The 53989-nt window shown below is 73.7% G+C and carries 56 protein-coding genes (2 of these 56 cut by a window edge); 24 read left to right on the top strand and 32 right to left on the bottom strand.

Going from position 1 to position 53989, the window contains the following annotated elements; translation table 11 throughout:
• The 3 genes from ACZ67M_RS23795 to ACZ67M_RS23805 form a co-directional block, all read right to left on the bottom strand.
• Positions 1-243: the start of a ribonuclease H family protein gene (locus tag ACZ67M_RS23795; protein WP_361356308.1), read on the bottom strand. It extends 459 nt beyond the left edge of the window; only the first 243 of its 702 coding nucleotides appear in the window; its start codon is at positions 241-243; its stop codon lies off the left edge, out of view.
• 31 nt (positions 244-274) lie between these two features.
• Entirely contained in the window at positions 275-1072 is a 798-nt protein-coding gene (locus tag ACZ67M_RS23800) for a VOC family protein (RefSeq protein WP_392014870.1), read from the bottom strand.
• 102 nt (positions 1073-1174) lie between these two features.
• The gene (locus ACZ67M_RS23805) at positions 1175-1657 is read right to left on the bottom strand and encodes a VOC family protein (RefSeq protein ID WP_469852624.1); all 483 of its coding nucleotides are present in this window, start codon (positions 1655-1657) and stop codon (positions 1175-1177) included.
• A gap of 210 nt (positions 1658-1867) precedes the next feature.
• Here ACZ67M_RS23805 and ACZ67M_RS23810 point away from each other — a divergent pair, with 210 nt between their 5' ends.
• Together ACZ67M_RS23810 and ACZ67M_RS23815 are read left to right on the top strand one after the other, a co-directional pair.
• Positions 1868-2521 (top strand): ATP-dependent Clp protease proteolytic subunit, encoded by a 654-nt coding sequence (locus ACZ67M_RS23810; RefSeq protein ID WP_392014876.1) that lies wholly within the window; start codon positions 1868-1870, stop codon positions 2519-2521.
• A 1-nt stretch (position 2522) separates the two neighbouring features.
• Positions 2523-3125: a ClpP family protease gene (locus tag ACZ67M_RS23815; RefSeq protein WP_125490397.1), complete on the top strand. Its 603-nt coding sequence runs from the start codon at positions 2523-2525 to the stop codon at positions 3123-3125.
• Between the two features lie 44 nt (positions 3126-3169).
• Here the strand turns inward: ACZ67M_RS23815 and ACZ67M_RS23820 are convergent, their stop codons facing one another.
• Positions 3170-3598, bottom strand: a complete 429-nt coding sequence (locus tag ACZ67M_RS23820; RefSeq protein ID WP_307009553.1) for a helix-turn-helix domain-containing protein — start codon at positions 3596-3598, stop codon at positions 3170-3172.
• A 247-nt stretch (positions 3599-3845) separates the two neighbouring features.
• Between ACZ67M_RS23820 and ACZ67M_RS23825 the strand changes: the two genes are divergently transcribed.
• Positions 3846-4733: an RNA polymerase sigma factor SigF gene (locus tag ACZ67M_RS23825; RefSeq protein WP_392105081.1), complete on the top strand. Its 888-nt coding sequence runs from the start codon at positions 3846-3848 to the stop codon at positions 4731-4733.
• A gap of 63 nt (positions 4734-4796) precedes the next feature.
• On the opposite strand, the gene ACZ67M_RS23830 is transcribed toward ACZ67M_RS23825, so the two are convergent.
• Entirely contained in the window at positions 4797-5252 is a 456-nt protein-coding gene (locus ACZ67M_RS23830; RefSeq protein WP_361356299.1) for an ATP-binding protein, read from the bottom strand.
• 144 nt (positions 5253-5396) lie between these two features.
• Between ACZ67M_RS23830 and ACZ67M_RS23835 the strand changes: the two genes are divergently transcribed.
• The 3 genes from ACZ67M_RS23835 to ACZ67M_RS23845 all read left to right on the top strand — a co-directional run bounded on the left by ACZ67M_RS23835 (position 5397) and on the right by ACZ67M_RS23845 (position 7773).
• Complete coding sequence (locus ACZ67M_RS23835; RefSeq protein WP_469852627.1) at positions 5397-5981, top strand: PRC-barrel domain-containing protein; 585 nt, start codon at positions 5397-5399, stop codon at positions 5979-5981.
• A complete protein-coding gene (locus ACZ67M_RS23840) occupies positions 5978-6397 on the top strand; it encodes a PRC-barrel domain-containing protein (RefSeq protein ID WP_392015031.1) in 420 nt (139 codons plus the stop codon). The genes ACZ67M_RS23835 and ACZ67M_RS23840 overlap by 4 nt, the downstream gene beginning before the upstream one ends.
• Positions 6398-6471: 74 nt before the next feature.
• Complete coding sequence (locus ACZ67M_RS23845) at positions 6472-7773, top strand: streptophobe family protein (protein ID WP_469852628.1); 1302 nt, start codon at positions 6472-6474, stop codon at positions 7771-7773.
• A 25-nt stretch (positions 7774-7798) separates the two neighbouring features.
• Here the strand turns inward: ACZ67M_RS23845 and ACZ67M_RS23850 are convergent, their stop codons facing one another.
• Entirely contained in the window at positions 7799-8209 is a 411-nt protein-coding gene (locus ACZ67M_RS23850; protein WP_392105027.1) for a hypothetical protein, read from the bottom strand.
• 376 nt (positions 8210-8585) lie between these two features.
• Between ACZ67M_RS23850 and ACZ67M_RS23855 the strand changes: the two genes are divergently transcribed.
• Positions 8586-8972, top strand: a complete 387-nt coding sequence (locus ACZ67M_RS23855; protein ID WP_361356293.1) for a nuclear transport factor 2 family protein — start codon at positions 8586-8588, stop codon at positions 8970-8972.
• A gap of 75 nt (positions 8973-9047) precedes the next feature.
• Here ACZ67M_RS23855 and mgrA read toward each other — a convergent pair whose 3' ends face one another.
• A complete protein-coding gene (gene mgrA, locus ACZ67M_RS23860) occupies positions 9048-10040 on the bottom strand; it encodes an L-glyceraldehyde 3-phosphate reductase (protein WP_361356291.1) in 993 nt (330 codons plus the stop codon).
• Between the two features lie 138 nt (positions 10041-10178).
• Between mgrA and ACZ67M_RS23865 the strand changes: the two genes are divergently transcribed.
• Both ACZ67M_RS23865 and ACZ67M_RS23870 read left to right on the top strand, forming a co-directional pair.
• Positions 10179-11063 carry a LysR family transcriptional regulator gene (locus ACZ67M_RS23865; RefSeq protein WP_361356289.1) on the top strand — a complete coding sequence of 295 codons (885 nt, stop codon included), beginning with the start codon at positions 10179-10181 and terminating at the stop codon, positions 11061-11063.
• A 25-nt stretch (positions 11064-11088) separates the two neighbouring features.
• The gene (locus tag ACZ67M_RS23870) at positions 11089-11601 is read left to right on the top strand and encodes a mycothiol transferase (RefSeq protein ID WP_469852631.1); all 513 of its coding nucleotides are present in this window, start codon (positions 11089-11091) and stop codon (positions 11599-11601) included.
• Here the strand turns inward: ACZ67M_RS23870 and ACZ67M_RS23875 are convergent.
• The 3 genes from ACZ67M_RS23875 to ACZ67M_RS23885 all read right to left on the bottom strand — a co-directional run bounded on the left by ACZ67M_RS23875 (position 11586) and on the right by ACZ67M_RS23885 (position 14105).
• Positions 11586-12662 (bottom strand): adenosine deaminase, encoded by a 1077-nt coding sequence (locus ACZ67M_RS23875; RefSeq protein ID WP_385801110.1) that lies wholly within the window; start codon positions 12660-12662, stop codon positions 11586-11588. The two genes, ACZ67M_RS23870 and ACZ67M_RS23875, sit on opposite strands and share 16 nt — an antisense overlap.
• A 45-nt stretch (positions 12663-12707) precedes the next feature.
• Positions 12708-13100, bottom strand: coding sequence for a VOC family protein (locus ACZ67M_RS23880; protein ID WP_392014891.1), 393 nt, complete (start codon positions 13098-13100; stop codon positions 12708-12710).
• A 114-nt stretch (positions 13101-13214) separates the two neighbouring features.
• Positions 13215-14105 carry a glycoside hydrolase family 19 protein gene (locus tag ACZ67M_RS23885; RefSeq protein ID WP_385801115.1) on the bottom strand — a complete coding sequence of 297 codons (891 nt, stop codon included), beginning with the start codon at positions 14103-14105 and terminating at the stop codon, positions 13215-13217.
• Between the two features lie 257 nt (positions 14106-14362).
• Between ACZ67M_RS23885 and ACZ67M_RS23890 the strand changes: the two genes are divergently transcribed.
• The gene (locus ACZ67M_RS23890; RefSeq protein ID WP_469852633.1) at positions 14363-15418 is read left to right on the top strand and encodes an acyl-CoA dehydrogenase family protein; all 1056 of its coding nucleotides are present in this window, start codon (positions 14363-14365) and stop codon (positions 15416-15418) included.
• A 39-nt stretch (positions 15419-15457) separates the two neighbouring features.
• Here the strand turns inward: ACZ67M_RS23890 and ACZ67M_RS23895 are convergent, their stop codons facing one another.
• Positions 15458-16612, bottom strand: coding sequence for an LLM class flavin-dependent oxidoreductase (locus tag ACZ67M_RS23895; RefSeq protein ID WP_392105035.1), 1155 nt, complete (start codon positions 16610-16612; stop codon positions 15458-15460).
• 91 nt (positions 16613-16703) lie between these two features.
• Positions 16704-17282: an NADPH-dependent FMN reductase gene (ssuE, locus tag ACZ67M_RS23900; RefSeq protein ID WP_469852635.1), complete on the bottom strand. Its 579-nt coding sequence runs from the start codon at positions 17280-17282 to the stop codon at positions 16704-16706.
• Positions 17283-17794: 512 nt separating this feature from the next.
• Between ssuE and ACZ67M_RS23905 the strand changes: the two genes are divergently transcribed.
• Both ACZ67M_RS23905 and ACZ67M_RS23910 read left to right on the top strand, forming a co-directional pair.
• A complete protein-coding gene (locus ACZ67M_RS23905) occupies positions 17795-18235 on the top strand; it encodes an SPW repeat protein (RefSeq protein WP_392014901.1) in 441 nt (146 codons plus the stop codon).
• Positions 18236-18406: 171 nt separating this feature from the next.
• Entirely contained in the window at positions 18407-18676 is a 270-nt protein-coding gene (locus ACZ67M_RS23910; RefSeq protein WP_125490380.1) for a GlsB/YeaQ/YmgE family stress response membrane protein, read from the top strand.
• An 11-nt stretch (positions 18677-18687) separates the two neighbouring features.
• On the opposite strand, the gene ACZ67M_RS23915 is transcribed toward ACZ67M_RS23910, so the two are convergent.
• Positions 18688-19638 carry an NAD-dependent epimerase/dehydratase family protein gene (locus tag ACZ67M_RS23915; RefSeq protein ID WP_469852637.1) on the bottom strand — a complete coding sequence of 317 codons (951 nt, stop codon included), beginning with the start codon at positions 19636-19638 and terminating at the stop codon, positions 18688-18690.
• A gap of 155 nt (positions 19639-19793) precedes the next feature.
• On the opposite strand from ACZ67M_RS23915, the gene ACZ67M_RS23920 reads away from it, so the two are divergent.
• Positions 19794-20279 (top strand): nucleoside deaminase, encoded by a 486-nt coding sequence (locus ACZ67M_RS23920; RefSeq protein WP_361356274.1) that lies wholly within the window; start codon positions 19794-19796, stop codon positions 20277-20279.
• Positions 20280-20356: 77 nt separating this feature from the next.
• On the opposite strand, the gene ACZ67M_RS23925 is transcribed toward ACZ67M_RS23920, so the two are convergent.
• Complete coding sequence (locus tag ACZ67M_RS23925; RefSeq protein ID WP_469852638.1) at positions 20357-21064, bottom strand: chaplin; 708 nt, start codon at positions 21062-21064, stop codon at positions 20357-20359.
• Positions 21065-21320: 256 nt separating this feature from the next.
• Between ACZ67M_RS23925 and ACZ67M_RS23930 the strand changes: the two genes are divergently transcribed.
• From ACZ67M_RS23930 to ACZ67M_RS23945, 4 genes are all read left to right on the top strand, one after another.
• Positions 21321-22931, top strand: a complete 1611-nt coding sequence (locus ACZ67M_RS23930) for an alpha/beta hydrolase (protein WP_453439027.1) — start codon at positions 21321-21323, stop codon at positions 22929-22931.
• Positions 22932-23010: 79 nt separating this feature from the next.
• Complete coding sequence (locus ACZ67M_RS23935; RefSeq protein WP_361356270.1) at positions 23011-24105, top strand: baeRF3 domain-containing protein; 1095 nt, start codon at positions 23011-23013, stop codon at positions 24103-24105.
• Positions 24106-24229: 124 nt separating this feature from the next.
• Positions 24230-25249 (top strand): Gfo/Idh/MocA family protein, encoded by a 1020-nt coding sequence (locus ACZ67M_RS23940; protein ID WP_392014911.1) that lies wholly within the window; start codon positions 24230-24232, stop codon positions 25247-25249.
• 271 nt (positions 25250-25520) lie between these two features.
• Positions 25521-26849, top strand: a complete 1329-nt coding sequence (locus ACZ67M_RS23945) for a PP2C family protein-serine/threonine phosphatase (RefSeq protein ID WP_392105041.1) — start codon at positions 25521-25523, stop codon at positions 26847-26849.
• A 15-nt stretch (positions 26850-26864) separates the two neighbouring features.
• Here the strand turns inward: ACZ67M_RS23945 and ACZ67M_RS23950 are convergent, their stop codons facing one another.
• Complete coding sequence (locus ACZ67M_RS23950) at positions 26865-28373, bottom strand: DNA-binding protein NsdB (RefSeq protein WP_361356264.1); 1509 nt, start codon at positions 28371-28373, stop codon at positions 26865-26867.
• 290 nt (positions 28374-28663) lie between these two features.
• On the opposite strand from ACZ67M_RS23950, the gene ACZ67M_RS23955 reads away from it, so the two are divergent.
• Both ACZ67M_RS23955 and ACZ67M_RS23960 read left to right on the top strand, forming a co-directional pair.
• Positions 28664-29809, top strand: a complete 1146-nt coding sequence (locus tag ACZ67M_RS23955; RefSeq protein WP_361356262.1) for an aminoglycoside phosphotransferase family protein — start codon at positions 28664-28666, stop codon at positions 29807-29809.
• A gap of 263 nt (positions 29810-30072) precedes the next feature.
• Complete coding sequence (locus ACZ67M_RS23960) at positions 30073-32007, top strand: N-acetylmuramoyl-L-alanine amidase (protein WP_469852641.1); 1935 nt, start codon at positions 30073-30075, stop codon at positions 32005-32007.
• Positions 32008-32015: 8 nt separating this feature from the next.
• Here the strand turns inward: ACZ67M_RS23960 and ACZ67M_RS23965 are convergent, their stop codons facing one another.
• The 6 genes from ACZ67M_RS23965 to ACZ67M_RS23990 all read right to left on the bottom strand — a co-directional run bounded on the left by ACZ67M_RS23965 (position 32016) and on the right by ACZ67M_RS23990 (position 37217).
• Complete coding sequence (locus ACZ67M_RS23965) at positions 32016-32513, bottom strand: hypothetical protein (protein WP_122618655.1); 498 nt, start codon at positions 32511-32513, stop codon at positions 32016-32018.
• A gap of 336 nt (positions 32514-32849) precedes the next feature.
• Positions 32850-33449 (bottom strand): CGNR zinc finger domain-containing protein, encoded by a 600-nt coding sequence (locus tag ACZ67M_RS23970; RefSeq protein ID WP_469852643.1) that lies wholly within the window; start codon positions 33447-33449, stop codon positions 32850-32852.
• A 74-nt stretch (positions 33450-33523) separates the two neighbouring features.
• The gene (locus ACZ67M_RS23975; RefSeq protein WP_469852645.1) at positions 33524-34426 is read right to left on the bottom strand and encodes a universal stress protein; all 903 of its coding nucleotides are present in this window, start codon (positions 34424-34426) and stop codon (positions 33524-33526) included.
• A gap of 86 nt (positions 34427-34512) precedes the next feature.
• Positions 34513-34755, bottom strand: a complete 243-nt coding sequence (locus ACZ67M_RS23980) for a DUF397 domain-containing protein (RefSeq protein ID WP_361356254.1) — start codon at positions 34753-34755, stop codon at positions 34513-34515.
• A 37-nt stretch (positions 34756-34792) separates the two neighbouring features.
• Positions 34793-35668 (bottom strand): alpha/beta fold hydrolase, encoded by an 876-nt coding sequence (locus tag ACZ67M_RS23985; RefSeq protein WP_385801141.1) that lies wholly within the window; start codon positions 35666-35668, stop codon positions 34793-34795.
• A 49-nt stretch (positions 35669-35717) separates the two neighbouring features.
• Positions 35718-37217: an acyl-CoA synthetase gene (locus ACZ67M_RS23990; RefSeq protein WP_385801144.1), complete on the bottom strand. Its 1500-nt coding sequence runs from the start codon at positions 37215-37217 to the stop codon at positions 35718-35720.
• A 161-nt stretch (positions 37218-37378) separates the two neighbouring features.
• Between ACZ67M_RS23990 and ACZ67M_RS23995 the strand changes: the two genes are divergently transcribed.
• Positions 37379-39154, top strand: coding sequence for a serine hydrolase domain-containing protein (locus ACZ67M_RS23995; protein WP_469852647.1), 1776 nt, complete (start codon positions 37379-37381; stop codon positions 39152-39154).
• A gap of 83 nt (positions 39155-39237) precedes the next feature.
• On the opposite strand, the gene ACZ67M_RS24000 is transcribed toward ACZ67M_RS23995, so the two are convergent.
• Entirely contained in the window at positions 39238-40812 is a 1575-nt protein-coding gene (locus tag ACZ67M_RS24000; RefSeq protein ID WP_361356247.1) for a phytoene desaturase family protein, read from the bottom strand.
• A gap of 43 nt (positions 40813-40855) precedes the next feature.
• Positions 40856-41881 (bottom strand): Lrp/AsnC family transcriptional regulator, encoded by a 1026-nt coding sequence (locus tag ACZ67M_RS24005; protein WP_469852649.1) that lies wholly within the window; start codon positions 41879-41881, stop codon positions 40856-40858.
• Positions 41882-42040: 159 nt separating this feature from the next.
• On the opposite strand from ACZ67M_RS24005, the gene ACZ67M_RS24010 reads away from it, so the two are divergent.
• A complete protein-coding gene (locus ACZ67M_RS24010) occupies positions 42041-43477 on the top strand; it encodes an MFS transporter (protein WP_392237658.1) in 1437 nt (478 codons plus the stop codon).
• A 38-nt stretch (positions 43478-43515) separates the two neighbouring features.
• Entirely contained in the window at positions 43516-44694 is a 1179-nt protein-coding gene (locus ACZ67M_RS24015) for a M20 family metallopeptidase (RefSeq protein ID WP_361356241.1), read from the top strand.
• 9 nt (positions 44695-44703) lie between these two features.
• Here ACZ67M_RS24015 and ACZ67M_RS24020 read toward each other — a convergent pair whose 3' ends face one another.
• From ACZ67M_RS24020 to ACZ67M_RS24030, 3 genes are read right to left on the bottom strand one after another with little or no spacing between them, the layout of a single operon-like run.
• Positions 44704-46839 carry a serine/threonine-protein kinase gene (locus tag ACZ67M_RS24020; protein ID WP_469852651.1) on the bottom strand — a complete coding sequence of 712 codons (2136 nt, stop codon included), beginning with the start codon at positions 46837-46839 and terminating at the stop codon, positions 44704-44706.
• Between the two features lie 58 nt (positions 46840-46897).
• Positions 46898-47758, bottom strand: coding sequence for an oxygenase MpaB family protein (locus ACZ67M_RS24025; protein ID WP_361356237.1), 861 nt, complete (start codon positions 47756-47758; stop codon positions 46898-46900).
• Between the two features lie 54 nt (positions 47759-47812).
• Entirely contained in the window at positions 47813-48190 is a 378-nt protein-coding gene (locus tag ACZ67M_RS24030) for a four-helix bundle copper-binding protein (protein ID WP_122618731.1), read from the bottom strand.
• A 90-nt stretch (positions 48191-48280) separates the two neighbouring features.
• On the opposite strand from ACZ67M_RS24030, the gene ACZ67M_RS24035 reads away from it, so the two are divergent.
• Positions 48281-48640 carry a DUF6479 family protein gene (locus ACZ67M_RS24035; RefSeq protein WP_122618646.1) on the top strand — a complete coding sequence of 120 codons (360 nt, stop codon included), beginning with the start codon at positions 48281-48283 and terminating at the stop codon, positions 48638-48640.
• Positions 48641-48650: 10 nt separating this feature from the next.
• Here ACZ67M_RS24035 and ACZ67M_RS24040 read toward each other — a convergent pair whose 3' ends face one another.
• Genes ACZ67M_RS24040 through ACZ67M_RS24050 form a run of 3 tightly spaced genes read right to left on the bottom strand, consistent with a single transcriptional unit; the run spans position 48651 to position 51504 of the window.
• Positions 48651-49322, bottom strand: a complete 672-nt coding sequence (locus tag ACZ67M_RS24040) for a hypothetical protein (RefSeq protein ID WP_469852654.1) — start codon at positions 49320-49322, stop codon at positions 48651-48653.
• Positions 49319-50818: an ATP-binding protein gene (locus ACZ67M_RS24045; RefSeq protein ID WP_469852656.1), complete on the bottom strand. Its 1500-nt coding sequence runs from the start codon at positions 50816-50818 to the stop codon at positions 49319-49321. The genes ACZ67M_RS24040 and ACZ67M_RS24045 overlap by 4 nt, the downstream gene beginning before the upstream one ends.
• Entirely contained in the window at positions 50815-51504 is a 690-nt protein-coding gene (locus ACZ67M_RS24050) for a response regulator (protein ID WP_469852658.1), read from the bottom strand. The genes ACZ67M_RS24045 and ACZ67M_RS24050 overlap by 4 nt, the downstream gene beginning before the upstream one ends.
• Positions 51505-51617: 113 nt before the next feature.
• On the opposite strand from ACZ67M_RS24050, the gene ACZ67M_RS24055 reads away from it, so the two are divergent.
• Positions 51618-52568 (top strand): DUF3152 domain-containing protein, encoded by a 951-nt coding sequence (locus tag ACZ67M_RS24055; RefSeq protein ID WP_469852660.1) that lies wholly within the window; start codon positions 51618-51620, stop codon positions 52566-52568.
• 52 nt (positions 52569-52620) lie between these two features.
• Here the strand turns inward: ACZ67M_RS24055 and ACZ67M_RS24060 are convergent, their stop codons facing one another.
• The 3 genes in view from ACZ67M_RS24060 to ACZ67M_RS24070 are tightly spaced (at most 55 nt apart) and all read right to left on the bottom strand, a layout consistent with a single transcriptional unit that may run on beyond the window.
• On the bottom strand, positions 52621-52830 hold the full coding sequence (locus ACZ67M_RS24060; RefSeq protein ID WP_385801164.1) for a hypothetical protein: 210 nt from the start codon (positions 52828-52830) through the stop codon (positions 52621-52623).
• A gap of 55 nt (positions 52831-52885) precedes the next feature.
• Positions 52886-53890 (bottom strand): TerC family protein, encoded by a 1005-nt coding sequence (locus ACZ67M_RS24065; protein WP_361356228.1) that lies wholly within the window; start codon positions 53888-53890, stop codon positions 52886-52888.
• A gap of 28 nt (positions 53891-53918) precedes the next feature.
• On the bottom strand, positions 53919-53989 hold the 3' end of the coding sequence (locus tag ACZ67M_RS24070) for an SPFH domain-containing protein (RefSeq protein WP_361356226.1). It continues 976 nt past the right edge of the window; only the last 71 of its 1047 coding nucleotides appear in the window; its start codon lies beyond the right edge, outside the window; its stop codon occupies positions 53919-53921.

Consider the following 53989-nt stretch of genomic DNA (forward strand, 5'->3'; position numbering starts at 1 on the left):
CATGGCGTACTGCGAGTCCATGCGGACCTCGAGCGGCACGTCCGGGTCGGTCGATGCCAGCAGGCGTTCCAGCGCCGTGAGTTCGGCGATGTTGTTGGTGGCCCTGCCGAGCGGGCCGGCCTCCCAGCGGACCGGTGTCTCCGAGGCGTCGGCCACCACCCAGGCCCAGCCGGCCGGACCCGGGTTTCCCTTCGACGCCCCGTCGCACGCGGCCACCACACGTTCACCCATGCGCCCGATCATGCCATGGCGCGGCGGGGCTCCGGGACGGCGCTCAGGCGACGTCCGTGATCTTCGGCATCTCCCCCTCGGTGGTGGTGATGTCGATCACCGAGAAGCTCGCGCCCTGCGGGTCGCTGAGCGCCGCGAACCTGCCGAACGGGGTGTCCATCGGCCCGAACCGCAGGACGCCGCCGCGTTCGGTGGCGCGGGTCACGGCCGCGTCGCAGTCGGGGACGGTGAAGTAGACGTTGACGTAGGGGGGAACCTCGGGCGGGAAGTCGTCCCCCATGGCCATGCGGCCCAGGACGGTGCGGTCGCCGAGGTCGAAGAGGCGGAAGTCCACCCCGTCGTCCTCCATCTGCTTCGCCTTGTAGGGGAAGACCTGGGGGAAGAAGGCGTCCGACTTGCCGGGTTCGCGGGTGAAGACCTCGGCCCAGCAGTACGCGCCGGGCTCGGCCATCGCCCCGAAGCCCTCGTGGGTGCCCGCCTGCCAGACGCCGAAGACGACGCCGCTCGGGTCGCGGGCCAGGCACATGGTGCCGTAGTCGCCGACCCGCATCGGCTCCATGACCACCTCGCCGCCGGCCTCCCGGATCCGGGCCGCGGTCGCCGCGGCGTCCCGGGACGCGAGGTAGAGGCACCACTGCGCGGGGCCCTCCTGGCCGGGCATGGGCGGGACCACGGCCGCCACCGCCTTGCCGTTCGCATACGCCTGGGTGTAGTTGCCGTACTCCGACGAGGACTCGCCGAAGGTCCAGCCGAGGACGTCGCCGTAGAAGCTCTTGGCTGCCTCGACGTCGCCGAACATCGCGTCGGCCCAGCAGGGGGCCCCTTCAGGTTGCACGGCCATGGTGCCGCCTCCCGTGCGCGTACTGACCGGTCCGGACGGCAGGGGCCGTCCGTTTCCTCACGCTAGTCATCCACGGGGCGCCTCGCGCGCCGGAGCGGGCCCTCACTCCCCGGCGTACGCCTGCTCCAGGGCGGCGATGTCGAGCTTGTGCATCGCCATCATGGCCTTGTTGGCGCGCGCGACCTTCTCGGGGTCCGGGTCGCGGAACATCTCCTCCAGCCGGATCGGGACGACCTGCCAGGACACGCCGAACCGGTCCTTGAGCCAGCCGCAGGGTCCCTCCTCGCCGCCGCCCTCGGTCAGCTTCGCCCAGTAGTGGTCGACCTCGTCCTGGGTCTCGCAGGAGATCTGGAAGGAGACCGCCTCGTTGAACCGGAACTGCGGGCCGCCGTTGAGGGCGACGAACTTCTGGCCGTTGGCGGTGAAGTCGACGGTGAGGACGGTGCCGGCGGGCTGGTACGACCCCTCGGGGTAGTGGGTGACGGGGCCGATGCGGGAGTTCTTGAAGAGGGAGACGTAGAAGTGGGCGGCCTCCTCGGCCGTGCCGTCGAACCAGAGACACGTGGTGAATCCGTCGGTGCTCATGACTGCCTCCTGGGCGTGGAACTCGGTCACCACTGTCGACCGGCGCGGACCGCGAAAGTCATCGCTCTGCCCGTGGCGAATCTGCCGCGGGCAGAGAACGCGCCGCCCGGGGCCACGGCGGGCCGAGAGTGAACGAGTGAGGGAACGCGGCGCCGCGAGCCGCGTACCACCCACCCTCCAGGACCGTCCACGACTCGACAAGGAGCGCCGATGTTCCCACTCATCGCCGGCCCCGGCCCGGCCGCACTGCCCCGCTCGGAGGAGGGCGACACCCCCTCGACCCGGTTCGACGAACAGCTCGCCGCGCAGTTGCTCGACCAGCGGATCGTGCTGCTGGGCACGCAGGTCGACGAGGTCTCCGCGAACCGGGTATGCGCCCAGTTGCTGATCCTGTCCGCGCAGGACCCGCGCGCCGACATCAGCCTGTTCATCAACAGCCCCGGCGGCTCCGTGCACGCGGGGCTCGCCGTCTACGACACGATGCGGCTGATCCCCAACGACGTGTCCACGCTCGCCATGGGCTTCGCCGCCAGCATGGGCCAGTTCCTGCTGAGCGTCGGCGCGGCGGGCAAGCGCTACGCGCTGCCGAACGCGCGGGTCATGATGCACCAGCCCTCCGCGGGTATCGGCGGCACCACCGCCGACATCGAGATCCAGGCCGACAACCTGGAGTTCACCAAGCGGACGATCGAGCGGATCACCGCCGAGCACACGGGCCAGACCCCCGAGACCATCTCCCGGGACGGTGACCGCGACCGCTGGTTCACGGCCGAGGAGGCCAAGGAGTACGGAATGGTGGACCGGGTCGTCGAGTCCTTCGCGGACGTGCGCCCGGCCGCCCCCGCCCGACGGATGGGACTGTGACATGGGGAGCTACACGATTCCGAACGTCGTCGAGCGCACCCCGCAGGGCGAGCGGTCCTACGACGTCTTCAGCCGGCTGCTGTCGGAGCGGATCATCTTCCTGGGCACCGAGATCGACGACGGCGTGGCCAACGTCGTGATCGCGCAGCTCCTGCACCTGGAGTCGTCGGCCCCGGAGACCGAGATCGCCGTCTACATCAACTCCCCGGGCGGCTCGTTCACCTCGCTGATGGCGATCTACGACACGATGACGTTCGTGCAGGCGCCGATCTCGACGTTCTGCGTCGGGCAGGCCGCGTCCACGGCGGCCGTGCTGCTGGCCGGCGGGGACCCGGGGCGGCGGTTCGTGCTGGAGCACGCGCGGGTCCTGCTGGGCCAGCCGGCCAGCGGCGGCCGGCAGGGCACCGTCTCCGACCTGGCGCTGCAGGCCAAGGAGATGGTCCGGATCCGCTCCCAGGTCGAGGAGGTGCTGGCCCGGCACACCCGCCACGACGTCGCCACCCTGCGCGCCGACATGGACCGCGACAAGGTGTTCACCGCCGAGGAGGCCGTGGCGTACGGGCTGGCGGACGAGGTGCTCGCCCGGCGCCTGGCGAGGGTGTGAGGAACCGGGCCGGCGTCGCACGAGGCGCCGGCCCGGACGGCCGCTCAGGCGGCCAGGCACATCCCGTCGTACCGCGCGCCGGAGGCGCCCCGGCCGGCGCCCGCGCCGGTGTGCCGCGAGGTGAGGCGGACCAGCTCCCCGTGGGCCCGGGCCAGCAGGTCGCCCAGGGAGAGCCCGAGGGCGCCCGCGGCGGCGGCGAGCACCTCCGACGACGCCTCCTTGCGCCCGCGCTCCACCTCCGACAGGTACGGCATGGAGATCCGGGCGGCCTCCGACACCTCCTTCAGGGTCCGCTCCTGGGCGAGGCGTTCGCCGCGCAGGACGTCGCCGACGAGATCGCGCCAGAGGGGCTCGCGGGCGGTGGGCGGCCTTCGCTCCGGGGGCACCGGCGCGACGGCGGGGCGGGCTGCCGGGCGCGTGGCCTGCGGGCGCAGCGGAATGACGCGGGCTTCGTTCGGCACGTGGCTGGTCACCTCCCCAGCCTAGGAGCGCGGCCGCGTCGTGGAAGGGTTCGGCGTTCCGCCCTGAGGGGAATCCGCGGGTGACGGGGGCAACCCGCGGGATTACGCTGGGACAGCAGGGCATCACCCCGCGACGACGTGGCGGCGGCGACCGTTTTCCGCCACCCGTGAGAACGGGGGGCATGTGCTGCCGTGACCCGGGTACCCGCAGGCGGGAACCTAGGGAGACGTCTGAACCGTGACTTTCGTGGGAGAGGTAATGGAGACCGCCGTGGTCCGGCCGAAAGCGCAGGTTGTCGGGAAGACCGCCGGGGGCGGGACGGGTGAGGGAACCCTGTCCGGGGCCGTGGACCCCCGCACCGTGGCGCCGCGTGACGCGCGGCAGTTGTCCCGCCAGTTCTTCCAGCGCCTGACGGAGCTCGAAGAGGGCACGCACGAGTACCAGTACGCGCGCAACACCCTGATCGAGATGAACATGTCGCTCGTGCGGTTCGCCGCCGGCCGTTTCCGCGGTCGCGGCGACGACATGGAGGACATCGTCCAGACCGGCATGATCGGCCTGATCAAGGCCATCGACCGGTTCGAACTGTCGCGCGAGGTCGAGTTCACTTCGTTCGCGCTGCCGTACATCGTCGGCGAGATCAAGCGCTTCTTCCGGGACACCACGTGGGCGGTGCACGTGCCGCGCCGGCTCCAGGAGCTGCGGGTGGAGCTGGCCAAGGCCCGCGAGGAGCTCTCCTCCCGCCTGGACCGCGAGCCCACCGTGGCCGAACTCGCCACGCTGATGAACATCGGCGAGAGCGAGGTGATCGAGGGCCAGATCGCGTCCAACGGCTACAACTCGTCCTCGCTGGACGCGGCGCTGACCGGCGACGGCCCGGAGAACGGCGAGTCGGTGCTGGCCGACTTCATCGGTGTGGAGGAGGACGGGCTGCGGCTCGTCGAGGACTTCCACTCGCTGGCGCCGCTGATGGCCGAGCTGAGCGAGCGGGACCGCCGGATCATCCACATGCGGTTCGTCGAGGAGGCCACGCAGGCCGAGATCGGCGCGGAGCTCGGCTGCTCGCAGATGCACGTGTCCCGGCTGATCAAGCGGATCATCACCCGGCTGCGCGAGGGCATGCTGGGCGAACTCGGCTGCGCCTGACCGCGGTGCCCGTGGTTCCTCGTGGTGCTCCTCACGCTTCGGTGAGGGGCACCACGCTCACGTTCAGGCCTGGGTGAGCGGGACCACGGCACGGACCCGCTTGCCGACGGGGACGGGTTCGACGACGACGCTCTCCGCCAGGGCGTGCACGATCTCCAGGCCGTGGTGCCCCACGCGTTCGGGGTCCTTGGGGAACCGCTCGGGCACCGCGCCACTGCTGTCGTACACGGTCACCGCCACCGAGGCTCCGGTGCCCTCCAGCTCCAGGATGTACGGACCCCTGCTGTGGCGGTCGGCGTTGGTCACGAGTTCACTCACCACCAGCAGGACCGCGCCGTCGGAGCGGGAGCCGATCGCGGCGCACCACTCGGTCCTCAGCTGGTCGAGGAAGAGCGCGGCGAAGCCTCGCGCCTGCGCTATGCACCCCGGCTCACCGGAGTAGTGTGCCGCCCGCCTCAGCGGTTCAACGGGGACGTCGAAACCAGTACGTATCACTGCCCCGTCCAGGTGCTCGGTCATGCGTGTCTCTCTCGGAAGCCGGACTGGCCGGTCGCTGCTGCACCCGTCCTCGTACCCCGAGCCGCGCGACGCAGTCCCCGTCTTCTCGTAGTGCGGGCATCGTCACAGTGGAGCGGGGAACCCGAGAAGGCGGGAAGGGGTGCGATGAACGAGCTGATGGCCGCGCGAAGCATCACCACCCGGCCGGTGGTGACCCTCGGCGGCGACGCCGTCGCCCACGTCAAGGACACCGTATGCGACGCCGCCGCGTCCCGGATCACCGGTTTCACTCTGACCGGGCGAGGGCTGCTGTCCGGCCCCCTCAAGGACGGCCTGCCCTGGGCGGCCGTGTCCGCGCTGGGCCATGACGCGGTGATGATCCGCGACCGGCGGGGCCTGGTGAACGCGGCGGCCATGACGGCGCGGCAGCAGCCCCTGCGGGCCCGGCTGCTGGGCGCGCGGGTGCTGACCGAGACGGGCGCCGAGGTCGGCACGGTGCTCGACGTAGTCGTGGAGGGCGGCACCGCCGGGCGGGTCGTCGGCTTCCGGGTGGCGGCGAGCCGCCGGTTCGTGCCGGGGCCGGCCCGCCACCGGCGGCGGGTGTACGTGCCGCGCGGCGGGACGCTCTCGGTCACCGGTCGCGCCCTCGTCCTGCCCGAGGACGCCGTCCGGCACGTCGCAGACGACCTGCCGGGCTTCCGCTCCCTGGTGGGCGGTGTGCCCGGCCCGTGGCGGGGCTCGCTGCCGTGATGCTGTTCACCGAGGTGCGGGGGCTGCCGGTGGTGCCGTCGGCCGCCGGGGCGGGTCCGCTCGGCACCGTGGTGTCCCTGGCCGTCGACATCGCCTCCGGCACCGTGAGCCACGTCCGGTTCCGCGGCGGGCGCCTGCGCCGGGAGACGGTGCTGGCCTGGGACGCGGTGGACACGATCGGGCCGAGCGCCGTCCGGGTGCGGTCCACGGGCTCCACCGAGCCGGCCGTGCCCCACCACGACCTGCTGGGCCACCGGGTCCTGACCGAGGGCGGCACGGCGCACGGCACGGTGCTGGACGCCGCCTTCGACACGGCGACGGGCCGTGTCCTCGCGGTCTTCACCACCCGGGGCGAGGTGGCGCCCGATCGCCTGCTGGGGCTCGGCGACCACGCCCTGGTGGTCCGCGCCGCCTGACCGGGAACGGCGGGCCGCCGCGCGGACGGCCCAGTCGGCGGGCGGGCCCGGCAGGGCCTGCTTAGCGTGGCAGCGTGAGTGCGCGAAACCCCTCCGGAACCCCCGGCCGGACCGCACCCCCCGGCCGGGCGGTCGCCCGGCACGGCTGGGCGCAGGCCCTGATCACCGTGCTGGCCGCCCTGGTGGCCATGGGCGTCGTGGCGGCGCTCGGACTGTGGGCGGCCGGGGCCGCCAACCTGCCCGACAACGCCTTTCCCCGGGTGGTCGTGGCGACCATCGTCACCGCCCTGGGCGGTGCGCTGGAACTGGCCGGGGACGCTGGGGAGTTCGCCGACACCGACGCGGGACTGACCGTGATGCCGCTGTCCGTCACCCTGACCGGTGCGCTGGCGATCGCCCACGGCTTCCTGCGGCCGCTGCGCCACCGCGCCGTCGCCGGCGCCACCGAGCTGGCCGGCTGGGCGGGGCGGATCGCGTTCCTGTGGCTGATCGCCCTCCTCGGGCTGGCCTTCGCCGTGCGCCAGACCTTCGAGGTGTCCCTCGGCGAGGGTGTGCTGAGCGACCTCGGCGACCTGTTCGGCGTCAGGCCGACCGTCGGTTTCACCGCGGACGTGCCGCTGACCGTGCTCTTCGGACTGCTGTGGCTGGCGGGCGTGCTGGTGCTGGCCCTGCTGGTCTCCCGCGGGGCGCCGCTGCCCGGCCGGCTGCTGCGCCTGCACACGGCGGTGCGGCCGGCGGCGTACGCGATGGTCGCGCTGCTGCTCGCCTACGTCGTCATCGGCGTCGTCGTCGGCCTGGTCGTCGCCGGGACGCGCGGGCACCCGGCGGACACCTTCGCCGTGCTGCTCCTCGGCCTGCCGAACCTGGCCTGGCCGGCGCTCACGATCGGCCTGGGCGCGACCTGGAACGGGCGGGTCGAGGGGCCGTTCGGGCTGCCGATGCCGCGGGTGGTGGACGAGGTGCTGCGCACTCAGGACGTCTCGACCGTGAACCTGGGCACGCTCACGGAGCAGGACGGGCGGATGTGGTGGCTGCTGGTCGCCGCGGTGGTGCTGGTCGTGGCGGCCGGGTTCGTCATGGCGCTGCGCTCACCGGCCCGGACACCGCTCTGGCTGCACGCGGTGCACCTGGCGGTGGCCCTGGCGCTGACGGTCCTGATGATCGGCCTCGTCGGCCGCGTCTTCGCCCACTACGGGCTGTCCGTGCTCGGCATCGGCGACCTCGGCGGCGGCCTGTCCGGCCGGCTCTTCCTGCGGCCGCAACTGTGGAGCGCGGTGGGGCTCGCCCTGCTCTGGGGACTGGTCGCGGGGGCGCTCGGCGCGCTGCTCGCACGGTGGGCGAGGCGACGGGCGGGGCGGGCTCCGACGGGCGCCTAGGGCGGTCACGCGGGTCCTGGGAGGGTCAGGCCACCGGGACGACGAGGGGCGGGGAGGCCCGTTGCATGCGGAGTGCGTCCACGGACTCGGCCATCAGCTCGTACTCGGTGGTGTCGTCCCTGGTCGCGATCCGCACCAGGCGGCCCGCGGCCAGTTCGTCGGCGACCAGTTCCTGCTGGAGGTCGTCGGCGCACCAGGTGCGCAGCACGCGCGGCACGTCGGGCGCGTCGTCGGCGACGGGGGTCAGGGCGGCGCGCGGTAAGTGGGGGGTGTCGGGCTGCGGGTCCAGCCGCTCGGCCATCCAGGAGGCGCGGTCGCGCAGCCACCACAGGGCCAGGGCGAGGGTGGGCGCCCGGTAGGTACCGAGCGGGACACCGATGCGCCGGCCGTCACAGACGCCGTAGGCGGTGACGTGGCACAGGAACTCGTCGTGCACTGCTACCCTCCCCCGTCACCCACCGCCTGCCGGTCGGGCAGCGCGTCCGTGCGGCTCGTGTGCTGTGCGTGAGGGCCCTGTCGCATGGTGTGAGAGGCCCTAGAGGTGAGTATGTTCACCGATGAACCACTGTCACCATGAATTTCCGGCCAGTCTCCTGGCATATTCACAGCCGTTGATGGCCGAAAGCCGCCCCGTGCCGCCGGTCGTCCCGATTCCGGGTGGGCCTTACGTCGGCGGATGCGCGGGCCGCCGCCATGACCCCGCGGGTAATCGACGGTGCGCGCGGGGTGCGGGCATGGTTGCGGTACCGGGTCGCCGAGACCGGGATCCGGTCCCTGACCAGCGCACACGACCTCGATGGAGGCTGATCGCCATGTCCGCATCCGCACCCGCCCGCCGCCACGAAGACGCCGTCGCCCGCTACTTCGAGGCGTGGAACGCGGCGCCGGAGGCGCGGGCCGAGGCGGTCGCCGCGGCCTGGACCAATGACGGCGGCTACACCGACCCCCTGGCCGATGTCCGCGGCCACGAGCAGATCGCGGCCGTGATCGCGGCGGCACACGAGCAGTTCCCCGGCTTCGTGTTCCGGCTGTCCGGTGCCGTGGACGGGCACCACGACACGGCCCGCTTCTCCTGGGAGCTGGTGAGCGAGGCCGACGGCTCCGCACCGGTGGCCGGCTCCGACGTGGTCAGGCTGGACGACGAGGACCGGATCAGCGCCGTGTTCGGCTTCCTGGACCGGGTGCCCGCCGGGGCGTGAGGGCGCCCCGGCGAACGGCCCGGGTCCCGGAGGCGGTGACCCGCCTCCGGGACCCGGGCATACCGCGGCCGCGCCCTACTTGTTGACGATCTTGTCGATGCGGGCCAGTTCGTCGGCGCCGAAGTCGAGGTTCCTGGTGGCCGCGACGCTGTCCTCCAGCTGCTGCGGGCTGCTCGCGCCGACCAGCGCCGACGTCACGCGGCCTTCGCGCAGCACCCACGCGAGAGCCATCTGGGCCAGCGACTGGCCGCGGGACTTCGCGATCTCGTCCAGGGAGCGCAGCCGGCCGACCAGTTCCTCGGTGACCGCCTCGGACTTGAGGAACGGGCTGTCGCTCGCGGCGCGCGAGCCCTCCGGGATGCCGTCGAGGTAGCGGCCGGTGAGCAGGCCCTGCTCCAGCGGGGAGTAGGCGATGGAGCCGACCTTCAGCTCGTCGAGGGCGTCCAGCAGGCCGCCGGTCTCGGGGCGGCGGTCGAGCATGGAGTAGCGCGGCTGGTGGATCAGCAGCGGGGTGCCCAGCTCACCGAGGATGCGGGCGGCCTCGCGGGTCTGCTCGGCGGAGTAGTTCGAGACGCCCACATAGAGCGCCTTGCCCTGCTGCACCGCCGTGTGCAGGGCGCCCATCGTCTCCTCCAGGGGAGTCTCCGGGTCGGGTCGGTGCGAGTAGAAGATGTCGACGTAGTCCAGGCCCATGCGGGTCAGGCTCTGGTCGAGGGAGGACAGGACGGACTTGCGCGAGCCCCACTCGCCGTACGGGCCGGGCCACATCAGGTAGCCGGCCTTGGTGGAGACGACCAGCTCGTCGCGGTACGACCCGAAGTCCGCCTTCAGCGCCTCGCCCAGCGCGGTCTCGGCGGAGCCGGGCGGCGGGCCGTAGTTGTTGGCGAGGTCGAAGTGGGTGACGCCGAGGTCGAAGGCTCGGCGCAGGATCGCGCGCTGGGTCTCGGCGGGACGGTCCGGGCCGAAGTTGTGCCACAGGCCGAGCGAGAGCGCGGGGAGCTTCAGGCCGCTGCGTCCGGTGCGCCGGTAGGGCATGTCCGCGTAGCGGTCGGGGTGTGCGGTGTACAACGCGACTCCAGAGGGGGTTGGGCACCCGGGTACGGGTAGGGGTGGATCCGGCTGGAACCGTCCCCCACTCTGGCCTGACCTGCGTGCAGTGGTCCAACAGAAGAATCCGATGGGATTGCGCGGTTACGCTTCTCAATCATGGAACTGCGTCATCTTCAGCATTTCGTGGCGGTCGCCGAGGACCAGCACTTCACCCGTGCGGCGGAGCGGCTGCTGGTGTCCCAGTCGGGCCTGTCGGCGTCGATCCGGGCGCTGGAGCGGGAACTGCGGGCGCCGCTGTTCGTGCGGACCACCCGCCGGGTGACGCTGACGGAGGCCGGGCGGGCGCTGCTGGGCGAGGCGGAGCGGATCCTCGCCCAGGTGCGGTCGGCGCACGAGGCGGTGGCCGCCGTGCAGGGGGTGCTGCGCGGCACGCTCTCGCTGGGCGCCGAGCAGTGCATCGCCGGGGTGCCGGTGGCGGGGCTGCTGGCCGCGTTCCGGCGGCTCCACCCGGACGTGGAGATCCGGCTGCGGCAGGCGGGCTCCGGCGAACTGGCCGAGGAGGTGGCGGCCGGGCGGCTCGACCTGGCCTTCGCCTACCGCACCCAGGCCGACGCCGAACAGCTGCGCTCGGTCCCGCTGTCCGGCGAGCCGATGACGGTGCTCTGCCACCCCGGCCACCGGCTCGCGGCGGACGGCGCGGTGCTCACCCCGCACGATCTAGCCGACGAGGTCTTCGTCGACTTCCACCCGGACTGGGGTCCGCGCCGCGTCACCGACGCCGTCTTCGCCGCGGCGGGCGTACGGCGGACCGTGCCGCTGGAGGTGAACGACGTGCACGGGCTGCTCGACCTGATCGACGAGAACCTCGGTATCGCGGTGGTGCCGCGGCACTTCCGGCACAAGCGGGCCGCCCTCACCTCGCTGCCGCTGAAGGACGCGGACGGGACGGAGTACGAGACCATCGCGCTGCTGCCGCCCGCCCAGGCGACCAGTCCCGCGGCGCGGGCGCTGATGGGGCTGCTGGAAGCGGGGAGCGGGTGAGGGCGGACTGCGCGATGGTGGACGTATGCATGCGAAGGACATCCTCATCGAGGGCTACGCCCGTATCCGGGAAGAAGTCCACGCCGCCGTCGAGGGCCTCGACCCCGACGGCCTGAACACCCGCCCCGCCGACGAGGCCAACTCCGTCTCCTGGCTCGTCTGGCATCTCACCCGCGTCCAGGACGACCACGTCGCGGACGCCTTCGGCCTCGACCAGGTGTGGCTGGCCGGTGAGTGGGAGAAGCGCTTCGGCCTCGGCCTGCCCCGCCGGGACACCGGGTACGGCCACAGTCCCGCCGAGGTCGCGAAGGTGCGCGTCGACTCGGGCGACCTGCTGACCGGCTACTACGACGCCGTGCACGAGCAGACGCTCGGGGCCCTGCGCTCCCTGACCGCCAAGGACCTGGAGCGGGTCGTGGACGACAACTGGGACCCGCCGGTCACCCTGGGCGTGCGGCTGGTCAGCGTCCTGTCCGACGATCTCCAGCACGCCGGACAGGCCGCCTATGTGGCCAGGCTCGTTCAGAGCGCCGCGTAGCCCGGCAGGACGACGTCCTCGATCAGGGCGTTGCGCTCGTCGAAGGGGATGAAGGCGCTCTTGAGGGCGTTCACCGTCACCGTGCGCAGGTCCTCGGCACTCCAGCCGGCCTGCTCGACGAGCAGGGACATCTCGCGGGTCATCGTGGTGCCCGAGACGAGGCGGTTGTCGGTGTTCAGGGTGACGCGGAAGCCGAGGTCCTTCAGCGCGGTGATGGGGTGCTCGGCGATCGAGGTGGCGGCGCCGGTCTGGAGGTTGGAGGTCGGGCACATCTCGAGGGCGATCCGGCGGTCGCGGACCCAGCCCGCGAGGCGGCCCAGCTTGCCGGAGGCGAGGTCGGGGATGTCGTCGGTGATGCGCACGCCGTGGCCGATGCGCTGGGCGCCGCACACCTGGAGGGCCTGGTGGATGCTGGGCAGGCCGTGCGCCTCGCCGGCGTGGATGGTGAAGGGCACGTTCTCGCGGCGCAGGTGCTCGAAGGCGTCGAGGTGGTCGGCGGGCGGGAAGCCGTCCTCGGCGCCGGCGATGTCGAAGCCGACGACGCCTGCGTCCCGGAAGGCCACCGCGAGGTCGGCGGTGGCGCGGGTGCGGTCGAACATCCGCATGCCGCACAGCAGGGTGCCGACCCGGACCGGGGTGCCGGCCGCGGCGGCCTTGGCCATGCCCGCGGCCAGGCCCTCCTGGACGGTCTCGACGACCTCGGCGAGGGTCAGGCCGCCGTTCGTCATCAGCTCGGGGGCGTAGCGGACCTCGCCGTAGACGACCCCGTCGGCGGCCAGGTCGAGGACGTACTCCTCGGCGGTGCGCAGCAGGCCCTCGCGGTTCTGCATCACGGCGAGGGTGTGCTCGAAGGTGGCGATGTAGCGCACCAGGTCGCCGGAGTTGGCGGCCTCGTAGTACCAGGCGGCCAGCTCGTCGGGGTCGGTGGTGGGCAGGGTGTGGCCGACGGCCGCGGCCAGTTCCACGACGGTCGCGGGGCGCAGGCCGCCGTCGAGGTGGTCGTGCAGCACGGCCTTGGGGAGGCGGCGGAGGGTTTCGGAGTCTATGCGCGTAGATGACATGTGCGGTGGTTCCTCGGCGGGGTCTGGGCGGATGATCGGGAGGGTTCAGGCTGCGGGCTGGAGCAGGTCCCAGCGGTTGCCGTAGAGGTCCTGGAAGACGGCGACCGAGCCGTATGGCTCGTGCCGGGGCTCCTCCAGGAAGGTCACGCCGGCGGCGGTCATGCGGGCGTGGTCGCGGGCGAAGTCGTCGGTGTGCAGGAAGAAGCCGACCCGTCCGCCGGTCTGGTCGCCGATCCGGGAGCGCTGGGCCTCCCCCTTGGCGCGGGCCAGCAGCAGCGCCGTGCCCTGGCCGGGGCTGCCGGGTTCGACGACCACCCAGCGGGAACCGTCGGGCCGGGGCGCGTCCTCGGCCAGGCGGAAACCGAGGGCCTCGGTGTAGAAGCGGATCGCCTCGTCGTAGTCGTCGACGACGAGGGTGACCAGGGCGATACGTGTCATCGGGGCCCTTCCGGACGGACGGTTGACGGGAGAGGTTATACGTAAAACTCCCGGACGCCAAGTCGGCCGCGTCCTGCCGGAGCGGGACGCGGCCGACGGGTGGCCCGGGGCGGGTCAGCAGTACAGGTTGCCGCCCGGGGAGACGCCGAGGATCTGGCTGAACTGCTGGTACTTGGTGACGCGGCTCTGGACCTGCGCCGGGTTCCGTCCGTCGCACTCCAGGGAGCCGTTGATGGAGCGGATCGTCTGGCCGAAGCCGGCGCCGTTGACCATGGCGTTGTGCGGGGTCATGCTGCCCGGTCCGGACTGGGTGTTCCAGTACCACAGGGCGGTCTTCCAGGCGACGGCCGCGTCGTTCTGCACCAGCCAGGGGTTGCCCAGCAGGTTGATGCCGAGCGCGTCGCCCGCGGCCTTGTAGTTGAAGTTCCAGCTGAGCTGGATCGGCCCGCGCCCGTAGTACGCCGCCTGGCCGGCCGGACAGCCGTAGGGCTGGCTCCAGTCGCAGTAGTGCGGGTAGTTGGCGGTGTTCTGCTCGACGACGTGCACGAGTCCGCCGGTCTCGTGGCTGACGTTGGCGAGGAAGGCCGCGGCCTCCTGCTTCTTGGTGGCGTCGCCGCCGGTGTTGGCGAAGCCGGGGTAGGCGCTGAGCGCGGCGGTGAGGCCGCTGTAGGTGTAGAAGGAGTTCCGGCCCGGGAACATCTGGTTGAACTGGGCCTCGCTCACCACGAAGTTGCCGACCGGCGTACCCGGACCGCCGCCGCAGGCGTACGGCTCCCAGTACCAGGTGCTGATCACCGGGTCGTAGCCCGGGTTGGCGTGCTCGGCGATGTACGCCTTGCCGTCGGTGTAGCGGACGATGTCGCCGGCGTTGTAGTTCTTGCCCGCCGTCCAGGCCGGGTAGCTCGAACAGGCGGCGGCGGACGCCTCGGCGGCGGGCAGGAGGGTGGGTACGGCGCCCGCGAGGGCGAGCACGGCCACCAGGGCGGAGATACGGCGCCTCGACACAGGACTGCCTCCTTTGGCGGGCACGGCCGCTCCCGCGCAAGGCAGGCCGGGGCGAGGCCTTGCGCGCACGCGCCGGCCTGGCCGGTCACGGCGTCGGGGGCGGCCGTAGTGGGGGGTGTGACGCACACTCAACCGCGTTGGTCTGTACCAGTCAAGGGTGTAGACCAGTCGGACTCGGGGCCGCTTTCCGGCCTGGCGGGGACTCGCCGTACCGCGCCCGCTCGTCACCGTCCGGAACCGGCCGGGAGAATCGCCGTATGACCACCACGACCCACCCGCTCGTCGCCGAGGCCCACCGGCTCGCCGACGACCTGCTCGCCCCGTCCGCCCAGTGCGTCGACCAGGACGTCGTGCCCAGGAGTCACATCGAGGCGGTCCGGCGCTCCGGGCTGCTCGGGGTGAGCGCGCCCGGGGAGTCCGGCGGGGCCGGCGCCCCGGACCGGGTCGCCAGGGAGGTCGCCGAGATCCTGGCCGGGGCGTGCTGCTCCACGTGGTTCGTGCAGACCCAGCACCACACGCCGGTACGGCTGCTGGCGAGGGCGGAGCCCGGACTCGCCGTGCGCGAACGCCTGTTGCGTCCGCTCGCCACCGGCGAACTGCTCGCGGGCATCGCCTACGCGCACGTCCGGTCCCATCCCCGGGTGCCGGTGCGGGCCACCGTCGAGCGGGGCGGGGTGCGCTTCGACGGCACCGTGCCCTGGTACACGGGCTGGGGCCTGAACGACCTGATGCTGCTCGCGGGCGTGACGGACTCCGACGAGGTGGTGTTCGCCTTCGCCGACGCCCGCGAGCAGCCGGGGCTGCGGGCGTCGGCGCCGATGCGGCTGGTGGCGCTGACGGCGGCCCGCACGGTGTCGCTGACGCTGGACGGCCTGTGGGTGCCGGAGGAGTCGGTCGTACTGCGCACGCCCCGCGAGGAGTTCGCCCGCGTCGACGTACCCCGCAGCACCAACACGTCCCCGGCCGTCTTCGGCCTCGGGTACGCCGCGCTGGACCTGCTCGGCACCGCGCCCGCCGATCGCGGCGCGGCCGACGCCCTGCGCGCGCGGCTGGACGAGGTGCGGGAGCGGGCGTACGCGCTCGCCGACCACCCCGTCCCGCACGAGCACGTCCAGGAGCGGCTGGCGCTGCGGACGCGGGCGTACGAGCTGCTGCGGGCGGCCACGACCGCCGCGGTCGTGGCCGGGGGCGGGCGGGCCACGAGTGTGGACAGCCCGGCCCAACGGATCGCGCGGGAGGCGGTGTTCCTGTTGATCCAGGGCCAGACGGCCACGGTGCGCGAGGCCCACCTGGCCGCGCTGGCCTCCGTCTAGACGGCTGGACGCCAGGGACGCCGGAGACGCCTGGGACGGCTAGACGGCGACCGGCAGCACCGTCTCCTCGGCGCCGGCACCCGCGTGCTCGGGGTGGCGCCAGAGCCCCCGGGCGGCGAGGCGCGGCAGGACGCCCTCGCCGAACCAGTACGCCTCCTCCAGGTGCGGGTAGCCGGAGAGGACGAACTCGTCGATGCCGAGGGCGTGGTACTCGGCGATCCGCTCGGCGACCTCGTCGTGGCCGCCGACCAGGGCGGTGCCCGCCCCGCCGCGCACCAGGCCGATCCCGGCCCACAGGTTGGGGTGGATCTCCAGGGCGTCGCGGGAGCCGCCGTGCAGGGCGAGCATGCGCCGCTGCCCCTCGGACTCGCTGCGGGCGAGGTTGGCCTGCGCCTCCCGTACGGTGTCCGGGTCGAAGCCGTCGAGCAGCCGGTGGGCCTCGGCCCAGGCGTCCGCCGCGGTGTCGCGCGTGATGACGTGCAGCCGGATGCCGAAGCGCAGGGTGCGGCCCTCGCGCGCGGCCGCCTCCCGCAGCCGGGCGATCTTGCCGGCGACCTGCGCGGGCGGCTCGCCCCAGGTCAGGTACACGTCCGCGTGCCGGGCGGCGACCTCGACCGCGGCGGGTGAGGAGCCGCCGAAGTACACCTCGGGCACGGGGTCGGGGACCCGCGTGAGCCGCGCCTCCTCGACCTGGAGGTGCTCGCCGCGCAGGTTCACGGTGCCGCCCTGCCACAACTCCCGCACGACGTGCAGGAATTCTCCGGTGCGCCGGTAGCGGGCGTCCTTGTCCAGGAAGTCGCCGTAGGCCCGCTGTTCGCGGCTCTCGCCGCCCGTGACGACGTTGAGCAGCAGCCGTCCGCCGCTCTGCCGCTGGAAGGTGGACGCCATCTGCGCGGCGAGCGTGGGTGAGACGAAGCCGGGGCGGAAGGCGACCAGGAACTTCAGGCGCTCGGTGGCCTGGGAGACCATCGCGGTGGTCAGCCACGCGTCCTCGCACCAGGCACCGGTGGGCGTGAGCGCGCCGACGAAGCCCAGGTTCTCGGCGGCGCGCGCGATCTGCCCGAGATAGGCCACCGTCGGCGGCCGGCGGCGCCCGGGGCCGGTGGCGGTGTCCGGGGCGCCGTGGCCGCCGCCGACGACGTCGCGGCTGTCGCCGCTGGTGGGCAGGAACCAGTGGAAGGTGAGGGACGACACGGGGATCTCCGTTCGGGGACGTGCGGCCACGGCGTGCGGGCGCCGGGCGGGGAGGCGGAAGGGCGAGCGGCCTACGGTCGCGGCGCGCCGGTCAGACGGCCGCGGCCAGCACGGGCGGGGCCGGCGCGGGCGCCGCCACCAAAGTGCCCAGGGCCGCCGAGAACTGGTCGACCACCTGGGCGAGCGCCTCCGCCGAGCCCGGTGCGACGCCGACCGACCCGTCCTCGTGCGCCGTGATGTCCCGGTCCAGCGTGAACCAGCCCTGCACGATGTGTGCGGCGCCCATGGAGTTCAGCACCGGGCGGAGCGCGTAGTCGATCGCCAGGACGTGGGCGGTGGAGCCGCCGGTGGCGAGCGGCAGCACCGTCTTGCCGGTGAGGGCGTACTGCGGAAGCAGATCGAGCAGTGCCTTCAGTACGCCGGAGTAGGACGCCTTGTAGACGAGGGTGCCGACGACGACGCCGTCGGCGCGGGCGAACAGCGCGGCGGCCTCGGTGATGGCGGGGTGCCCGAAGTCCGCGCCGAGCAGCGCTTCGGCGGGAATGGTGCGGACGTCGAGCGGGATCACGTCGTGGCCCTGCGCGGTCAGCCGTTCGTCGAGGTGGCGCAGCAGCCGGTGGGTGCGGGAGGAGGCGGACGGGCTGCCGGAGACGGACAGGACGGTGGCCATAAGTCCTCTTTCGGGAAGGCGGGGAGGCGGTACGCGCCCTCCGGCCGGGGCGCGCGGCGGAATTCCCGGTCCGTCCTCCCCTCGGGGAGCCACCGGACCGGGACATGGGAAGCACCGGGCCGGACGGGAGCCTGGACGGCCACCGGTTGGGGCGGTGCGGGGAGTCGCTCGCAGGGCGGTGCCGGGCCGGTGCGGCGGGGTGGGAAGGGGGCGGCGGATCGGCGGGATCAGGCCGCGGTGCGACAGGAGGCGCTGAAGACGCGCGCGAGGTCGACGTGGCGTCGCCGCGTGAGGTCCGGTCGCGTTGGCATGGGTCGATCGTGGCAGCCGCCGTCGAACAGGGTCAAGGAGATCAGGGCCGGTCTCGTCCCGCGGACGCGGATTTCACACGGGTGTGACAGAGGGGGTTCCCGACTACACATAAGGGAAAAATAAGAGCAGAATACCCTTATGCGGCGCTACCGCACACCGCAACCGAAGCGGTTGGCCCTGCAAGTCGAAGGAGACGACTCATGGCCCACGTCTCACACTCCAGAAGTGACATCACCAGCCACCCCGACGCCCCGGAAATGCAGGAACGCTACGCGCGCATGCTCGGTGGTCGTGACGTGGCGCTCGTGGACGGGCCGGTGTTCCTGCTCGGCCTCTACTGCGCCGTGTCCCCGTGGATACTCCACTTCACCACCAGCCAGCCGTCGCTCGTGGCCCACAACCTGATCGTGGGCATCGCCATCGGCCTGCTGGCCCTCGGATTCACCCGCGCCCCGGAACGCATGTACGGCCTGAGCTGGGCCATGTGCGCGATGGGCGTCTGGATGATCATCTCGCCGTGGATCGTGGGCTCGAGCCCGGACGCCGGCGTCATCTGGAACAACATCATCATCGGCGCACTCGCCCTCGTCCTGGGCATGGTCTGCGCCGGTACGGCGGCGCGCAGCAACCCCAGAAGCTAGCCACCCGGGAAGGGAGCCGCACGGCCGGTCCGCTCACGCGCGGGCCGGCCCGCCCGCGTCCGGCGAGGTCCCCCACGCCCCCGGCCCGGGACAGGTCGGAGCGTGGCGGACTGCGCCTGTCCGCAGCGGGCAGAAGCACTACAGCGGGGGACCTGACGAAGTGGGGTGGAGATGGAGATCGACGGCGTCATCAGCGCCATCGTCATCGGTATCGTCATCGGCGTCCTGGGCCGCCTCGTGGTCCCGGGGCGCCAGCGCATCGGCGTCCTGTGGACGATCGCTGTCGGCATCCTGGCCGCGCTGCTCGGGTCGGCGGTCGCCTCGGCGTTCGACGTGGCCGACACCGACGGTGTGGACTGGATCGAGTGGCTCATCCAGATCGGGCTGGCCGCGGTCGGCGTGGCCGCACTGGACCGGTCCCGGTCGCGACCCGGCCGCTGAGGCGTCGACCGTCACCGGTCGGCGAGCCACGCCTCGTACCAGGTGACGGTCGCGTCCAGGGTGTCCGCGAGCGGCGTGGGGGCCACCGCGAAGAACCGCTCGAAGGCGCCGGAGTCCACGATCTGCGGCTCCGTGTGCTGGTAGAACATCTCCTCGTACTCGGCCATGAACCGCTCGTCGAACGGGCCGAAGGCGCGGGGCCGGTCGAGCAGCACGACCTTCAGCGGTCGGCCCACCCGCTTCTCGATCATCGCGTGGATCTCGCGCGTGGTCACGGCGGGCGCGGTGGGCAGGTGCCAGACCCGGCCGTCGCCGTCCGGGCGTTCACCGAGGGTCGCGAGCCCGGCCGCCACGTCCGCGATGCCGGTGTAGCTGTGCGGCAGGTCGATGTCGCCGAAGCCCACGACCTCCTCGCCGGTGAGCGCGCCGGGGAAGACGGCCGCACCGAGGGACGAGTTGAGTACGCCGGGACCGACGAAGTCGGCGCTGCGGCCCAGGACCACACGGGCCCGGCCGGCCCGGTGTGCGGCGAGGTACCGCTCGTCCAGTTCGGCGCGCATCCGGCCCTTGCGGCTCGTCGCCTGCCAGGGGCTGTCCTCGGTCATCACCGCTCCCCCGGTCTCGCCGTAGGGGTAGAGCGTGTCGAGCACGACGAGGCGGGCTCCGGTCTCCTCGACCGCGGCCAGCACGGCCTCCTGGACGCGGGGCATCACCTCGACCTGGAGGTGATAGGCGACGTTGACGCAGTGGTACACCGCGGCGGCGCCGGCTATGGCGGCCCGGGCGCCTTCGGCCGTGCCGACGTCGGCGGCGAACCGCTCGACGCCCTCGACCGCGGGGCCCTCGCCCCGCCGGTCCACCAGGCGGACGGGGTGACCCCTGCGTACCAGTTCACGGGCGAGCGCGGTCCCGGCGGGGCCGGATCCGAGGACGGTGTGCGACTGCGGGGTGACGGCGGGCATGGGGTGCTCCTCTTCCAGTACGTTGCCTTGCACTGCTATTGCCATTCGCTTCTGTTAGAGACTGTAACTCTCACGAGTGATGATAGCAAGGACGCCGGAAGCCGGGCGGACATAGGCTGATGGACGGGGCCACGTCACGAGGAAGGCCGTACGCCATGGTCGTGAAGGACGTCGAACTGCCGCATCTGCGCCGGTGTGTGGAGCTGGCGGCGCGGGCACTGGAGGCCGGCGACGAGCCGTTCGGATCGGTGCTGGCCGGCGCGGACGGCACGGTACTGGCCGAGGACCGCAACCGGGTGGCCGGCGGCGACCGCACCCGTCACCCGGAGTTCGAGCTGGCCCGCTGGTCCGCCGCCCACCTCACCCCCGGCGAGCGGGCCTCGGCCACGGTGTACACGTCCGGGGAACACTGCCCGATGTGCGCCGCCGCGCACGCCTGGGTGGGTCTGGGGCGCATCGTGTACGTCGCCTCGTCCGAGCAGCTGGGCGGCTGGCTGGCGGAGCTGGGCGTCCCGGCCCCGCCGGTGCGGCCGTTGGCGGTGCGGGAGGTGGCGCCCGGCGTGGCGGTGGACGGGCCGGTACCGGAACTCACCGAGGAGATCCACGCGTTGCACCGGCGGTTCCACCAAGGGCGCGGCTGAGCGCGCGGGCCGCCTGCGACGGGCGGGGCGCCCCTCCGGACGGAAAGGGCGCCCCGGAATGTACGACCGGGCCCCGGTCAGTTCTCGGCCCCCGGGCGGAAACGCCGGTAGAGGACGGCGCCGCCGAGGACGAGCGCCGCGCCGCCCGCGAGCACGGGCAGGGTCTGATCCGTCCCGGTGTGGGCGAGGGCCGCCGACTCGCTCGGCGGGGCGGCGTGCGGCACCGGCTGCGGCCGGGCGCGCTCCTTCTCGGGCGCGGACGGTTCGGGCTCGGCGGGGGCCGGCGGCGGGGGCTCGGGGTCGTCGTCGGAGCCGTTCGTCGACTCGTTGCCGACGGCCGGGTTGCCGATGCCGACCACATTGACGCTGTTGCCGCTGACATTGACCGGGAGATGCACCGGCAACTGGACGCCGTTGCCGGACAGCACGCCCGGTGAATCCTTTCCGCTCCCCTCGGCGTGCGCGCCTCCCGACGTGCCGGCGGCGCCCGTCCCCTGGTGCGCCGCGTCCGACCCGTGGGACGCGCCGCCCTTCCCGGCGTTGGCGCAGCCGTTGCCCGCGGCCGGGTTGAGGAGCCCCACCACGTTCACGGTGTTGCCGCACACGTTGACCGGTACGTCCACCGGGAGCTGCACGGTGTTGCCGGAGACCAGACCCGGCGAACCGGCCGAGGAGCCGTCGGCGGTGGCACCGTCGGACGCGAACGCCGCGTACGCCGGCATGGTCACCGCCAGCGCGCCGGAGGCGGCGACGGCGAGCACACCGTTTCGGGTAACCCTTCTCATGCGGTCCCTGCCTTCCAGACATCATCGCGGGCAGTCGCCCGCACCGGTTAAAACGCGGGCGCACCATCCGAGTTATGGCTAATCGGTCTTTCACCCCATCGAGTGGACGGTTCATCGAACAAACACTGTCGTCCGGCGGGCGCCCGCGCGGGGCCCCGTCGGCCGTCCGCGCCCGGAGGCGCCGGGTGCGAGGCCCGCTTATGGTGATCGAGTGGCGCCGACCACGGGTCCGCGACAGGGCGCCCGGGAGGCATCGATGCAGGCCAAGCCGTCGACTCGGCCCTCGGTCCGGCGCTGCGCGGTCAGCGGGGCGCTCGGCCTGTCCCTACTGGGCGCCGGGCTGCCCGCGGCGGCCGCACGGGACACCGGACCGGATCTGTCCCGGTTCTACGACCAGAAGGTCACCTGGTCGGCATGCGAGGGCATGGAGATGCCGAAGGATCTCCAGTGCGGGAAGGTCACCGTCCCCCTCGACTACGCCCGGCCGAAGGGCCAGACCCTCGACCTGGCGCTGGCCCGGTTCCGGGCGACCGGCGGGTCGCGCGGCTCGGTGCTGCTGAACTTCGGCGGTCCCGGCGGCTCGGGGGTCGGCGAACTCTCCTTCGGGGGCAAGGACTTCATGCATCTGACCAACGGCTACGACGTGGTCACCTTCGACCCCCGCGGCGTCGGCCGGTCCTCCCCCGTGACCTGCGGCCCGGCCACCATGAAGATCATCGAGGCGACGGGTGGGGACGAGTCGGTCACCGACCCCGAGGACGTGCTCGGACGGCTGCGGGACGCGGCGGCCGAGTGCGCGAAGTACTCCGGACCCGTGCTGCACCACATGGGCACGGTCGACGCCGCCCGCGACATGGACGTGATGCGCAGCGCCCTCGGCGACGGCCGGCTCAACTACCTGGGCTTCTCCTACGGCACCCGGCTGGGCGCGGTCTACGCGGCCCGCTTCCCGGACAAGGTGGGCCGGATGGTGCTGGACGGCGTGGACACGCTGACCGAACCGCTGGCCGAGCAGGGGCTGGCCGGTGCGCGGGGTCAGCAGACCGCGCTGGAGAACTTCCTCGACTGGTGCGTGGAGGACATCGCCTGTCCGTTCGGCCAGGACGCCCGCGCCGCCCGGGAGCAGGTCGAGCGGCTCGTCGCCTCGCTCGACGCCGATCCGGTGCCGTCGGCCTTCGGGGAGCCCTTCTCCGGTCAGGACATGGTGGGCGCCATAGGCCAGGCGCTGTACAGCCAGGAGCTGTGGCCCTCGCTCCAGCGGGCGCTGGCGCAGCTGCTGGACGACGGCGACACCCGGGGCCTGGAGGGCTTCTCCTCCGGCGGCGTCACCTTCCCGGTCCGTGCGGGGTCGGCCGCGGCGGGCCGGGAGCCCGCGGGCGCCGGTCTCACGGACGAGGAGGACATACCCATGGACAACCTCCCGGCCGCCCTGATGGCGGTGAACTGCGCCGACGACCCCGACCGCCCTTCGGCCGCCGAGGTCACCGGATCCCTGGACCGGCTGCGCGCACGGTACGAGGAGGCGTCGCCGGTCTTCGGCCGGTACCGCCTCACCCAGGTGCTCATGTGCTACGGGCGCCCCCGGGGCACCGACTACATCCGCGACGACGTGAAGGACCTCGACACCGCCAGGATGCTGCTCGTCGGCACCCGTGGCGACCCGGCCACGCCGTACCGCTGGACCACGGAGACCGCCGAGCGGCTGGGGTCCTCGGCCGTGGTCCTCGACAACCGGGACGAGGGACACACCGGGTACGCGTCCTCCGAGTGCGTGCACCGCAAGGTCGACGACTTCCTGCTCTACGGCTCCCTGCCCCCCGACGGCAGCTCCTGCGGGCCGGAGAACGGCGAGGGCGAGACCGGCTGACCGCCCGGCCGCGCCGGCCTCCCCGGCCGTCCGATGTGATCGATATGCCCTATCCGTCCAACGGTCCTATCGTGCTGACATGGAGCACGATCTGAGTCCCGCCACCCTCGCCGAGCTGCGGCGCCCCCGGCCCTATCCGGCCGTGTCCGTGCTGACGCCGACCCACCGCCGCGAACCGGACAACGCCCAGGACCGGGTCCGGCTGCGCAACGTGGTCGCCGCGGCCAAGAAACAGCTGGAGGACGATCCCGCGGTCACCCGCGAGCGCCGTACCGATGTCTCCCGGGAGCTCGACCGGGCGCTCGCCGAGGTCGATCTGACCTACGCCGAGGACGGCTTGGCGATCTTCGCCGCTCCGGGTGAGCACCAGGTCTGGACGCTGGCCCGTTCCGTGCCCGAGCGCGTGGTCCTCTCGGACACCTTCCTGACCCGCAACCTCGTCGCCGCGCAGGCCGCCGAGCGGCCGTTCTGGGTGCTGTCCGTCGCCGCCGACCGCGTCAAGCTGTGGAGCGGCGGCGCGGACCGGGTCGTCGAGGAACACCTCGGCGGCTTCCCCTTCGACCGGCCCGCCGAGGACTTCGACCCCGAGCGCCAGGAGCGGATCGGCGACGCGCCGAGCACCTTCCGCGACGAGGGCACCCGCCGGTTCCTGCGGGACGCCGACACCGCCATGGGCAGGATCCTGCGCACCCATCCCCGGCCGCTGTACGTCACCGGGCCCGAGCCCGCGCTGTCCCTGTTCGACGAGGCGGGCACGCTCGCCGCGGGCGCGGTGCTGGTCCCGCACGGCGGCCTCGCGCACGGCACCCCCGAGGCCGTGTGGCAGGCCGTGCGGCAGGTGCTCGACGACGAGGCGAAGGGGTCCGTGGCCGCGGTGGCCAGGGAGCTGGACGCGGCCCGCGGGCGCAAGGACTTCGCGGCCGGGGTCGACGAGCTGTGGGAGAGCGCCCACAGCGGCCGGGTCCGGCTGCTCGCCGTCGAGGAGAACTTCAAGGTCACGATGCGCGACGACGGGGAGCACCTGATCCCGGCGTTCGACGGGGACCTCGACGCCCGCGAGGACATCGTGGACGAGATCGTGGAGCAGTGCCTGGAGACCGGAGCCGACGTCCGCTTCGTGCCGGACGGCGCGCTCGCGGACGCGGACGGCATCGCGGGGGTGCTGCGCTACTGACGCCGGCGCTCGCGCCTCGCGGGCCGTCCCCTCTTGACGACGGTGACGACCATGAAACCCTGTTCGCCGTACACGCGCCCGCCGTTCGCGGGTGCGCGGCGGACGGGGAAGGAGCCGGCGGAGCGTGAGCGAACTTCTGGGTGTGGCGGTCCTGGGCGCGGGCCACATGGGCGCCGACCACGTACGGCGCCTCGACGCGGTGGTGAGCGGCGCCAGGGTCGCCGCGGTCGCGGATCCCGACGCGGAACGGGCGAAGGAGGCCGTGGGCGGCATCGACGGAGTCTTCGTGCACACGGACGCCGTGGCCGCGCTCGACGCGCCGGGCGTCCGGGCGGTCCTGATCGCCTCGCCCGGTGAGGCGCACGAGGAGGCCCTGCTGGCCGCGTTCGAGCGAGGGCTGCCGGTGCTGTGCGAGAAGCCGATGGTGCCGGACTCCGCGGGCGCGCTGCGCGTGGTGGAGGCGGAGGCGCGGCTCGGCAGGCGACTGGCGCAGATCGGGTTCATGCGCCGGTACGACACCGAGTACCGGCAGCTGAAGTCGTTGCTGGACGGCGGGCGGCTGGGCCGGCCCCTGATGCTGCACTGCGTCCACCGCAACGTCTCCTCGCCGCCGCACTTCACCTCGGCGATGCTGGTCAACAGCTCCGTCTCGCACGAGATCGACGCCGCTCGCTGGCTGCTGGGACAGGAGCCGAGCGCGGTGACCGTGCTCCGGCCGCGGCCGTCGGCGGGGGCGCCCGAGGGCCTGCTCGATCCGCAGCTGGTGCTGTTCGAGACCGACGGCGGCGCGCTCGTGGACGTGGAGGTCTTCGTCAACTGCGGCTTCGGCTACGAGGTGCGCTGCGAGGCCGTCTGCGAGGCCGGCAGCGCCCGGATCGGTGAGGCGCACGGCATGCTGGTGACGGCGGCGGGCGGCGCCCGGGAGGAGGTTCCGCAGGACTACCTCGTGCGGTTCGCCGACGCCTACGACCGCCAGGTCCAGACCTGGGTGGACGCCACCCGCCGCGGCCGGGTCACCGGTCCGGGCGCCTGGGACGGGTACGCCGCCTCCGCGGTCGCCGAGGCCGGGGTGCGGGCGCTGGAGACGGGTGAGCGCACGCCGGTCGAACTGGCACCGCGGCCGGCCCTCCACGACCCGGCATAGAACAAGGGTCCACCGAACACCAGGGCGACGACACCTCCGGGCCGCGGTACCCGCCAAGTCCCGTAGGAACTCTACGACTTGACCTGCGCCGCACGTACGCGGCCCACGTACCCACGTCACTCCGCCAAGACGCTGGCATATGCCGGAAGCACCACCGTATCGTGTGTTGCCGAATCCCTTACGAGCCGTCGCGGGCTGTGCAACAGTCGTAACGGTCCTTCCGCCGGCCCCGGTTCACCCTGGTCGTACCGTCTGCACATCGGAGTGCGTCATGTCGCCCCATCTCTCCGCGGACCACCCCGCCGCCCAGCCGCCGGGACGCGGCTCGGTCGAGTCGCTCATATCGCAGGCGCGGCGGCTGCGGGGCGACGTGGACGCGGTGCGGCGGGACAGCCAGGGCGAGGCGGCGGACCCCCGGGGACGGTGGCAGCGCGCGCTGTACGACCTGGCGCTGCACCAACTCACCGACCTCGACGCGCACTTGGCACAGCTCCGGGACGGCCCGGCACCCGCACCACGGCCCGGTTCGCTGCTCAGCCGGGTCGGCAGCGCGGAGTGGAACCTGCTCACGGACGAGGCCGACTGGTCCGGGGAACTGTTCCAGATCCTCGGCCGCGACCCGGCCTCCACCCCGCTCAGCCTCGACGAACTCCCCTCCCTGGTCCTCACCGAGGACCGCCCGAAGCTGACCACGATGGTCACGGACTGTCTCGTCGACGGCCGGCCCATCGACGGCGAGTTCCGCGTCGTGCGCCCCGACGACACCGTGCGCACCGTGCACATGATGGGCGAGCCCGTGCTCGACGCCGACGGCAGCACCGCCTCGATGTGGGCGGTGCTGCGGGACGTCAGCGAACTGCGCCGCAGTCAGCGGGCGGTGAGCGAGACCCGTGACTCGCTCCGTCGCCGCCCGCTGCCCGCGGACACCGGGCCACGGGCCGCGGTCGAACCGCGGGAGGCCGCATCCGCGCCCTGGCACGGCCTCCTGCGGTTCCCGCACCAGGGACGGCCGGGCCTCGACCTGGCCGCCGGGTACCTGCCCTCGTCGGACCACGCGCCACGGCACAGCGCCTGGTACGACGCGTGTCCGCTCACCGGCGACGAGACCCTCTTCGCCGCCGGCGACCTCCCCGGCGTGGACACCGACGGGGCGCAGGGCGCGGTGATGCTGATCGGCGCCCTGCGGGGCCTGGCGCTGGCGGGGACCCGTCCCGAGCGACTCCCCGACCGGCTGGCCGGGTTACTCGACGCCACCGCCCTGCCGCCCGTCCGCTCCGCGGTGTACTGCGGCTACGCCCCCCGCACCCGCGCCCTGACCTGGGCCGGGGCCGGGCACCCGGTCCCGCCGCTGCTGTTCCGCGCGGGAGCGGGACGTGCGCTGACCGGACCGGGCGAGGCGACCCTCGAACCGGGCGACCTGCTGCTCCTGCACACCGGCGCGACGGAGCCCGCGGCAGTCGCACACCTCCTCTCCCTGGCCCCCCGGCTGACCGGGTCGGGCTCGGCGCGGGACGGCGTACGGATCGCGGCCGGTGAACTCGCCGCGTCCCCGGCGCCGATGGACGACGCCTGTGTGCTGGTGGCCCGGGTGACACCCTGATCGACGCGTCGGCCGCTACGCCGGCGCGACGCCGCCGCCCTTCCCCTTCCCCCTGGCCGACTTGCCCTTGGGCAGCGCCAGTTCGATCTCCTCGCGCAGTTCCTGGATCTTCGGAAATCCCGAGTACTCGGCGGTGAGCCGGTACATCTGCCGGAGCCGGTCCCAGGTCCGCTGGGACGAGTTGGACCCCATCGACACCAGGGCCAGGCGTGCGTACCGGTCCGCCTGTTCGGGGTCGTCGGCGATGAAGCAGGCCGAGGCCATGGACAGATAGTCGAAGATCTTCGACCGCTGCCGGCCGTCGATCCGCAGGGCCAGCGCCTTCTCCGCGTAGTGCTGGGCGTGCGCGGCCGCCCCCGGCTCGAAGTCGGCGAGCGTCCGGTAGGCGAGGGCCTGCATGCCGTACAGGTCCTCCTCCTTGAACGTCTGCATCCAGTCCGGCGGGGGCACGTCGGCCTTGTCGGAGACGAAGAGGTCCTCGGCCCGCCCGAGGGTGCGGCGCATGGCCTGGCCCTTGCCCATGGACGCCTGTGCCCAGGCCTCGATGGTGTAGAGCATGGCCTGGGTGCGCGGCAGCACCTGGTCGCCGGAGCCCGACTTGGCGAGCTTCATCAGGTCGAGCGCGTCGTCGGGCCGGCCCAGGTGCACCATCTGGCGGGCCGCCCGGGAGAGCGCCTCCCCGGCCCGGGGCCGGTCGCCGCCCTCGCGTGCGGCGTGGGCGGCGATGACGAAGTACTTCTGGGCCGTGGGTTCCAGGCCGACGTCGTGCGACATCCAGCCCGCGAGGACGGCGAGGTTGGCGGCGACGCCCCACAGGCGCCGCTGGAGATGGGGTGGGTGGTGGTAGGCGAGCATGCCGCCCACCTCGTTGAGCTGGCCCACCACGGCCTTGCGCTGGAGCCCGCCGCCACGGGCGGCGTCCCAGGCGCGGAACACCTCGACCGAGCGCTCCAGTTCCTCCACTTCCTGCGACCCGATGGGGGCGGCCTCGTAGCGGTCGAACCCGGCGGGATCGGCGTGCAGGGGTTGGCGGAGGTCGGGGGCGTCGGCCGCGAGGGCCGGGTCGGCGTGCAGCCAGTCGTGCATGGCGCTGCTGAGTGCGGAGCCCGCGGCGAGCGCGGCGCCCGCGCCCACCAAGCCGCGTCGGTTGAGCATGAGGTCCATTCCCGTGAATTCGGTGAGGACCGCCGCAGTCCGCTCGGGCGCCCACGGCACTCCGTCGGGATGTTCCTCGCTCCCGCCGCCCTGCCGTTTCCCCGCGCGCCCGTGCCGGACCAGACCGAGGTCCTCGATGGTCACGACACGGCCGAGTCGCTCGGTGAACAGAACCGCCAGCACCCGCGGCACCGGATCGCGCGGGATCTCTCCCATGTCGATCCACCGCCGCACCCGCGAGGTGTCGGTCGCCAGCTGGGGGTGGCCCATGGCCGCCGCCTGCCGGTTCACCAGCCTCGCGAGTTCGCCCTTGGACCAGCCGGCCAGGCCGAACAGGTCCGACAGACGGGTGTTGGGTTCTCCGCTCACGTCAAGCCCCCAGGTTCTCGGCTGAGTTGACAGTAGCCCCGTGCGGGTTGCCGGGCGACTATTCGCCACCGTTCGCCAGGGTGCGCCAGATGGTGTGCCAGGGGCGGCCGGGTGTCAGGTAGGAATGCGCCACCCCGACCCGGTTGCCGTGGAGTTACTCCCCAGGGTGACCCCGGGCGGCCGGTCGGGCGGCGCGACGGCTTACGGAAGACGCGCTCCTCCGGCACACCACGGACGGGCACCGGTCTTCAGGCAGGCACAGCAGGCACACGAAGGGATCTGTCTCGACCATGTACGCAGCATCGTCCTCCGTGTCCGCCCCGCAGCGCTCGCTGCACCCCCGCCCGGCGGCGGGCGGCGGCCCCTATCTCGCCCCCGCGCGTCCGGCGGCCCCGGTGCTCGGGGCGGGCAGGGCGCGGCGCGGCGCGGGGCCCGGCACGCAGCCGCTCAGCGGAAGAATCGACCTGTCCGGCCCCCAGGGGGCCCAACTGCGCACGGCGATCGCCTCCGTGCACCGCATCTGCCCGGAGTTCTCCCCCGTGCAGGTCCTGCGCCGCAGCGGGCGCTCCGTGCTCCTGGTCGGGACGACCGGGCGCAGTACGGCGGTCGCCAAGTGCTTACTGGACCACTCGCCGGTGTGGTCGGAGCGGATCCGGCACGAGATAGGGGCATACCGCGCGTTCGTCCGGCAGCGCCCTCCGGTGCGGGTGCCGAGGCTGATCGCGGCGGATCCGGACAACGGCACGCTGGTCATCGAGCGGATGCCGGGACGGGTGGCCGCGCTCCAGCGGCACCCCGTGGAGGCCCCGCCGCGCGCGGACATCAGGGCGGCGCTGGGCGCGGTCTGCCGGCTGAACGCCTGGCGGCCGCCGACCGGGGCGTTCGACGCCCCGCTGGACTACGCGGCCCGGATCTCCCGGTACCACGAGCTGGGGCTGCTCACCGACCGGGACCTGGGCGACTTGCAGAAGCTGCTGCACGGCATCGCCCACGCGAGCGGACGCCACGGCATGGGGCAGTTCTGCCACGGTGACGCACTGCTGTCCAACATCCTCATGTCGCCGGCCGGTCCGGTCCTGGTGGACTGGGAGCACGCCGGCTGGTACCTGCCCGGCTACGACCTGGCGACACTCTGGGCGGTCCTCGGCGACGCCCCGATGGCCCGCCGTCAGATCAGCCAGATCGCCCAGTCGACGGGCACCGCGGCGCGCGACGCCTTCCTGGTGAACCTGATGCTCGTACTGACCAGGGAGATCCGTACCTACGAGACGGCCGTGCAGCGTTCGATGCACGACGCGGCCCCGGCCCCCTCGGCCACGCCGGCCCACCCCGGCGCCACGCCGACCGGCGAGGAGCAGCGGCTGCTGCTGCGCCGACTGCACGACGACTGCCAGATGGCCCGCCGGGCCGTGCGGGCGGCGGTCGGCACGCGCTGACACGCAGGACGACGGTCCGCGGTGTGCCCCTCGGGGCGCACCGCGGATTTTCTGTGTCCAGGTACATGCAGGGGCCATTGGTGTACGCCACTGACGCCTCGCAGGCCGGTGCCCCGCCGCCACGAAACTCGCCGGGCACCTTGCTGACGTGGGAAATCACCGCCATGAAGGCATGATTGACGGATCATCGGACCGCCGGGTAACACTGACCCACGCCCGGCCCCGCACGCCCCCCGCACGTCCGACCGTCACAGGAGGCCGCTTTGCGAAGGTCCCCCCTGGTGCCCGCCCTGGCGGGCGCCGCGCTGCTGCTGCCACTGCTCGGCGCGGCACCGTCCGCCGCCGGCCCCTCCGAAGCGCCGCCCGCCGCCGACCGCCTCCAGCGGGCGTTCGCCACCGCGGCGGCCGAGTACCGGGTGCCGCAGAGCGTCCTGCTCGGCGTCTCCTACCTCCAGTCCCGCTGGGACGCGCACGGCGGAGCGCCCAGCGTGACCGGCGGCTACGGCCCGCTGCACCTGACCGACGCCCGCACCGCCCTGGCCGGGACCTCGCACCACGACGAGGGCACCGAGGACCCGCGCGGCGACGACGCCCGCGCCCCGCTCCACCCGAAGGCCAGGGCCACGCGCGCCGCCGCCCTGCCGGACCGGCTGACGACGCTGCCGAAGGCGGCCGAGCTGACCGGTCTGACCCCCGAGGCCCTGCGCACCGACCCGGCCGCGAACGTGTCCGGCGGCGCCGCGCTGCTGGCCGCCGCCCAGCGGGACCTGGGTGAGCCGCTCAGCGCCGACCCGGCGGACTGGTACGGGGCGGTGGCCCGCTTCTCGGGCGCGGAGGACGCGGCGACGGCGGCCGCTTACGCGAACGACGTGTTCGAGGTGATCCGCGCGGGCGAGCGACGGACCACGGACGCCGGGCAGCGCGTCACCCTGGCCGCCCGTCCGGGCGTGGCCCCGGACACGGCGCAGCTGGGCGACGCGGGCCTGCGCGCCGCCTCGGCCGCCGGCACCGAGTGCCCGAAGTCGGTGTCCTGCGAGTGGATCCCGGCGCCGTACGAGGAGTTCGGCGACGGCGACTACGGCAACCACGACCTGGGGAACCGGCCCGCCTCGCAGCGCATCCGGTACATCGTCGTGCACGACACGGAGGGCGCCTGGGACGGCGTCCTCAACATGGTCCAGGACCCCACCTACGTCTCCTGGAACTACACGCTCCGCTCCACCGACGGGCACATCGCCCAGCACGTGAAGGCGAAGGACGTGGCCTGGCACGCGGGCAACTGGTACGTCAACGCCAAGTCGATCGGGCTGGAGCACGAGGGTTTCCTGGCGGAGCCGGACGCCTGGTACACGGAGGCCATGTACCGCTCCTCGGCGCGGCTGGTGAAGTACCTGGCTACGAAGTACGACATCCCGCTGGACCGGCAGCACATCCTGGGACACGACACCGTCCCGGGTACCACCACCGCGACGATCCCGGGCATGCACACCGACCCGGGCCCGTACTGGGACTGGCGGCACTACTTCCGGCTGCTCGGCCGCCCCTTGGAGCCGACCGCGGGCCGGAAGTCCGGCGTGGTGACCATCCGCCCCGACTACTCCGCCAACCGCCCGGAGTACACCGGATGCGAGAAGGCGGGCGAGCCCTGCGCGACGCACGGCTCCAGCGCGGTGCGGCTCTACTCCGACCATGACGTCAACGCGCCCCTGATCAAGGACATCGGCCTCGGCTCGGCCCCGACGACGGGCGTGAACGACCTGTCGTCACGGGTCTCCACGGGGCAGCAGTACGCGGTGGCCGACCGGTGGCGGGACTGGACGGCCATCTGGTACCTGGGCCAGAAGGCCTGGTTCCACGACCCGGCGAAGAGCCCGGCGGCGGTGCCCGCGTCGGGCCGGGTGATCACCCCGAGGAAGGGGCTGGACAGCGTCCCCGTGTACGGAAGGGCGTACCCCGAGAAGGCCGCCTACCCGGCGGACGTGCCCGCCCAGACCGTGTCGCCGCTGCCGTACACGCTGGGCAAGGGGCAGAAGTACGTGGTCGGCGAGAAGGTGCCCGGCGAGTACTACTACGCGGTCGGGTTCGACTCGGCCTCCCACCGGGTGGTGCGGGGCGAGGACCAGTACTACGAGATCCAGTACGGCCACCGGGTCGGGTACGTGCGCGCCGCCGACGTGACGCTCTCGGCCGTGCGGTAGCCGCCGGGTCAGCCCTGCTGGAAAAGCTCCGCCGGGAGCGGCTTCAGCAGGGCGTACAGGTCGTCGGTGATCGGGCGGTCCCAGGCGGCGATGGTCACCAGCACGCCGTCGCTGCGGTCGAACTGCACGCAGGAGATCCGGCCCTCGGAGAGCTTGAGGCGGCGCACGATGAGCAGGTTGTCGCCCTGCATCACCGGCACGTCCTCGGCGCCGACGACGGTGACCTCCTCGTCGTTCTCCAGCGCGAGCAGCAGTTGGGCGACCTCGAAGGGGATCTCGCCGTCGGGGACCTCGCGGGCCGGGGAGCCGGCCGGCAGGTTGCCGATGATCATCGCGGGGCCGCGGCCGCCGAACAGGTCGTAGCGCAGGAAGACGCCCTGGCAGCTGCCGTCGGGGGCGGGCAGCAGGCCGGCGCCCAGATTGCCGGGCCAGTCGCCCGGGTCCATGGCCAGTACGTCGAAGTCGGGCCCGGCGGGCGTGGCGCTGCGGCGGCGGAGGAACGACATGCCGCCATGGTACGTGGCCGGACCCCGCGGACGGCGTGCGGGCGGGCGGCCGTCCCGGCCCGGGGCCCGTCCGGCCATTCCCGTCGTCGCCCGGAGGGCGGGCTCACGACGCCGGGTGCGCGCACGACGCCGCGAGGCGGACGGGAATGGTCGGACACGACCTAGGGCCTGTCTGACAATTCCCGTCGTCGCCCGGAGGGCGGCCTCGCGGCGTCAGGTGCGTGCTCTCGCCGTGCCGGGCGTAGAGCCTCGTACTGGATGTACTTGGCTCTGCGCCCGGTGCGGCGAGAGTGCGTGCATGGCGTCGCGGGGCAGACGGGAATTGTCAGACAGGCCCTAGGGCCGAGGCTCGGCGGTCCGCTGCCGGCGCTGCTGGTGGCGGGCGACCCGGGCCCGGTTGCCGCAGGACGGTTTGCACCACTCCTGGCGCGGGTGGTCCTTGAGGAAGTACCGGACGCAGCGCGGTGCGTGGCAGGCCCGCAGCCGCTGCCGGTCGGGTCCCGCGAGGAAGCCGATCACGGCCTGGGCGAGCGCGGCCGTGAGGTCGGGCCGGGCGCCGGGCGCGGGCACGGCGCGGACGACGGGTGTCCCGGCGTCGGCCCAGTGCAGGACGGGGACGGTGGGGGTGCGGGCGGCGGCCTCGTTCAGGCGCCGCAGGGCGTCGGGGACGGGCAGCAGCCGGGCGGCGTCGGCCGGGCTCGGCTCGCCCGGACGCACGGCGCGGGCGAAGAGGGCGCGGGCGGCGGCCCGCACGTCCCGGACGGCGGCCGGGTCGGGGGCCCCGGCGTCCGCCGCGAGGTCGGGGTGGGCCCGTACCCAGGCGGTGAGCCCGGCGGGGTCGGCGAGGTCGTCGGCGACGCCGCCGTGCCCGTCGTGCCGGACGGTCAGGGCGAGGTCGAGGGCGATCCGGGCGTCCCTGCTGGGTGAGTCCTGCATGCGGCCGATGATAGGCAGGGCAGGGTGCGCAGGGGCGTGCCCCCGTACGGGAGGGCGGACGGCGGGGCGCCGTGTCAGTCCTCCGGTGGGGCCGGTGGTACGACCGCGACCGGGGACGCCGCGTGGAGCAGGACCGCGTGGGTGACCGAGCCCATCATGCGGGCAGGGGCCAGCAGGCGGCGGCGGTGGCGGCCGACGACGACCAGCTGGGCGTCGCGGGAGGCGGCGACGAGGTGACCGGCGGCGTCGCCGGGCGCGACGTAGGGCTCGGCCCGGACGCCGGGATGACGTTCGCGGTACGGGGCCAGGAAGCCGTCGGCCAGGACCCGGGTCTCGCTCTCGATGGATACCTCGTCGATCACGGAGGGCATGATCTGCCCGGCGGCGGCCCAGGTCTGCACCGGCCACGGGTAGGCGGCGACGACCTGGAGGCGGGCGCCGCGCAGTTCGGCCTCGGCGAAGGCGAAGGAGAGGGTGGCGTCGTCGGGACTGTCCACGTGCAGTCCGACCACCACCCGGGGCCCCTCCTCGGCCGGCGCCTCGCCGTGCACCTCGCGTCCGGGGCGGGGCACCACGACGACGGGGCACTCGGCGTCGCGGGCGGCGGCCATGCCGTTGGAGCCGAGCAGCAGGCTGGCGAAGCCGCCGCGGCCCCGGGAGCCGAGCACCAGCAGCTGGGAGTCCGCGCCCAGCTCCGGCAGCGCGGCGCCGGGCACGCCCTCCATGCCGACGTACTCCGTGGCCACGGCGTAGGCACGCCCCTGGAGGTGGGCGCGGGCCTGGTCGAGCACCGGGTCGTCGCCGGTGTCCGGCTCGCCCGCGACCAGGATGTCGGTCTGGGCCCAGGTGGCGTACTGGCGCACATGCACCACCCGCAGGGGCGCCCCGCGCCGGTGCGCAGCGTCGAGGGCCCAGTCCAGGGCGCGCAGGCTGTCGTCGGAACCGTCGACGGCCGCGATGACCGGCAGGGTGCTCATGGGACCTCACCTCCGGAGTACGGCCTTCCCCCCGGCGCGGGACGGGACACCCCGGTTCGGCCGGTCGGCTCACCGCACCCGGCGGGTCAGGTGAGGTCGAACTCCCCTTCCCGCGCCCCCGACACGAACGCGCCCCATTCCGCGGGGGTGAAGATCAGGGAGGGGCTTTCCGGGCTGCCGCTGTTGCGCATGGCGACGAACCCCTCGACAAAGGCGATCTGGACATCCCCCAGGCCCCGGCTGCTCGACTGCCACTGCGCGTCGCTGAGGTCCAGTTCCGGCTTGTCCCAGCCCATGATCGGGCGCTGGTGGGTGGTGCTCTCGGCCACGTCCGTGCTCCTCCCGGTCTCGTCGTTCGCGGCCAGCCTAGCGATCGGCTCCGACCGCCGACAGGCCGTGTGAGGGCTGCCCTTCGAGGAACGCGGTGACACGCCGTACGAACCACTCGGGGTCGTCGAGCCAGGGGTAGTGCCCGGCACCCGGCTGGACGGCGACCTCGGCGTGCGGGAAGACGGCGGCGCAGCGGCGGGCGAGTTCCGGCCGGGGACCGCCGTCGAGTTCACCGGCGAGGACCAGGACCCGGGCGGTACTGCGGGCGAGGGCGGCGCGGGTGGCGGGCGGGTCGAAGGCGTCCGGGGAGAGGTAGGCGTCGCCCGCCTCGTAGTTGGACTCCTGGGGGCCGCGGGCGACATGGGCGCGGGCGGCGTCGTCCCAGCGGCCGTGGAAGAAGGGGAGGAACACCGGGTCGAAGTCGCCGGTGCCGGCCAGCCACGCCTCGAAGGGGCCGTACGCCTCCTCGAACCAGGGTTCGTCCCGGCGCAGGAGGGCGGCCGCCCTCCGGTCCTCCGGTGTGGCGGGCATGTCCAGCGCCCAGGGCGTGGCGGTGATCAGGGCGAGGCGTCCCACGCTCGCCGGGTGGCGGGCGGCGTGGAGCATCGCGAGGCTGCCGCCGGCGGAGTGCGCGAGGACGTCCATGCGGTCGAGGCCGAGGTGGACGCGGAGCGCCTCCACGTCGTCGACGAGCCGGTCGCAGCGGTACGTCGCCGGGTCGGCGGGGACGCCGGAGTCGCCGGTGCCGCGCAGGTCGAGCAGGACCAGCCTGCGGTGCGCGGTCAGACCGCCCAGGTCGCCGAGGTAGGACGAGGCCCGCATGGGGCCGCCCGGCAGCACGACCAGCGGGGCGCCGCTGCCTCTGACGTGGTAGGCGAGTTCGGTTCCGTCGTACGCGGTGAAGGTGCTCATGGCGCCGATCCTGGGCCGCCGGGGGCGGGGCCGCAACGGAGTTGCGGGGTCAGGACCCGGCGAAGCGGTCCCGCAGTTCGCGCTTGAGGATCTTCCCGCTGGCGTTTCGCGGCAGGGCGTCCACGAACCGCACCCCCTTGGGCGCCTTGAAGGAGGTGAGCCGGTCCCGGGCGTGGGCGATCAGCGCGTCCTCGGTGACCTCGCCGCGCGGGACGACGACGGCCGTGACGGCCTCGATCCAGCGTTCGTCGGGCAGCCCGATCACCGCCACCTCGGCGACCCCGTCGTGCGTGTAGAGGGCGTCCTCGACCTGGCGGGAGGCGACCAGGACGCCGCCGGAGTTGATCACGTCCTTCACGCGGTCGACGATCGTGTAGTAGCCGTCCGCGTCCCGCACGGCGAGGTCGCCGGAGTGGAACCACCCGTCGCGGAAGGCGGCTTCGGTCTCCTCGGGCTTGTCCCAGTAGCCCTCGCACAGCTGCGGCGAGCGGTAGACGACCTCTCCGGGGGTGCCGTCGGGCACGTCCGCGCCGTCCTCGTCGACCACGCGTGCCTCCACGAACAGGACGGGCCGCCCGCAGGAGTCCATCCGGCCCTCGTGCTCGTCCGGGCCGAGGACGGTGGCGAGGGGGCCGATCTCGCTCTGGCCGAAGCAGTTGTAGAAGGCGAGGGCGGGCAGGCGCTCGCGCAGCCGCTCCAGGACGGGCACGGGCATGATCGAGGCCCCGTAGTAGGCCTTGCGCAGGCCGCCGAGGTCGCGGGTGGCGAAGTCGGGCCGGTTCGCGAGGCCGATCCACACGGTGGGCGGCGCGAAGACGCTGTCCACGCGGCCTGCTTCGACGAGGTCGAAGAGCCGGTCGCCGTCCGGGGCGTCGAGGATGATGTTCGTGGCGCCGACGGCGAGGTAGGGCAGCAGGAAGACGTGGGTCTGCGCCGAGTGGTAGAGCGGCAGGGCGTGCACGGGGCGGTCGCCTGCGCCGAGGTCGAGGGCGGTGATGGCGCTGAGGTACTCGTGCACCAGGGCCCGGTGGGTCATCATCGCGCCCTTGGGCAGGGCGGTGGTGCCGGAGGTGTAGAGGAGCTGCACCAGGTCGTCGCCGGCCGGCTCGGGGCCGTCGTGGGCGGGCGCCGCGGCGAGGCGGGTGAGGAGCGAGTCGGCGGCGTCGCGGAGCGCGAGGACGCGGGTGCCGTCCGGCAGCCGGCCGGCGAGGCCGGGGTCGGCGAGGACCAGGGAGCTGCCGGACTGTCCGACGAGGTAGGCGAGGTCGTCGCCGGTGAGGTTCTGGTTGACCGGGACGTGCACCAGCCCGGCCCGGGCGCAGGCCAGGAAGGCGATCAGGTAGGCGTCGGAGTTGTGGCCGTAGGCGCCGACCCGGTCGCCGGGGGACAGCCCCTCGGCCAGCAGGACGCCGGCCGCGCGGGAGACCGCGGTGTCGAGCTCGCCGTACGTCCAGGTGCGGTCGCGGTACTCGACCGCGACGCGTGCCGGAGTGCGTCGGGCGCTGCGCCGCAGCACCCCGTCGACCGTGCTGCCGTGTCCGGGCTTCATGACCTGATCCTCGGCCGCGCGCCGGGGCGGGTCAAGCGGCGTGCGTCCGGTCCCCGGACCGCGCACGCCCCATTGACACGACCCCGTCATGACAGGAAAGTTTCACTCCGCACGGTGATCCGGGAAAGATACTTTCAGCTTCGGTGGCGGGAGACTCTTCGATGGCCGGACAGGCGACCAGCGGATTCACACGGCGTCAACTGGGCGCCGGCGCCCTGGCCCTGGGCGGTGCCCTGGCCATCGCCCCGTTCGCCGCGGGCCCGGCCGAGGCGGTCGCGGACGGAGGCCGCCGGCCGACCCTCCGGCGCGGCTCAGCCGAGCGCGCGGGGCTGCTCCCGGGTCATCTGCGACGGCTCGTCAGCGACGCGGAGACGTACCTCCAGCCCTCTCCCCAGCACCCGTGGTACGCGGGCGCCGTGCTGCTGGCCGGCCGGGGCGGCACGGTCGCGCTGCACGAGCCGATCGGCATGGCGGTGCGCTACCGGGCGTACGACGAGGCGACCGACACCGGCGTCGAGTTCCCGGCCGCGGAGCAGATCCCGATGGCCGGCGACACCGTGTTCGATCTCGCGTCCATCTCCAAGCTGTTCACCTCGATCCTCGCCGTGCAGCAGCTGGAACGGGGTGCGCTGGAGCTGGAGGCGCCGGTCGCGTCGTACCTGCCGGACTTCGGGCGGGCCGGGAAGCAGGACGTGACGGTCCGGCAGCTGCTCACGCACACCTCCGGGTTCCGGGCGTGGATCCCGCTGTTCCGCGCGCCCACCTACGAGGAGAAGGTGCGGCTCGTCTACGACGAGGCCCCGGTCAGCGCACCCGGTACGGCGTACCTGTACTCGGACCTGAACATGATCTCGCTCCAGCTGGTGCTGGAGAAGGTCACCGGCCGCGCGCTGGACGTCCTGCTGCGCGACGAGATCACCCGCCCGCTGGGTCTGCGCCGCACCCGCTACAACCCGCCCGCGTCCTGGCGGCCGTCCATCGCGGCCACGGAGGACGCCCGGCAGCCCTGGTCCGGCCTCGACCGCGGTCTGGTGTGGGGCGAGGTGCACGACGAGAACGCGTTCAGCCTCGGCGGCGTCGCCGGTCACGCCGGGGTGTTCTCCTGCGCGTGGGACCTGGCGGTGCTCGGCCGGACCCTGCTCAACGGCGGTTCCTACGGCCGGGCGCGCGTCCTGCGGCCGGAGTCGGTGGAGCTGATGTTCACCGACTTCAACACGGACTTCCCGGGGGACGCGCACGGCCTGGGCTTCGAGCTGTACCAGCACTGGTACATGGGCGCCATGGCGACGCCGCGCACCGCCGGGCACACCGGCTTCACGGGCACGTCGCTGGTGCTCGACCCGACGACGGACTCGTTCCTGGTCGTGCTCGGCAACTCGGTTCACCCGGTGCGCAGTTGGCGCTCGGGGTCCGCGCCCCGGGTGGCGGCCGGCACCCACCTGGCGCGGGCGGTGGCGGTCCGGCCCGCGCACGGGCGCACGGCGTGGTTCTCGGGGACGGCGAGTTCCGCGACGGCCACGCTGACGCTGCCTGCGCTCGACACGTCGGCCGGGCGGGCGCGGCTGGGCTGTGACCTGTGGTGGGACACCGAACCCGGGTCCGACGCCCTCGTCCTGGAGGCCTCGACGGACGGCGGCGCCGCCTGGCGGCCCGTCCCGTTCACGACCACTCGGCACGGAGACGGACCCGTTGCGCACGAGGACGGCTCGGTCACCGGCTGGTCGGGGCGTGTCTGGCACCGGCTGACGGCCGGACTCCCGGCCGCCCACGCGCTCACGCTGCGCTGGCGGTACACCACCGACCGGCTGTACGTGGGCCGCGGCGCGTACGTCGACGGGTTGCGGGCGGAGGCGGCGGGCGACGTCCTGTTCCACGACGCGCGCCCGGCGGACGCGGCGCGCGTCGAGACGGTGGGGTGGACGGCGTCGGCCGACTAGGGCCTGTCTGACAATTCCCGTCGCGGGGCAGACGGGAATTGTCAGACAGGCCCTAGTCCCGGCCCGGTCGCTCCGGGCACCCGTCAGCGGTCCGCCTCCAGGACCGCCATCGCCGCGTTGTGTCCCGGCACGCCGCTCACCCCTCCCCCGCGCACCGCGCCCGCCCCGCACAGCAGGACGTTGGCCTGAGCGGTCTCCACGCCCCAGCGGCCGGTGCCGTCCTGGGTGTGCGGCCAGGACAGCTCGCGGTGGAAGATGTTGCCGCCGGGCAGGCGCAGGTCGCGCTCCAGGTCCAGCGGCGTTCTGGCCTCGATGCAGGGCCTCCCGTCGGCGTCGGTGGCCAGGCAGTCGGCGATCGGCTCGGCGAGGTGGGCGTCGAGCTGGGCGAGGGTCGACTTCAGGAGGTCCTCGCGGACGGCGTCGTTGTCCCCGGCGAAGAGCCGGGCGGGGGTGTGCAGGCCGAAGAGCGTGAGGGTGTGCAGGCCCCGGCCCGCCAGATCCGGGCCGAGGATGCTGGGGTCGGTCAGGGAGTGGCAGTAGATCTCGGAGGGCGGGGCGGCCGGGAGTGAGCCCGCGGACGCCTGGGCGTGGGCGGCGGCCAACTGCTCGTACCCCTCGGCGATGTGGAAGGTCCCGGCGAACGCCTCGCGCGGGTCGGCGTCGGGGTCGCGCAGCGCCGGGAGCCGGTCGAGCAGCATGTTGACCTTGAGCTGGGCGCCCTCGGCGGGCGGCGGCGCGGGGGTGCCGGTCAGGGCGGCCAGCTCTCGCGGGGAGGCGTTCACCAGGACGTGCCGCGCGGCGGCGACGTGCTCGCCGTCGGCGGACCGGTGGGTGACCTCGGCCGTGCGTCCGTCGGTGTCGATCCGCACCGCCTCGTGGCCGGTGGCGAGTTCGGCGCCGGCGGCGCGGGCCGCGTCCGCGAGGGCGTCGGTGAGGGCGCCCATGCCGCCGACCGGCACGTCCCAGGCGCCGGTGCCACCGCCGATCACGTGGTACAGGAAGCACCGGTTCTGGCTCAGCGAGGGGTCGTGGGCGTCGGCGAAGGTACCGATCAGGGCGTCGGTCAGGGCGACGCCCCGGACGGTGTCGTCGGCGAAGTGCTCCTCGATCGCGACGCCGACCGGTTCCTCGAACAGGGCCCGCCAGGCCGCCTCGTCGTCGATCCGGCGGCGCAGCTCGTCGCGGGTGGGCAGGGGCTCGGTGAGGGTCGGGAAGACGCGTTCGGCGACGTGGCCGGTCATGGCGTAGAACCGCTGCCAGGCCGTGTACTCCCGGTCCGACCCGGTGAGCCGGGCGAAGGACTCCCGCGTCCGCCGCTCCCCACCGCCGACGAGGAGCCCGGTGGGGCGGCCGTCGCGCTCGACGGGCGTGTACGAGGAGACCGTGCGCCCGCGGACCCGGAAGTCCAGGTCCAGGTCCCGCACGATCTTCTCGGGCAACAGGCTGACCAGGTACGAGTACCGGGACAGCCGGGCGTCGACCCCGGCGAACGGCCGGGTGGAGACGGCCGCGCCGCCCGTGTGGTCCAGCCGTTCCAGCACCAGCACGGAGCGGCCGGCGCGGGCCAGGTAGGCGGCGGCGACCAGGCCGTTGTGGCCGCCGCCGACGATCACGGCGTCGTAGGTGCGGGAGGCGGGGGGTGTGCTGGTCGGGGTCATGGCTCTTGGTAACACGGGGTGGTCCGGGGCGGCCAGGGGTGGCTCACGGGGCCGGCCGGTGGAAGAGCCTGCCGGTGACCGGGCCGCCCGCGGCGCCCACGGGACGTCCGGCCCGCCGGTAGGTGCGCATCAGCAGCGCGGTGCGCACCTCGCGCAGCCCGGGGAGATCCGCGAAGGCGCGGGCGTGGAAGTCGTGCATCTCGCTCGCGGAGGCGTGGCTGGCGTACCCCAGCACGTTGGAGCGGCCGGTGGTGACGACCAGGTGCCGGACCGAGGGTTCCCCCGCCAGCCGGCGCAGCGCGGCGTCCAGGCTGCCGTGCCGCACCTCCAGCTGGAAGCGGGTCTCCACGGGATAGCCGAGCACGGCCGGTTCCGCGAACAGGCGCAGGTGGAAGACGTGCGAGGACATCAGGCGGCCCAGCCGGCGGCGCACCGTCGACTCGCCCAGGCGGAGCCGGCCGGCCAGCGTGCTCATCGGCATCCGGGCGTCCTCGCCCAGCAGGTGCACCAGTTCCCGGTCCACCGCGTCGACGGTGATGGGCGGCGGTGGAGGCCGTCCCTCGACGGCGAGGCGGCGCAGGGGTGAGGGTTCGGGGTCGTAGGGCGCCCAGTCGACCGCGGTGAGCAGCAGGCGCAGTACGACGGCGGAGTGGATGTCGAGGACGCCGGGCATCCGGCCGACGGTGCGGTCGATCAGCTCGATGAGTTCGGCCTCGTCCGCGACGGCCATCTCGGCCAGCACCTGGAGGTCGCCGGTGGCCACCTCCACGGAACGGGCCTGGGGGCGGGCCGCGACGGCACGCGCGACCTCCTCCAGCCGGCCGGGGGCGCAGCGCACGGCCAGTTCGACGGCCATGCCCTCGCCCAGGTACTCGTTGGTCAGGGAGGCGATGAACCGGACCTCGCCGGTGTCGAGCAGCCGGCCGAGGCGGCGGGCGACGGTCCGTTCGTGCAGGCCGACGCTCGCACCGACCTCCGCGAAGGAGGCACGGGGACGCCGGGCCAGGTACCGCAGGATGCCGAGGTCGGCGGTGTCCGGAACCACCTCCGGCGGGCTCTCGCTTTCCACCGTGCGCGACCCCCTTCCTGCCCGATTCCGCCTTCTGTGGTGTGTGGATGCCCGATCCGCGCTTTCTGATCGCCGCCTGTTGCTCGGATCCGGTGGTGACGCGCAGATTACCCGACAGCATCCGACCGCCGGTTTCCGGCCATCCGCAGAGGTACGCCCATGACTCAGGCAGCCGCCAAGGCGCCGTCCGGCTCCGCTCCCCCGGTCCGCACCGTCCCGACCGCGGCCATCGTCGTCTCGATCGTCCTGGTCGAACTGTCGAGCGGGATCACGCAGGGGTTCCTCGCCCCGGTGCTGCGCAGCCTCACCGACGTCCTGCACGTCACGGCCGCCGGGCTGAACTGGCTCAGCATCGCCAACCTGATGGCGAGCGTGGCCTTCACCCCGCTGCTCTCCCGCCTCGGCGACCTGCACGGACACCGCAGGGTGCTGCGCTGGAACCTGGCCGTCGTGCTGCTCGGCTCGTTGATCGTCGGGACGGCCGGATCGTTCCGCACCCTGCTGATCGGGCAGATCCTCCAGGGGGCGTTCGCCGGGTTCTTCCCGCTGCTGGTCGGCATCCTGCGCAACCGGACCTCGGAGGCGGAGAGCCGCCGCAGCATCGGGGTGATGGTGGCGGCCCTGGTGTCCGGCATCTGCCTCGGCGGCGTGGCCAGCGGCCTGGTCGCGCACTACGTCGACACGCCCACCGCGGCCCTGTGGGTGCCGGCCGCGGCGGTGAGCGTCGCGCTGCTGGCGACCTGGCCGCTGCTGCCGGAGACCACCGAGCGGCCCGGCGGCCGGCTCGACGTACGGGGCGGTGTCCTGCTGTGCGCGGGGCTGGTCGCGGTGATGCTCGGGCTGGGACAGGGCGGGCTGCCGGGCTGGGAGTGGACCTCGGCGCGCACCCTCGGCTGTCTGGTGGGCGGCGTCGCCGTGACCGCGCTGTGGGTGGCCGTGGAGCTCCGCTCGCCGGAGCCCATGATCGACGTACGGCTGTTCCGCCGCCGCAACGTGGCGGTGGTGGCGCTGGTGACGACCACGTTCTCCTTCTGCATGCTGGGCCTCCAGATCGCGAGCGCCGTCTTCCTCGGCACCCCCGGGGAGGTGGCCGGGTACGGCATGGGGCTCTCGCCGCTGGAGATCGCCTTCGCCACGATCCCGGGCATGGCGTCCCTCGCCCTGGCCGCCGTCGCGGCACCCCGGCTGGCCGCGCGCGCCGGCGATCGCGCCACGCTGGTCCTCGGCTCCCTGCTGATGGCCGCGGGCTACGCGCTGGCGCTCGCCCTCCACACCTCGCTGACGCCCTACCTGCTGTCGACGGTGGTGGCGGGGGTCGGTACCGGGCTGCTCCAGCAGTCCACCCGCACCCTCGCCGTCGAGTGCGTGCCGCACGAGCAGACCGCCGTCGGCTCCGGCATCAACGAACTGCTCATCAACGTGGGCGGCTCGCTCGGCGCGGCCTGCGTCCTCGCGGTGACCGCCGCCCACACCTCGGCGGGCTCGGCCCTGCCCGCGTACGGCGCCTACGCCACCACGTGGTCGGTGTGCGCCGGGGTGTCCCTGCTGGGCGCGCTGGCCGCCCTGCTGTACCGGCGCTCCGACCGGCCCGCGTGACCTCCTCCCACGTCCCGGCACTCCCCCGAAGGAACCCCATGAACCAGCACGACCCGCGCGAACGCGCCCGAGCCGTCGTCACCCGGCGCCAGGACGACGTCCTCGCGCTCAGCCACAGCCTGCACGCCGAACCCGAACTCGCCTACGAGGAGCACCGGTCCGCCCGGAAGATCGCCGACCTGGTGGAGGCCGCCGGTCTCGACGTGACGCGCGGCGCCCACGGGCTCGACACCGCCTTCGAGGCGACGGCCGGCGACGGCGAACTCGTCGTGGCGATCACCGCCGAGTACGACGCGCTGCCCGGCATCGGCCACGCCTGCGGGCACAACGTCAACGGCGCCTCGGCGGTGACCGCCGCGCTCGCCCTGGCCCCGCTCGCCGACGACCTCGGCCTCACCGTGAAGCTCCTCGGCACCCCCGCCGAGGAGTACGGCGGCGGCAAGGTCGACCTGCTGAACGCGGGCGCCTTCGACGACGTGGCCGCGGCGATGATGGTCCACGCCGCGCCGTCCGACGGGGTCGGCATGACCTCGCTGGCCATCGGGAGCTGGCGGGTCCGCTACACCGGCCGCACCTCGCACGCGGCGGCGATGCCGCACAAGGGCGTCAACGCCGCCGACGCGATGATGATCGCCCAGGTGGCGATCGGCGCGTACCGGCAGCAGATGATCCCCGGCGGCGTGGTGCACGGCGTCGTCACGCACGGCGGCGAGGCGCCGAACGTGATCCCGGGACTGGTGACCGCGGACTACGACTGCCGCGCCGGGACCGCCGAGGACCTCGCCGCGCTCCAGGCCCGTGTCCGTGCCTGCTTCGAGGCGGGCGCCCTGGCCACCGGGGCGGAGCTGGCGCTGGAGGCCGTCGGCAACGACTACGCCGATCTGCGGCAGGACCTGGAGATGTGCGGTGTCTACCGGGACAGCGCGCGGGACCTGGGCCGTTCGGCGGACGCGCCCGACCTCGGCATGCGGGGCGGCTCCACGGACATGGGCAACGTCTCGCACCTGGTGCCGGCCATCCACCCGAGCATCGGCTACGACTGCGGGGACACGACCATGCACAATCCCGAGTTCACCCGGTACGGGACCAGCGCGGGCGCGGACCGGGCGGTGCTCGACGGCGGGCTGGCCATGGCGTGGACGGCGATCACCCTGGCCTCGGACGACGGGCACCGGGCCCGGCTCCTGGCCCGGCTCGCCGAACGCCGGGCCGCCTGAGCCGCCCGCTCAGTGCGCCGCCGCCCGGTGTGGTGCCGCGACCCGGTGGTACAGCTCCGCGGCCTCGGTGGCGCGGCCCAGCTGTTCCAGGCAGTGCGCCTCGTCGTCGCGGGCGGTGCGGGTGTCGGGATGGCCGGGGCCCAGGACCCGGTGGCGGGCGCCGGTGACCAGGCGGTACTCGGTGAGGGCGGCGGACCAGCGGCCGAGCCGGCACAGCGCGACGGCGACCTCGCGGCGGCTGACCAGGGTGTCCGGGTGGTCGGCCCCCAGGACGCGGGCGCGGACCGCGCACACCTCGCGGGACTCGGCGAGGGCCTCCGCCCAGCGGCCGAGCCGGCCGAGGTTGACGCCCAGGCCGTGCCGGGCGCGCAGGGTCTCCGGGTGTTCGGGCCCCTGGGCGCGGGTGCGGTCGGCGATCAGTTCCGCGTACAGCTCCAGCGCCTCGGCGCTGCGGCCGAGCCGGCCCAGGGCGATGCCGGTCTCGTAGCGGGCGGCGAGGGTGTCGGGGTGGTCGGGGCCCAGCGCCCTGCCGCGGGCCGCGGCGACGCCCCGGTAGGTCGCCACGGCTTCCGGCCAGCGGCCCAGCCGCCCGAGTTCGTAGGCCACCTCGTAGCGGGTGACGAGGGTGTCGGGGTGGTCGGGGCCGAGCACGCGGGCGCGCGCGGCGGCCACCTCGCGGGCCAGCCGGTGGGCGTCCTCGGTGCGCCCGAGGCGGCCGAGGTTGAAGGCCAGGTTGTGGCGGCAGCGCAGGGTGTCGGGGTGCTCGGCGCCCATGGTGCGCTCCCGGGCGGCCAGGACCGCCGTGTAGACCTGGTGGGCGTCGGTGTGCCGGCCCAGCCGTCCCAGGGCGTAGGCCATCTCCTGGCGGGCGGCGAGGGTGTCGGCGTGGTCGGCGCCCAGGACCCGGATCCTGGCCTCGGCGACGCGCTTGTACGCGCGCAGCGCGTCGGCGGCGTGCCCGGTGCGGCCGAGGACGAAGGCGGCCTCGTAGCGGCTGGCGAGCGTGTCGGGGTGGTCGGGGCCGAGCAGGTGCTCGCGCTCGGCGGCCACCGCGCGGTGCACCTCGCCGGCCTCCTCCCAGCGGCCGAGCCGCCCCAGGCTCAGGCCCGCGCGGTGCCGTGCGGTCAGAGCGGCGATTCTCGCGGCGCGGTCGGGCGGCGTGGTGCGCGACCCGGTGCCGGCCGAGGCACGTCCGGTGGCCGGGCCCAGGGTCCAGGAGGGTGGCGTGGTGCGGGCCCCGACCGGCAGGGGTGCCCGCGGCCCGGACGCCGCCGGGGCCGGCCCGTGCGCCGGTGCCCCGCGGCCTGCGATGATCCGGCGGGCCAGTTCCCGGGCGTCGTCGGGTCGTTGCTCGGGCCGCTTCGCCAGCAGATCGAGGATGATGCGGTCCAGGTAGCCGGGCAGGTCGGCGCGGCGGCCGCTGGGCGGCTCGGGCTCGGTGTCGCGGTGGCCGACGAGGACCGCCCAGGTGTCGTCGCGGTCGAAGGGCGGGCTGCCGGTGGCGACCTCGTACAGCACGCAGCCCAGCGAGTACAGGTCGCTGCGCCGGTCGACGTCGTCGCCGCCGATCTGCTCCGGCGACATGTAGTGCGGGGTGCCCATGGCGATGCCCGTGCCGGTCAGCCGGGCGGTGAACCCGACGTCGTGGCCCAGCCGGGCGATGCCGAAGTCGCAGATCTTCACGGTGCCGTCGGCGAGCCGGACGATGTTCGCGGGCTTCAGGTCGCGGTGCACGATGCCCCGCTCGTGGGTGTAGGCGAGCGCCTGGGCGACCTGTTCGGCGATGTCGACGACGTCGGGGACCGGCAGCGGGCCGTGGCCGTTGTCCTTGAGGAGCCGGCTCAGGTCGCGGCCCTCCAGCAGCTCCATGACCAGGTAGAGCACGCCGTCGCACTCGCCGAAGTCGTGGACGACGGTGACCCCGCGGTGCTGGAGCGCGGCGGCCACCCGGGCCTCGCGCCGGAACCGCTCCCGCAGCACGCGGGTGAACGACTGGTCGTGCTGGGCGCCCAGCGGTTTGAGGCACTTGACGGCGACGCCACGGCCCAGTGACTCGTCCTTCGCCCGCCAGACCTCGCCCATGCCGCCGCGCCCGATCCGCTCCAGCAGCCGGTACCGGCCCTGGATCAGCGTGGTGTCCCCCATCTCGCTGCCCGCCCCCGTAGCAGTCCGCGCCCTCCCCTGGCCGGTCCAGTATGGCGGCTTATCGTCCGAGTTTGTACGGTGCCGGGCGTGCGGCCGGACCGAGCCGTGCCATCGCGCCGAGGATGTGTTTGGGCGGCAGTTGCCAGCGCAGACGTGCGGGAATCGCGCGCAGCAGGGTGCCCGTGGCGCGCAGCCGCCGGGTGACGGTGGCGGGTGGGGGCGCCGGTCTGCCGTACAGCTCGTGCGCGTACGGCGGTAGGGAGTCGTACGCCAGATGCGCGACCCGCCGCCACAGCAGTGCGCGGGCCGGGACCAGCGGGAGTGGGACGGGCGGGTTGCGCAGGAAGTCGTCCACCTCGTGTGCCTCGGCGCCTGCGGCCAGCTCGGGCCGTACCCGGTCGAAGTAGGCGGCCAGCTCGGACCGGTCGGCGGGTACGGCTTCGGGGTCGAGGCCGACGAGGCGGGCGCTGTGCCGGTGCTCGGCGAGGTAGCGGTCGGCGTGGGCGTCGGTGAGGGGGTAGCCGGAGCGGCGCAGGACGTGCAGGTAGGAGCCGATCTCGGCGCAGTGCACCCACATCAGCAGCGCGGGTTCGTCCACGCCGTACCGCTCCCCCGTGCCGGGGTCGGTCGCGCCGAGCAGGGTGTGGATCCTGCGGACCCGGGCGCCCGCCCGCTCGGCGGCCTCCGTGGTGCCGTACGTGGTGGTGCCGACGAATCCGGCGGTGCGCATCAGGCGGCCCCAGGCGTCGCGCCGGAAGTCGCTGTTCTGCGTGACGCCCCGTACGGCGCGGGGGTGCAGGGCCTGGAGGTAGAGGGCGCGGATGCCGGCGATCCACATCATCGGGTCGCCGTGCGCCTGCCAGGTCACCGAGTCCGGGCCGAACAGCCCCGGATCGGCGTTCGAACGCGTCGCCGCCATGCAGCGAGGCTAGCGCCCCGCGCCGCCGGATCCCAGGGCCGCCGTTCCCGGGCGTCAGTGCAGGGTGTCCAGGAACTCTCCGCAGGCCCGGGCGCAGTCGCGGCACGCCTGCGCGCTCTCCTCGGCGCCCGGATGCGCGTCGAAGACGTGGGCGCTCTCCAGGCACACCTGCCGGCACCATTCCAGCTGGACGCGGATGGCGTCCTCGTCCACCTGGTTCTGTTCGGACAGCACCCGGCAGGTCGCGTCGCAGACCTCCGCGCACATGATGCCCCGGCGCCGTACGAGTTCCTGGTTCTCGGTCCCGTCCGGGTCCACGAGGCTCGCCCGCAGCGCGCAGGCCCTGGCGCACTCGGTGCACGCCTGTGCGCACGCGAAGCGGTCCTCGAGGAAGCGGAACAGCTCCTGCTGGGAAGTCGTCGTCGATGTCACACCGGGCGGGTTGCCGCCGCGAGCGTCGGCAAACCGGTGGGCCCGGGTGTTTCCAAGGGTTCTGGCGGGATTTCCGGGTACCCGCCCGCCATGAACGACACAGCAATGGACCTGGCCGCGGGCGCGGGCGGGCTCGGCATCGGACTGATCGTGGCCGCCTTCGTGGTGGTGGCCCTGCTGATCGGCGCGTTCGCCTTCGGCAGCCGTCTCAAGCGCCGTGAGTCTCCGCCGCCGCTCCCGGAGGAGCAGCCCCGCCTGCCCGACGACGGGCCCGTGCGTGAGGTACGGGAGCGGCGGGAGCCCGACGAGATGCCGCAGAGCGACGAACGGACGCTGCCGCACGACCTGGGCCATCAGGGCAGCCGCACCGCCGCCGGGCAGGAGCGGCCCCGCTGGGACGAGGGCGGCAGCGGCGCGTTCGGCAGCGGAGGGCCGGGCGGCCGACGCTGACGCGAACCCGTCAGCCGCCGCCACCGCCGGTGCCTCCGGATGTGCCGGGGGCACCGGTTCCGCTTGCGCGGGGCGCGGCGGTGCCGGTGCCGTCCGTCCCGGCCCGGACCGGTTCCGCGCCTGCCGGGCAGTCGTCGCTGGAGCGGCCCGCGAGCCGGCCGCCTGGCTGTTCCACGGTCACCTGCGCCCGATCCAGCGCCGGGTCCTGACGCAGCCGGGCGGCGGCGACCGTGCAGGCCAGCTGGTCCACGGCCGTGTCGCTGAGGCTGCTGGTGCCGCGCGGCAGGAGCACGGTGACCGACGTCCCGTCGACGCGGACGGTGGGCGCGGCGGCGGTGAGAGGCAGTTCGGTCGTCAGTCCCCGGCTCCGCTCCTGGTCGTCCGGGCCCTTGAACAGCATGAGGACGACGGTGCCGGGATCGGTGGCACTGGGCACCGTCCGGGTCACCGGGGCCAGGGCGCCGTCGTCGACGAAGAAGAGCGGCACGGCGGCGACGGGCAGCGGAGTGGGCTGTTCCTGGGACGGACTCGGAGCGGCGCCCGGTTGCACGACGCCGGTCGCGGGTTCACCCGCCTCGACCACGCCGGTCTCGGGGATGCCGCAGCCGGCCAGCGGGAGCAGCGCCGCGAGCAGGAGCGGGAGGGCGCGTCGGGCGGGCCGTGGTGTCGTCGGCGGTTTCATGTCCGGTCCTCCTCGGCCGCGTCCGTCGCCCCGTCGCGCGGCAGGGGCAGGACGACCGTGAAGACCGCGCCGCCGTCCGGGTCGTTGGCCGCCCGGACGGTGCCGCCGTGCAGGCGTACGTTCTCCGCGGTGATGGCCAGGCCGAGGCCGCTGCCCTCGCTGCGGGTGCGGGCGGCGTCCGACTTGTAGAAGCGGTCGAAGACGTGCGGCAGGACGCTCTCGGGGATGCCGTCGCCCCGGTCGCGGACCGTGAGGACCGCCTGTTCCACGATGCGAGTCCCGTCCCCCGCGCTCAGGCCGACGTGGACCGGGGGTGCGCCGTGCCGCAGGGCGTTGCCGACGAGGTTCGCGACGACGACGTCGAGGCGGCGCGGGTCGACCCGGCCGCGCAGCTCGCCCGGTCCGGGCAGGCGGGCCGTCACCGAGTCCAGCCAGCCGCGGGAGGCGAGCGTGCGCCGCACGGACTCCGCCAGGTCGATCTCGTCCAGGTGCAGGGCGGCGGCCCCCGCGTCGAACCGGGAGATCTCCATCAGGTCGTCCACCAGGGCGGCCAGCTTGGTGGTCTCCTCGCTGATGAGGCGCACCGCCGTCGCCGTGTCCTCGTCCAGTCCGGCGGCGTCCTCGTCGAGTACGTCCGTCACCGCCGACATCGCCGCGAGCGGGGTGCGCAGTTCGTGCGAGACGTCCGCGGCGAAACGGCGGGCGCCGGCCTCCATGCGCCGCAGCTCCGCCACCGAGCCCTCCAGGGCGGCGGCGGTCTCGTTGAAGGTGTGGGACAGGTCGGCGAGTTCGTCGGAGCCCTGCACCGCGAGCCGGGTGTCCAGGCGGCCCTCGGCGATGCTGCGGGTGGCCCGGCGCAGTGCCCGCACGGGTCGCAGCACGCCGCGCGCGGCCAGCAGCGCGATCAGCACGGCCAGCCCCAGCGCCGGCACTGTGGCCCGTTCGATGGCGGTGACCAGGGCGTCGACGTAGCCCTGTTCCTCCTGCTGGGGCACGGTCAGGTAGACCTCCAGGCCGGAGGCGCCCTCCGAGGCGGCGTAGGGGCCGGTGAAGGTGACCGGCATGCCGACGACGAGTGCGGAACGGCCGTCCTGCGACACCCGCTGGAACACTGTGGCCCGGCGGGTCCGTACGGACTCGCGCAGCTCCGGGGACAGTTCGCGGAAGGCGTCCCCGGGGCGCGAGGTGGCCCGGGCGTCCCGGTAGGCGGCGAGCACCCGCCAGGTCCGGGACCGGCCGCTGCGCGCCACGTCGGCGGCGAACGCCTGGAGGTCGGCCGCGTCCGGCGGGAAGCGGTAGTTGAGGACCAGGGTGTTGACCCGGTGCCGGAAGTCCTCGATCACGGTGTCCTGGCTCTGCTGGAGGACTCCGTTGCGTGCCTCGCGGAAGGTCAGCGCACCGGTGGTCACGGTGGCCACGACGGCGACGAGGGTGAAGGCCACCACCAGCCTCACGCGCAGTCCGTTCAGCGCGCGCAGCGCCCGCGGAACCCTCACCGGGCCCCGAACCGGTAGCCGAAGCCGCGCACGGTGTGGACGTGGCGGGGGCTCCCCGCGGGCTCGCCGATCTTGGCCCGCAGGCGCTTGACGCAGGCGTCCACGAGGCGGGCGTCCCCGTGGTAGCTGTGCTCCCACACGGCTTCCAGGAGCTGTTGGCGGCTGAACACCTGACCCGCCGACGCGGACAGCGTGAGCAGCAGCCGCAGTTCCGAGGGGCCTAGGGCGACGGGCCGCCCCTGGTGGGTGACGGTCAGTCCGGCGCGGTCGATGACGAGGTCGCCGTGGTGTTCCGTGCGCGGGGCCCCCTGGTCGTCCGAGGTGCCGCCGGCACGGCGCAGCACCGCGCGGATGCGCGCGTCCAGGACCCGGGCGCGGACCGGCTTGACCACGTAGTCGTCGGCTCCGGCCTCCAGGCCGACGACGATGTCCGTGTCGTCGCCGCGGGCGGTGGCCATGATGATCGGCACCTGGTCGTGGGCGCGTGCGCGCCGGCACACCTCCAGGCCGGACATGCCGGGCAGCATCAGGTCGAGGACGACGGCGTCGGGCCGGAAGGACCGCAGCAGCTCCAGCCCTTCCTCGCCCGTCGCGGCGGCGGCGACCTCGTGGCCCTGGCGGCGCAGGGCGAGGCGCAGGCCGTCGCGGACGGCGCGGTCGTCTTCGATGATCAGGACCCGTGGCATGGGTCTCAGTATGCGTATGAACGGGCGCGCGTCCCCGCGCGGGTGACGGCTGTTACACAGCGGTCCAACAGCGGTCCACGGGCGATCACACCGTCGCGGCACGCTTCGTGATCATGAACGAGCGCCGATCGACCCCCTCGTCCCCCTCCGCGCCGGACCGGCGGCACCGCCGCGGGTCCCGGGGCCGCCGTGGCGGCGGTGCGCGCCGCCGCCGGGGCGTCCGGTCGCGTCTGCTGTGGCCGGTGCTCGCGGCCGGGGCGGTGCTGGTGCTGGCCGGCGGTCTGGCCCTGCGGGAGGGCGGGGAAGCCTCCGCGGACCGCTCCGCCGGCGCCACCGGCCCGGCGGGCCCGCCGGCCCCCTCCACGTCGGCCTCCGCGTCCGCGCGGCCCGGGCCGCACAGCGCCGTCGAGACGAAGAAGGCCGAGGAGACGGAGAAGGAGCGGGAGAAGACCGACGGGACGGAGGGGACGGGGAAGGGCCGGGACCCCGGCTCGATCCCGTCCTCCGGCCCGGGGACGTTCGCCACCGCGGGCAGCGGCGGGGACCGGGTCGGCGGGAGCGGGCGGACGCTGACCTACGTGGTCCAGGTCGAGGACGGCATCGGGATCCCGGCCGGGGACGTCGCGGCCGAGGTCGAACGGATCCTCGCCGACGAGCGGGGCTGGACGGCGGACGGAATCACGGGGTTCCGGCGGGTGTCGGGCGGCGCCTCCGACTTCCGGGTGCGGCTCGCCACGGCGGGGACGGTGGACACGATCTGCGGCCGGTACGGCCTGGACACCGGCGGCGAGGTCAACTGCAACGTCGGTCAGGACGTCATGGTCAACCTCAAGCGGTGGCTGCTGGCCACGCAGTACTACGCGGACGACGTGACGTCGTACCGGGCGCTGATCATCAACCACGAGGTCGGGCACTTCCTGGGCCACGGCCACGAGGGGTGCCCCGGGGCGGGGCGGCCGGCACCGGTCATGATGCAGCAGATCAAGGGCCTGCACGGCTGCCGGACCAACGTCTGGCCCTACGACTCCGAGGGCAGGCCGATCACGGGGCCCGCCGTCGGCTGAGCCCTGACGGGAGCCGGGCCCTTCGGCACCGCGTGCCGGTGGCGGAACGGTCTCAGTGACGGGGGCCGGTCGCGTCGGTGCCGCAGTCGGGGTTGCGGCAGGTGCCCGGCCCCCAGACCGGGACGTAGATCCCGAGGGTCTTGTGGCGGGTGATCTCCGCCGGGACGGTGTGACCGCAGGTGGGGCAGACGTCATGGCGCTGCGAGTCGGCCTGCCGGGGTGCGGTGCGGGTCTGTTTCGTCTGCTGCGTGTGACTGCTCATGGTTCTCACGTCCGCACTCGGAACGGATATGGGAGGCTTTGTGGAGACTTTACCCCTATTTTACGTTCTTATGTTCGGGTGAGGTCGCGACTTCCTCGCCGGGACCGCCCGTGTCCCCGTCGCCGGTGTCGGGTGGACGCCGCAGGCTCAGGAACACCGACGCCGCCAGGACGACGACGATGACCGCCAGGCTCACGGGCGAGGGGATCTCCGGCACGGAGGGGCTGACCGTCTTGTGGGTCGCCTGGAGGATGAGCTTGACGCCGATGAACCCCAGGATGATCGCCAGTCCCTTGCTCAGGTAGTGGAAGCGGTCGAGCAGCCCGGAGAGCATGAAGTACAGGGCCCGCAGGCCGAGGATGGCGAAGGCGTTGCTGGTGTAGACGATGAAGGTGTCGTCACTGACCGCGAGCACGGCGGGCACGCTGTCCACGGCGAAGATCAGGTCCGCCGCCTCGATCGCGGCGACGACGGCGAGCAGCGGCGTCGCCACGTGCTTGCCGGCCTCCTTCACGAAGAACTTCGGGCCCGCGTAGGTGTCCCGCACGGGGATGATCTTGCGCAGCAGCCGGACGGCGAAGCTCTTTCCGGGGTCGAAGCTCTCGTCCTCGCCCTTGAGGATCTTGTAGACGCTCCAGAAGAGGATGGCCGCGAAGGCGAACAGCACGGCGGTGAAGCGGTTGACCACGGCCACACCGGCGGCGAGGAAGATGCCGCGGAACACCAGCGCCCCGATGACGCCGAAGAAGAGGACGCGGTGCTGGTAGGCGCGTGGCACCTTGAAGTAGGCGAAGATCAGGGCGAAGACGAAGAGGTTGTCGACCGAGAGACTCTTCTCCAGCAGCCACGCGGTGGTGTACTCCGTGCCCGCGGTCGGGCCGAGGACGAGGAAGACGATCGCCCCGAAGACGAGCGCCAGGCCCACCCACAGGCCGCTCCAGGCGGCCGCCTCCTTGAATCCGATGACGTGGGCGCTGCGGTGGGCCAGGAGGTCGACGGTGAGCGACACGACGACGGTGGCGGCGAAGACTGTCCAGAGCCAGAAGGGCACGTCGAACATGGGGGCCTCGCAGGGACGGGCGGGGTTCTCATCGGTCCTCGGTCACGGGGGTGGCGCGCATCGTCTCGGAGGTCACCCGGTCGGCCCGGGCGGCGTCGG

The sequence above is a fragment of the Streptomyces sp. NPDC107500 genome, assembly GCF_055582785.1.

Bases quoted from the DNA above. Each gene is read 5' to 3' on its own strand.
- ACZ67M_RS23800 (WP_392014870.1), bottom strand. From the start codon at position 1,072: ATGGCCGTGCAACCTGAAGGGGCCCCCTGCTGGGCCGACGCGATGTTC.
- ACZ67M_RS23805 (WP_469852624.1), bottom strand. From the start codon at position 1,657: ATGAGCACCGACGGATTCACCACGTGTCTCTGGTTCGACGGCACGGCC.
- ACZ67M_RS23810 (WP_392014876.1), top strand. From the start codon at position 1,868: ATGTTCCCACTCATCGCCGGCCCCGGCCCGGCCGCACTGCCCCGCTCG.
- ACZ67M_RS23815 (WP_125490397.1), top strand. From the start codon at position 2,523: ATGGGGAGCTACACGATTCCGAACGTCGTCGAGCGCACCCCGCAGGGC.
- ACZ67M_RS23825 (WP_392105081.1), top strand. From the start codon at position 3,846: ATGGAGACCGCCGTGGTCCGGCCGAAAGCGCAGGTTGTCGGGAAGACC.
- ACZ67M_RS23830 (WP_361356299.1), bottom strand. From the start codon at position 5,252: ATGACCGAGCACCTGGACGGGGCAGTGATACGTACTGGTTTCGACGTC.
- ACZ67M_RS23835 (WP_469852627.1), top strand. From the start codon at position 5,397: ATGAACGAGCTGATGGCCGCGCGAAGCATCACCACCCGGCCGGTGGTG.
- ACZ67M_RS23855 (WP_361356293.1), top strand. From the start codon at position 8,586: ATGTCCGCATCCGCACCCGCCCGCCGCCACGAAGACGCCGTCGCCCGC.
- ACZ67M_RS23865 (WP_361356289.1), top strand. From the start codon at position 10,179: ATGGAACTGCGTCATCTTCAGCATTTCGTGGCGGTCGCCGAGGACCAG.
- ACZ67M_RS23870 (WP_469852631.1), top strand. From the start codon at position 11,089: ATGCATGCGAAGGACATCCTCATCGAGGGCTACGCCCGTATCCGGGAA.
- ACZ67M_RS23875 (WP_385801110.1), bottom strand. From the start codon at position 12,662: ATGTCATCTACGCGCATAGACTCCGAAACCCTCCGCCGCCTCCCCAAG.
- ACZ67M_RS23880 (WP_392014891.1), bottom strand. From the start codon at position 13,100: ATGACACGTATCGCCCTGGTCACCCTCGTCGTCGACGACTACGACGAG.
- ACZ67M_RS23890 (WP_469852633.1), top strand. From the start codon at position 14,363: ATGACCACCACGACCCACCCGCTCGTCGCCGAGGCCCACCGGCTCGCC.
- ssuE (WP_469852635.1), bottom strand. From the start codon at position 17,282: ATGGCCACCGTCCTGTCCGTCTCCGGCAGCCCGTCCGCCTCCTCCCGC.
- ACZ67M_RS23905 (WP_392014901.1), top strand. From the start codon at position 17,795: ATGGCCCACGTCTCACACTCCAGAAGTGACATCACCAGCCACCCCGAC.
- ACZ67M_RS23910 (WP_125490380.1), top strand. From the start codon at position 18,407: ATGGAGATCGACGGCGTCATCAGCGCCATCGTCATCGGTATCGTCATC.
- ACZ67M_RS23915 (WP_469852637.1), bottom strand. From the start codon at position 19,638: ATGCCCGCCGTCACCCCGCAGTCGCACACCGTCCTCGGATCCGGCCCC.
- ACZ67M_RS23920 (WP_361356274.1), top strand. From the start codon at position 19,794: ATGGTCGTGAAGGACGTCGAACTGCCGCATCTGCGCCGGTGTGTGGAG.
- ACZ67M_RS23925 (WP_469852638.1), bottom strand. From the start codon at position 21,064: ATGAGAAGGGTTACCCGAAACGGTGTGCTCGCCGTCGCCGCCTCCGGC.
- ACZ67M_RS23930 (WP_453439027.1), top strand. From the start codon at position 21,321: ATGCAGGCCAAGCCGTCGACTCGGCCCTCGGTCCGGCGCTGCGCGGTC.
- ACZ67M_RS23935 (WP_361356270.1), top strand. From the start codon at position 23,011: ATGGAGCACGATCTGAGTCCCGCCACCCTCGCCGAGCTGCGGCGCCCC.
- ACZ67M_RS23945 (WP_392105041.1), top strand. From the start codon at position 25,521: ATGTCGCCCCATCTCTCCGCGGACCACCCCGCCGCCCAGCCGCCGGGA.
- ACZ67M_RS23955 (WP_361356262.1), top strand. From the start codon at position 28,664: ATGTACGCAGCATCGTCCTCCGTGTCCGCCCCGCAGCGCTCGCTGCAC.
- ACZ67M_RS23965 (WP_122618655.1), bottom strand. From the start codon at position 32,513: ATGTCGTTCCTCCGCCGCCGCAGCGCCACGCCCGCCGGGCCCGACTTC.
- ACZ67M_RS23970 (WP_469852643.1), bottom strand. From the start codon at position 33,449: ATGCAGGACTCACCCAGCAGGGACGCCCGGATCGCCCTCGACCTCGCC.
- ACZ67M_RS23975 (WP_469852645.1), bottom strand. From the start codon at position 34,426: ATGAGCACCCTGCCGGTCATCGCGGCCGTCGACGGTTCCGACGACAGC.
- ACZ67M_RS23985 (WP_385801141.1), bottom strand. From the start codon at position 35,668: ATGAGCACCTTCACCGCGTACGACGGAACCGAACTCGCCTACCACGTC.
- ACZ67M_RS23990 (WP_385801144.1), bottom strand. From the start codon at position 37,217: ATGAAGCCCGGACACGGCAGCACGGTCGACGGGGTGCTGCGGCGCAGC.
- ACZ67M_RS23995 (WP_469852647.1), top strand. From the start codon at position 37,379: ATGGCCGGACAGGCGACCAGCGGATTCACACGGCGTCAACTGGGCGCC.
- ACZ67M_RS24000 (WP_361356247.1), bottom strand. From the start codon at position 40,812: ATGACCCCGACCAGCACACCCCCCGCCTCCCGCACCTACGACGCCGTG.
- ACZ67M_RS24010 (WP_392237658.1), top strand. From the start codon at position 42,041: ATGACTCAGGCAGCCGCCAAGGCGCCGTCCGGCTCCGCTCCCCCGGTC.
- ACZ67M_RS24015 (WP_361356241.1), top strand. From the start codon at position 43,516: ATGAACCAGCACGACCCGCGCGAACGCGCCCGAGCCGTCGTCACCCGG.
- ACZ67M_RS24020 (WP_469852651.1), bottom strand. From the start codon at position 46,839: ATGGGGGACACCACGCTGATCCAGGGCCGGTACCGGCTGCTGGAGCGG.
- ACZ67M_RS24025 (WP_361356237.1), bottom strand. From the start codon at position 47,758: ATGGCGGCGACGCGTTCGAACGCCGATCCGGGGCTGTTCGGCCCGGAC.
- ACZ67M_RS24035 (WP_122618646.1), top strand. From the start codon at position 48,281: ATGAACGACACAGCAATGGACCTGGCCGCGGGCGCGGGCGGGCTCGGC.
- ACZ67M_RS24040 (WP_469852654.1), bottom strand. From the start codon at position 49,322: ATGAAACCGCCGACGACACCACGGCCCGCCCGACGCGCCCTCCCGCTC.
- ACZ67M_RS24050 (WP_469852658.1), bottom strand. From the start codon at position 51,504: ATGCCACGGGTCCTGATCATCGAAGACGACCGCGCCGTCCGCGACGGC.
- ACZ67M_RS24055 (WP_469852660.1), top strand. From the start codon at position 51,618: ATGAACGAGCGCCGATCGACCCCCTCGTCCCCCTCCGCGCCGGACCGG.
- ACZ67M_RS24060 (WP_385801164.1), bottom strand. From the start codon at position 52,830: ATGAGCAGTCACACGCAGCAGACGAAACAGACCCGCACCGCACCCCGG.
- ACZ67M_RS24065 (WP_361356228.1), bottom strand. From the start codon at position 53,890: ATGTTCGACGTGCCCTTCTGGCTCTGGACAGTCTTCGCCGCCACCGTC.